Raw genomic sequence first — 55913 nt, 5'->3', positions numbered from 1 at the left:
AGCAGCGGCAGGTCGAGGAGGCCCGTGCGGCCGTCACGGCGAAGGGTTCCCAGGGTCGCGGTGGCCGCGACGCCGGGATCGAACGCGGTCTGCCAGGCCGAGCTCTCCCACGCCTCGACGTCGTCGTCGCCCTCGCGCGTGGCGGAGAGCTCGATCCGATCGTGCCGCATCGTCCAGACCAGGTGCAGGCGCTGACCGGCATCCGGAATCGCGATGTCGTAGGAGACGACGTTGCCCGACACCGCCACGGCGCCCTCGACGCGGCATCGCAGCGCCGGTGAGATGAGCGACGGTCCACCGACGGGGTGCAGCATCGGGCCCTGCAGATCGACGCCCGGCCGGTGCAGCAGCAGGTCGCGGTCGACCCGGCACGTGCCCTCGTCGTCGAGGGCGAGGAAGCTGAAGCCGGCCCGTCCCAGGGAGAAGCCCACCGCGTAGAAGGCTGTCGCGAACCGCACGGTGCCGCGGTCGGCGACGGCGCTCACCCCCTCCGGGATGCCGGAGAGGTCGATGGCGCCGACCCGCAACCGTGTCTCGCCCTGGAGGGGTGCGGGGGGCGGGTCGCCCCGCAGTTCGAAAGCGTCGTCGGCGAGGTTCCAGGGCGTCCACGGGCCGTCGAGGCCGCTGCGGCGGATCTCGATCACCGCCGAGGCCGTGACGATCCCGCCGAGGTCGTACTCGACGGGGGCGGCATCCGGACCCGACGGCAGGGGCAGGTCGGTGACGTCGAGCACCGTGTGCCACCCGGCGCCGTCGTGCACCCGCAGGCGGAACGCGGACACCCAGTCCCACTGATCTTCGCTTCCGCACTTGTGGTAGCCGCGACCGGGTCGCACGAGGAGTGTCCGCAGCGCCGTCGGTGCGCCGAGGCGCAGGGTCCGCGCGTGCACGATGCGGCGTCCGACGATGTCGTCACGCTCGTCGCCGTCTGCCCACGTCGCGACGGTGACCCCGGCCGCATTGCGAAAGCCCATGCCCCCGAGCGGCGGTGTGCGCTCGGTGATCGCCAGGAGATCGGTCGTGGTGTCTGTCATCAGCATCCCGGGTTACGTGCACGTCGTCGTGCGCTGCGCATCGCATGTGCGCAATCGATTTCCCAAAATGCTAGCGCATGTCGCCACGCGCGCAAGTCGCGACCGGCGACGTCCTCCGCGCCGCCGGTCGTCGGGTGCGGTCCTAGACCGCCGACCAGCCGCCGTCCGACGGGAGGATCACGCCGTTGACGTTGGTGCCGTCGTCGCTCAGCAGGAACGTGATCGACGCCGCGAGCTGTTCGGGCTCCGCGATCGGCGGGAGCATGGCCATCGCCGCGGCGATCCGCTGCTGGTACTCGCCCGACATGTCGGGGCCGGCGATGTTGGTCGCGACCGGCCCGGGAGCGACGGCGTTGATGCGGATGCCGCGGGGTGCGTACATGAACGCGGCACTGCGCGTGAGGCCGACGACGGCGTGCTTCGACGCGGTGTAGGCGGCACCGGCGGCCGAGCCGCGGAGCCCCGCCTCCGAGGCCACGTTGACGATCGCGCCCGTTCCCGCCGCGAGCATGACCGGCAGCACCGCGCGGCTGAGCCGGAACATGCCGTCGACGTTGACGGCGAACACGCGCTCCCAGATCGCGTCGCTCACCTCGTGCAGCGGGCTCATGTCGTCCATGATCCCGGCGATGTTCGCGAGCCCGTCGATGCGCGGGCCGGCGGCTGCCACGATGGCGGCGACGCCGTCGGCATCCGTGATGTCGGCCGTCACGGCGACGATCTGCTCGTCACCGTGCTCCGCGGCGAGCTCCTCGAGGCGGGATGCCGAGACGTCGACGGCGACGACGCGCCCGCCCTCGCGGACGATGCGCGTCGCGGTAGCACGGCCGATACCCGAGCCGGCGCCGGTGACGATGACGGTGCGACCGTCGAACCGGCCGGGGGTGATCTGCTCGCGCCAGACGGCGTCGTCGTCTTCGGTGTCGTCGCTCTCCACGGGCGCGGTGCCGCCGTTGGCGCGCCGCACCATGTCGTCGACGACCTCCTGGGGCAGCTGGCCCTTGCTCATGCTGACCAGGCGCTGCAGCGACAGCAGGCGGACGGGTGCGAGGGCCTTCTCGGTCTGACCGCCCTGGGCCAGCAGGTCTCGCAGCAGCGGGCCGCCGACGGGATGCTTCAGCCAGTCGCCGATCGAACTCTTCGCGGTCAGGGGCTTGTCGGCCATGGTCGTTCCTCTCGGGTGCCGGCACCGGTGCCGGGTGTCCTCGATTCTCGGCCGTGAAAAACGCAATGTCAACACTGTTGACTTGTGTGCGAGACGGGTCCCCCGAGTTGGCATACTCGGGGGAGGAGGTGGTCATGGGCGGTGCGAAGGGCAAGACCCGCGAAGCGATCGCGGATGCCGCGGCATCCCTCTTCGCGACGGACGGCTACGCTGCCACCTCCGTGCGGAGGATCGCTCGCGAAGCCGGCGCCGATCCCGCCATGGTCATCCGCCACTACGGCTCGAAGGAGCAGCTGTTCCTGCACACCATGCAGGTGCTGCCCGGCGACGCGCTGCGCTTCGACGAACCCTGGGACACCCTCGGCACCCGGATCGTCGAGTACGTGCTGGATGCCGACGACCGGCTGCGCTCGGTCTACCTCGAGCTCATCCGCGGCAGCGATGCCGGTCGCATCGGCTCGGCCCTGAGTGCTGCGCACGAGGAGAACTTCGTCGCGCCGCTGGTCGAGGTGCTCCGCGGTCCGCATGCGGAGCTGCGCGCTCGGCTCGTCGCCGCCATGGTGGGCGGACTCATGTACGCGCTGTGGATCGTCGAGGACGAGAACCTGTCGCGCACCGATCGCGCCGACGTCATCGCCCACTACGCGCCCGCACTCCAGCGCCTCATCACCCCCGACCCGGCGGCGTAGCGCAGGCTCAGCGCCCGATCCGCCGGTACTTCACGTGCGTGGCGAGCGGGGAGTGCAGCACCTCGACGGGCTCGAAATTGAAGGTCGGGTCGCCGTCGAAGATGCGCTCGCCCGACCCCAGCAGCACCGGCGCGATGTCGAGGGTGAGCTCGTCGACCACTCCGGCGGCGAGGGCCTGTCGCACGGTGGATGCGCCGCCGGCGATGGCGACGCCGCGGTCGTCCGCCGCCTCGACGGCGCGCGCGTATGCCGCGTCGAACCCCGCCGTCACGAAGTGGAAGGTCGTGCCGCCGGCCATCTCGATCGCCTCACGCGGATGGTGCGTGAGGACGAAGACGGGTGCGTGGTAGGGAGGCTCGTCGCCCCACCATCCCCGCCAGTCCTCACTCCACTCGCCGCGCACGGGTCCGAACATTTTCCGGCCCATGACGTACGCGCCGCGCGGTCGGCCCAGCCAGGCGGAAGCCTCGGCATCCGCCGCCGTCGCCCGCAGATCACCGAGGTGCCAGCGGTGCAACTCCATGCCCCGCGCGCCGAGCGGCTGCTCGAGCGACTGCTCCGGCCCGGCGATGAAGCCGTCGAGCGACATCGACACGTGACAGGTGGTATCCGGCATCCTCGCGCCTTTCGTCGGTTCGCTCGCACGGTACCGCACGGCACAGACACGGCTCGAGGGGTGACCGTCGCGCCTCAGCCGAGGGCGGCGACGGCGGCGTCGCGGTCGAAGTCGAGCATCGACGCGCGCAGCCGGCCGAGGGATGCCGTGAGGTCCGCCGCCGCGTCGGGGTCGAGCCCGATCGCGTCGGCGATGCACCGCTCCAGCCAGTCGTGGTGGCCCGCGATCTCCTGGGCCCGGTCGGTGGCGGTCACGACGATCCGCCGCCGATCGGCGGGGTCGATCTCGCGGGTCACGAGGCCCGCCGCCTCCAGCCGTCCCAACAGGCCGGCGACGCTGCTGGCATCCAGCATCAGCACCTCGGCGATGCGGCCCGGCGTCGTGCGCGGCTCTTCGGCGAGCACCGCGAGCACGAGCATCTGCGGGTAGCTGATCCCCCAGGGGGCGAGCAGGTCGCGGTACAGCTGCACGGTCGCGTTCGCGGCGGCGTACAGCGACAGGCACAGCGACCGCTCGATCGCGAGCGCCGGCGCGGCGTCGCCGGTCACGCGTCGCCGGCGTCGCCCGCCGAGGGCAGGGCCGCCTCGATCGCGGCGATCACGGCGGGGTCGTCGGGCAGCGTCCGCGGCGAGAAGCGCGCGACGTCGCCGGTGGGGCTGATGACGAACTTCTCGAAGTTCCAGCTGATGCCGCCGGCCTTGCCGTCGGCGCCGGGCACCGTGGTGAGCGCCTGGTAGAGCGGGTGGGCCTTCTTCCCGTTGAGCTTGACCTTCTCCGACATCGGGAACGTCACGCCCCAGGTGGCCGAGCAGTACTCGGCGATCTTCTCCTCGGAGCCGAGCTCCTGCAGGAACTGGTTGCTGGGGAAGCCGATCACCGTGAAGCCGCGGTCGGCGTACTTCTTGTGCAGCGCTTCGAGCGTCTCGTACTGGGGGGCGAGCCCGCAGCGGGAGGCGACGTTGACGACGAGGGCGGCGCGGCCGGCGGTGAGCTCGCCGAAGGTCGTGTGCTCGCCGCGGAGGGTGGTGACGGGGATGTCCTGGAGTTCCATACCAATAGTCTCGCTCGCAAATAGTGGGGATGCAAGATAAATCCTCGGATGCCGCGGGCCGGCATGTCGGTAGCCGCTCCTACCCTCGGGTCCATGGCGGAGCGGGTCGAGGCGTGGTGGGCGCGTCGACAGTGGTCGAAGGGGGTGGCCGAGCCCTACGCCGTCGGCACCTACCGCGAGGCGTGGGCGGCGTATCCCGCCCTCATCCGGCAGTACCACCCCGAACTCAACGCGGGGATCACCCTCTCGCAGATCCCCCCGGCGGCCGACGTGCTGCTGCTGTGGGAGTGCGACGCCGGTCACCGGTTCGCCGCCACCCCGGAGGAGCAGCGGGCCCGGCCGGGGCGGGAGCGCCGCCGCAGCGGGTGGTGCCCGGAGTGCGCCGAACGGGCGAATCCGCGTCGTGTCGTCGCCCTCCCGATGAGGGATGCCGTCCCCGTCCCGGAGGCTCCCCTCGTCACGGAGGCGAGTCTCCTGCGCGCCCGGCGGCCGAAGCGTGCCGTGAGCCTGTGCGACAAGACGCCCGCGCTCCCGGTTGGGGACCCGTTCGTCTCCGAGTGCGCGCCGGCACCGGCATCCGCTGTCGAAGACCGCCTGCGCGCCGATCTCTTCGGGCGGGTCGCCGTCACGCCGGGCCGCAACGCCGTCCGCGTCGCTCGTCCGTTCTTCACCCACCTGGAGGTGTGGCCGGATCTCCTGCTTCCCGAACTGCGGATCGCGATCGAGTACGACACGATCGGCAGGCACGGCCTCGAGCACGTCGGCCGCCGCGAAGACGCCGACCGGAGGAAGGACCGTGCACTCCGGGGTGCCGGATGGGAAGTGGTGCGGCTGCGCACCGGCCGTCTCGAACCGCTGGGCCCGCACGACCTGCAGCTCGCCGGCTGGAATGCGCGCGCTCTCGGGAGGCTCATCGATGTGCTGCGCGACATCCGCGGGCCACTGATGGTCGACGCCTACCTGGTGTGACGCGCGGCGCGTGCCGCCTCCCCGCGGGCAGAAACACGCGTGAAACGCCGACCGCCTACCGTCTAATCCCAGGGAACGGGTGAGACGGGGAGGGGGATGCCGCGATGCTGACGCCCGAACTGGTCCGAGCCGTCGAGGCGCTGCGCGGCATGGTCGATGTTGCCGTCACCCAGGGCCTCGAGAAGCTGCCCGCCGAACGCGGCCTCGCCGACCGGCTGGGTGTCTCCCGCAACATGGTGCGCCGGGCGCTGGAGATCCTCGAAAGCGAGGGAGCGGTCGTTCGGTCGCCGGGGCGCGGCGGCGGGGCGTTCATCACGGCGGTCACCGACGCCGCCCCCGTCTCGCCGACGCTGTTCGACGCGCACGAACGCAAGCTCGAACGCGATCTCAACGCCATCAAGGGCATCCCGCAGATGCTCGCCGAGCAGGGGTTCGAAGCCACCACGCGCGTGCTGTCGGAGTCGATCGAGCCGGCCTCGCCGGGCATCGCGGCGGCCCTGCGGCTGCGCGACGGCGCACCGGTCGTGTCGCTCCTGCGCCTGCGGCTCGCCGACGGGCAGCCGCTGTCGCTCGAGCGCATGTTCCTCGACGCGGAGCTGTTCCCCGACCTGCTCGACCACAGCCCGATCGGTTCGCTCTACGCACTCCTGGCCACGCAGTACGGGGTGACCGTCGCGACCGCCGAGGAGCAGGTGGAGGTGGTCGAGGCATCCCGTCAGGTCGCGACCCTTCTCGACCTGAAGCCCTGGGCACCGGTTCTGGCGCTGCGTCGGGTGAGTCGCCGCGACGACGGCACTCCCGTCGAGGCATCCATCGATCTGTTCCGCCCGGAGCTCACCCGCCTCATCGTGCGCACCGTCGTCGGCGAGCACTGAGATCGCGTGGCGCGCGTTTGCGCGGGTGCGCAAGCGGCAGCGTAGACCTGCAATACAACGCGAATGCTTCTTCGACTTACCTATGCAGGTAGGGACCCCCAGGCCACTGCTCTCCCGGGCACGAACGGCTCTGGTCGTCCCCGCTGGAGGAGCGAACAGGTACGACCCGAGACGAAGTTGAGCGTATCGACAGAGTCAGGAGACCGTGAACGGCAAGCTCAGTTGCATCACGAGGGCTCCGGACGTGCCGGCTTACTACCTAGGGCACGACTCGAGACGAAGTCGAGCGTTGCGACACTGGAAGCGCACCTAGTGTGTGATGCCCAGACCCATCGGGAGGCAGCAATGCGCAAAAGCCAGTACCTTGCCGTCGGGGGCGCGCTCGCACTCACGATCGTTCTGGGCGGGTGCGCCGCGCCCGAAGTAGTGAGTGACCCTGCCACCGCCGCGAGCGAAGTCGATGGGGAGACGTTGCGCGGCGACGTGGAGTACGACTACGACGTCCAGGGGTCGATGCTCGGAGTTGTGAAGGCTTCCGAGACGGCAGTCACGGGCCGCATCACCTCCTGGGCGGAGGGTCGCCAGATTCAATGTGGGGACATGCTCGAAAAGCGCGCAGTCGTGGAAGTCGCTACCGACACGATCCTCGCTGGGACCGGAAACCCTGTCTCCGTCTTCGTCGAGGTACGCCGAGGAGCGGTCGTCGTCGATGCCGACGGTGTGGAGGTGCCTCTCGAGAAGGGCACCTCCTATATCGACCCCTCCTTGCAGGAGATGGAGGCGGCTGCCCCCGTAGGGACTCGTGTCATCGTGGCGGCAGTGGCCGCTGCGTCCGCGAGCGAGTATGAGAAGTACAGCTGCAAGGTCGTCGACCAAGGTGCGACCAGTGCCGAACAGCTTCTCGCTCCGCTGCCTCAGGGCTTCATTCTCGAACGCGCGGACGGCAACCACGTGAGTGGTGTCGCCCACCAGTACGACGTCTTGTGGGGCGACTGGCCCCGAGGCGAGAACACCTTTCAGCAGATCCTCGATCAGCTCGCCGGTATCAACGGATAGCGCGCGCGGAGTGCAGAAGAAGCGCCGGTACCTCGCCGATAGGCCGGACAGGTCGCGACCGTTCGCACCGGCAGCGTCAACCTGCAATACGACCGGGGTGCTTCCCCGTCTTACCCGCCCGCGAATGGACCGCTGGGCCACAATGGCGGGTCCACCACCGGCCGTACCCCATCCAGTCGCGACCTGCGTGGAAAGAGGGGCGTCGGGGCCCTAGTAGCTTGTGCCGGTGGATGAACTCACCGTCACCATCGAGAACTATTCGCTGCGGCACGGTCGCCGGACGATCATCTCTGACCTGAACCTGACGCTCACGCGCGGGATCACTGCTCTCCTCGGTCCGAACGGCGCGGGAAAGAGCACACTCTTGAACGGCATGGCTCAGCCGCACCGCGTCAGGGACGGCTCCCTCGCCCTTTCGGGCAGGAGCGTCACCGCATCGCGCGTTGACCAGCGTTGGTTTCACTCCCGATTGGGGTTCATGCCGCAGCAGTGGCGACACTTTCCGTCTTTTACCGTGGAGGAGAGCGTCGCGTATGTGGGTTGGCTGAAACTCGTGCACCGAACCGCTCTGAGGGATCGTGTGACGCGGTCGCTCGCGCGAGTAGATCTTCTCGGCCAGAGAAGCGAGCTCGTCGCTCGGCTCTCGGGGGGAACGCGTCAACGCGTGGGGTTGGCCGAGGCTCTGGTCAACGACCCCGATCTCGTCCTCCTCGACGAACCGACTGTCGGTCTGGACCCAGCCCAACGTGCGGCTTTCCGGCGCGCGTTGGCATCGATGCGCCGGGACCGGGCCCTTCTCCTCAGCACCCATCTCACGGACGATGTCGCCGCGATCGCTGATCGCGTCCTCGTCCTCGCAGAGGGCGCCATCGTTTTCGACGGATCGCCCGCCTCGCTTGCCGATGCCTCCGGTAAGGAAGGCGACTTCCGCGCACGTTTGGAAGAGGGCTACCTGCGTGTGCTTGCCGCGCGGGCCGAGCGGCTTTCGTGAGCGTTGTTGGTAGCTGGGTGCGGCGGCACGCTGCGGCGCTCGTCGCCGGCGCGCTGCTATCCGCGTTGTTCGTCTTCTCCTCCTTCCTGCCGCGACGGGCCGACCTCAATCTGTGGCCGGATCTCGTCAGCGGGCTCTCTCAAGCCACCCTCCTCGTGGGCCCGCTCGCCGCGGGGGCTTGCGCCCTGATCGCGAGCCGATCCGTGACTCCTCTCCGAGAGCGACTGGCCGGTGCAGCGCGGCGAGTCGACGCCGTATTCGCTCGAAATGTGTGGGGAACCGTGCTACCTATCGCCGCTTCCCTTCCCGTCGCGCTATCGATCTTGAGCATCTACGGCACAGTGTCGGGAACCTATGGGATGCCGTCGCCGGCGTGGCTATCGGCTCTAGCCAGCGCGACGTTCGTGGCTTGCGCATTCGGCTACACGGTCGGGCACCTGGTGGGTTCGCGGTGGTTCACTGCTCCCGGTACGGCTCTGGCGTACTTCGGACTCTTCGTTCTCGTTCAGAGCGCACCGCTGCCTTACGGGTTCCGCAGTCTGTTCCCCGCGATCGCGAACCGCGACACCGAATTCGCGCGCTACATCACGGCGACGATGTGGGGGCAGTCAGCCTTCTTCCTCGCAGTCTCCGCGCTTCTGCTTCTCGCGGCGAGATGCACGCACTTTCCGCGGGAGAGGTGGCACGTCCTCGCTGCCACGGCTGCCGTCGTCACAGGATGCCTCGCCGGCAGTGTCGTCGTCGGCACCAACGGTCAGTACGTCGCGGGCTACAACCCTCGCGACTTCGTGTGCGCTGGCGAAGCTCCTGAGATCTGTGTGAATCGCGGCTACCAGGAGGGGTTGGAGGGGCTGCGCGGCAGATTCGACGCACTGTACGCGAAGGCCGCCGGCACGAGTCTGCTGGCCACACGAGTCGAACAGAACGTGGAGGGAGTGGGCGACCTCCCAGCCCCGGGGGCACGCAGCATCTACATCGAAGGGGTCGATGCTGAGGGCCTCGATCAGACCGTGGGCCGCTACGTCGAGAAGTACGGAGGCTTCGCCGCGTGCGACCTGGAGCATGTGCCGTACGACACGCTCATGGCCACCATCATCGTCGACACGTGGCTGTCGGGCTTCGACGACTACGACCCTGCAGAACTCGACCCCGCGACGCCCGCAGGGCGAGAGTGGAAGGCTCTCAGCGTCCTGAGCGCGGAGTCGGGTAACAGATGGCTGCGCGATCACGAGCGCGCCTACCTCACGTGCGCGCTCAGCCTGGACGACCTGCCGTGACCGGCGTGCGGTTGTTCGCAAGGACCCGACGCTGGGGGCTCAATCTGGGCGTCATGCTCGCCGCAGCCGTCCTCGTGGCGGCCTGCGCATCTACGGCCATCGGCATATCGGCAGACGGGGCCAAGATCCTCGTTGCCATGGCGATCCCGGTCGTTCCGGCGATATCCATCGCCGCGTCTCTCTCGTCCTCGCTCGCCGGTCAGGAACGGCTTGCCGCACGCAACATCGCTCGATGGGACGTCATCCACGCCGTTTCGCTCACCTGTGCACTTCTCGTCGTGCTCGGGCTCAGCGCGCTCAGCCTTCCCTCCGCGGATGACGTGGCACAGAATCAGGCCGGAATCTCACTGTGGCGAAACGCGATAGCGCTGACCGGCGCATCGCTGATCGGCTATCGCGCGCTGGGGCCACGCATGGGGTGGGCAGTGGCGGTTATCTGGGTCGTTCTGCCGCCGCAGATGGTGTCGCGCCCGTGGACGGATCCGGTGGGTCTCTTCACGCTCACCACGCAGCCGGACGCCTCCGCGAACGCGCTCGCCTGGGCGATCATGATCTGGGTCGCCGGTGTCGCCAGCCTCACCGTCCCGACCCGAGGATTGGCTGATGCCGTCCGCGTACCGTGACGGACGGCATCAGCAAGGTTCACTCAGCAGTGGCTGATGGTCTTCACCGCTGAGGCGTCAGCGCCAGGGCGACCGCAACTGCGCACCCCGTCCGTGTCTTAGTTGGACGTCGCGGGTTGTTCGTCACCGGTCCACGCCGCCGGCTGCTTGAAGTCGCCCTCGATCGTGTAGACGTTACGGCGACGGTTCTTCATCGTGGTGAAGTCGATGCTCTCGACGCTCTCAACGCTGAGCACGCCTTCTTCCTGGAGTTCTTTTAGCCCTCGCTTTCGGCTCGATCGCGAGATGCCGAAGTGGCTGTCGAAGAACTCGCCTGTTAAGTAGAAGCGAGGCTGATCGTGGCGTGTAAGTGCGAGAGCGACCAGATACATCGATACGCCGGCGCCCGTCAGTCTTCCTACAAGCCCAGTCGACCAGAACGATCGCGGCACCTGAATGTACGCCTCTCCCTTCTCGTAAGGGGGACGATAGAACTTGCGCTGGACACCGCTAGCCGTGGCGCCTTCTTCCAGGAGGACGATGGTCACTTTCGGCCCCTCGCGGAGCGTTCGGATGAAACCGCGTTCTTCGAGTTCTGCGAGGCAGTCTCGAATAGTTCGAGCGCCCTCGCCTCGCGGCTCCGGGTGGCCTAGCAGCTCTGCCCAAAACGGGGCCACCCGGCTCGTCGAGTAGGGAGGGCGAGCCGCGACCCAGATCAGACTCATCAAAAGGGTCAGCCGTAGCGCCCCGCCGCGCCCCCCAGTGTCTCCGGTCGTTCGGAGCAGGCTCGCCATTGGCGTGAGCTCGTCAACACCGTCTGTGCGCTGAACGAAGCTGCGTCGCAGGGGGAGTGCATCGCGTCGAACGCTCTCGACGGCAGTCCGAGGCTCCTCGATATCCATCGATGACTCCATTTCATTTGTCGAAATCGCCGAGCGTGGATAGACTGGCGTCTGTACTGAGCAGCGATGTGAAGAAGTACCTCTATAGGGGTCCAGTTAAGGCTAGTATACAGGGCCAGTAAACGGGTGGGTAGGGGCTCAGACTGTATCCTGTGATACAGTGTACCTGTAGGCGACCACCACGGTCGCGTGCGTGAGTCGGGAATCGATTCCTTGGGGCCGATGCTTCGGAAGAAGCTGGAGTCCACTCCCAGGGGGAGCCGCAGTTCAAGCCCAGGGGATGACAGTTCCAGATGGACCAAGCCCGTTTGCCCACTGAGTGCGATCAATCGGGTTCCGGAAAACGACAGACCGTACATGTCACCCCTTCGTCAAGGCTTCCAAAACCTGCCGGAGGGGTGCTTCTATTTTCGGGCCGCCGGCGCCGCCTTGGTCCTGCGACCCTTCAGCTGCTGGTGATCGCGTTGATGACGTCCGTTGAGGCCGACGCTATCGCGGCCACCGCAGCGAGGTCATAGACCACCGAACGGCTGGCGGTGTAGAACCTGCGGGCCAAGTCGCTGAACTTGGACGCCGTTTCTGGACTTTCCGCTTCCTGGAATGTCGCAGCGAGTCGAGTCAGGGTACCGAGCAACTGATCGATGTGCCGCTGCAGATCGACATGATCAACGAGGTCACGCTCCTCGAGAAGCCGGCGTGTGGCCGTCAGCATCTCGAACACGTAAAGACGTTCGGGCTCGCTAACGTCTTCGGTTTCGCGTAGGAGCTTGACGGCCTCGTCGATGACGTCGCTCATTTCGCGCGCCTGCGCCGGGAGGAGGGGAGGTCGAGTGCTGGAGGCCATCTCCAACGAAACCCCCAGACTGCGCAGCATCGCGGTCGCCTCGGGCGGGGGAGCCCCGACGTTGCCCTTGTTGTTCCACGGGTGCGCAAAGGAGAAGGCCGCTCGGTACCACTGTTCAGCTGCCGCCTTAAAGAAGTTGCCTCGTGTGCCGGCTAGCCGTTCAGCGGCCTCGTCGAGCGCCCTGATCTGCTCGACTGCCCGAGCCTGCTCTCGCCAGAACACGAGATTCCCGGACCCGGTGCCTCCGCGGGCCTGAATCGGGGTGCCGTCCTTGATGGTCCAAGACTCCAACAGGTCGGCCAGGTCGTGAGCTGTGTTGTCACCCATGCGAGGGCCATAGCAACCGAGCGCTCACTCAGATAAGGCGGATGGTGGGACTGCAGGTTCTCCTCTAGACAGCGGAGTCGCCGACGGCACGATCCGAAGAAAGGATCTCGTTCAACTCGTGGAGTCGCCCCGTCTGAAGGCAGCGAGAGCAAGTGCTGCGCGTTGCCCCGTTGGCGGCGACGGTTTCGATCGCCCTCTGCATCATGCAGGGCGCGCATGTCACGACCAGAAATGGTTGCCCCGCCTGACGGGCCCATCTTTTACACGGCGTTCACAGTCGTCCGCCGGACCAGAAATGGTCCACGACGAACCTTGACCTCGAAGAGTCGTCCCGAGCTGCCCCACCCGAGCAGCCATCACTTCCGAGGAGTTTCGCGTGAACAGCACTGTCACCAAGCGGATCCTGGCCGCCGGCGTCGCCATCGCCGCGCTGAGCCTGACCGCCTGCACCACCGCCGATGCCGGCACCGGCGAGGCCCCCGAGTCGAAGGGTGCCGTCGCGATGGGCTTCGCCGGCGCCGACATCACCATCTGGAACGACCAGCTGGAGATCATGCGTCCGATCGTGGAGGCGGCCGGCTACGAGTTCCTCACCGACGACCCGCAGTGGGACGTCAACCGCCAGGTCTCCAGCTGGCAGGCCTGGATCAACCGCGGCGACGTGAAGGCCATCGCCGGGTACCCCGTGACCCCGGATGCCATGGTGCCCGTCACCCAGCAGGCGGAGGCCGCCGGCATCCCCGTCTTCGGCTACCTCGTCGGCTGGGAAGGCACGTCGGGCACGACGGTCGTCGACTCCTACGACGGCGGCTTCGAACTGGCCGCCAACGCGGCCACCGAGCTGCAGGCCGCCGGTGCCGACGACGACCTCACCGTCGTGATCGTCGGGAGCCGCGACAGCGACTTCAGCGCCGACGCGATGGACGGCCTGACGGAGGGCTTCACGTCGGTGATGCCCGACGCGTCGATCGTCGAGCAGACCGCGATCACCCGGGAAGACGGCTACAACATCACGAAGGCACAGATGACGGCCGACCCCGAGAGCCACGTGTGGCTCGGCGCGTCGAACGACACGATCCTCGGCGTCTACCAGGCGCTCATCGAGGAGGGCGTGGCCGAGGACGACCCGAACTTCTACCTCGCCAGCCGCGACGCGACCAACGAGACGCTCGACCTCATCAAGATCGAGAACTCGATCTACCGCACCTCGCTCGTGGTGCCCGCCCAGGCGCTCGCCGAAGCCAACGCGAAGCTGCTCATCGACGGCGCCGAGGGCAAGGAGACGAGCGACATCGTCGTGCCGGGTGTGCTGGTGACCGCCGAGGATGCCGACGACTACTACGTCGGCTGACCCCTGGCACACACCTCCACCGCCGGGGGTGCCGCCCGCCGCGGCATCCCCGGCTCCCTCCCCGCACGATCCGCCCGTTTCACCCAGAGGAGCCGCGCATGACCACTCCCCGCCTCGCCTTCGACGACGTGACCGTCGACTTCGGCGTCACCCGCGCTCTCGACGGCGTCCACCTGGCGTTCGCCCCCGGTGAGATCGTCGGTCTCCTCGGCCACAACGGCGCGGGGAAGTCGACCCTCGTCAACGTCGCCACGGGCGCCGTGCGCGCGACGGGGGGCCGGATGCTGGTCGACGGCGAGCAGGTCTCCGCCGACACCCCGCGGCAGGCCGCCGAGCTCGGCATTACGGTGATCCACCAGACGCCCGCGCTCGTGGGCAACCTCACGGTGCTCGACAACCTCTACCTCGGCCGTGACCGCACGGGCCGCGCGAAGGCCGACCGGGATGCCGCGCGCGCTGCGCTGGTCGAGGTCGGCGGCGAGGATCTCACCCTCGACACGATGGTGTCGAGCCTCGAACTGGGGCAGCGTCAGGTGGTCGACCTCGCCCGCGGCCTGCTGCACGGCGCGATGAAGGTGCTCCTCCTCGACGAGCCGACGGCGGCGCTCGGCCAGGCCGAGACCGACGCGCTCCACGGCCTCATCCGCCGGCTGGCGGCATCGGGCACCACCGTGATCTACGTCTCCCACCGTCTCCCCGACATCATCGAGGTGTGCGACCGTGTCGCGATCCTCCGCGAAGGTCGCGTCGCGGGCGAACACGCCGTGACGGGCCTCACCGCCGGAGCCCTCGCCACCGCGCTCGTGCCCGACCTCGAGGAGGCCGAGCACGTCGCCGCCGTCGTCGGGTCGCCCGTGCTGGAGATCACCTCCCCGCATCCCATGACCTTCCGGGCCGGCGAGGTCGTCGGGCTCTTCGGCGTTGCGGCGGGGGAGCAGTTCGAACTGCTCAACGCCCTCCACGGCGCCGGCGGGGTGACGGCCATGCTCGACGGATCCCCCTACCGTGCCCGCACGCCTCTCGAAGCGATCCGCCAGGGCGTGCACCTCGTCGTCGCCGACCGCGACCGCGACGGCCTCATCGCGGGGCTGTCCGCGCGCGACAACGTCTACCTGCCGTGGCGCGGGCGTCGCGTGAACGGCGCGAAGGTCGCTCCCACGCAGCGCACCCGCCACGACGGCTACGCCGACGCGCGCCGACGCCTCGGCATCCTCGGTCCCGGCGCCGACTCGCCCATCTCCGCGTTCTCCGGCGGCAACCGGCAGAAGCACCTCCTCGCCGCGTGGCTGTACCCCGCGGCGCCGAAGGTGCTTCTGCTCGCGCAGCCCACCCAGGGCGTCGACGTCGGGGCGAAGGCCGACATCCGCCGCGCAGTGCGGCAGGCGGCGGCCGACGGGGCCACGGTGCTCGTCGCGAGCGCGGAGAGCGACGAGATCGCCGGCCTCTGCGACCGCAGCTACGTGCTCTCCGGCGGCGGCATCGCCGAACTGGACCGCACTCCCGACTTCGACGCGGCCCTGCTGCAGACCCTCCTCGACCTCATCCCCACGAAGGGCGTACTCGCATGAACGTCACCCAGTTGAAGATCCTGCTCGCCAAGAACGGCGCGATCGTCGCGCTGATCCTCCTCGTGATCGTCTTCACGATGCTGAACCCCCGCTTCGTCCAGCCCGGCAACCTCATCACCATCGTCCTGTCGATGGCGGAGGTCGGGATCATCGCCATCCCGCTCGCGTACCTCGTCATGAGCGGATCGATCGACCTGTCGGTCGGCTCGGTCGCGAGCCTCGGGTCGGTCGTGTGCGGCATGGTGGCGACCGGCAGCGGCAGCATCTGGCTCGGCATCCTCGCCGGGACCGCCGCCGGCGTCGTGACGGGGCTGGTCACCGGCATCCTGGTCGAACACCTGCGCCTGAACCCGCTCGTCGTCACCCTCGGTCTCCTGAACGTCTGGGCGGGGCTCGCGCTGTTCCTCACGAACGGCCGCACCATCACGGGCCTTCCCGCCGACTCCCGTGCCGTGGCCGGGTTCGCGCTCTTCGGCGTCGTCCCGCTCCCGATGCTGCTCCTGCTGATCGTCACGGTCGCCGCGTGGTGGGTGCTCAACTACCGTCCGTTCGGCCGCCAGCTGCTCGCCGCGGGCGGCAACCAGCGCGCCGCGTTCCTCATGGGCATCAACGTGCGCTCCGTGCGGCTGCGGCTGTTCGTGCTGACCGGGGTCGCCGCCGCCTTCGCCGGCGCGCTCATGACCCTCAAGCTGCAGGCCGGGTCGCCCACGACCGGTCAGGGGCTCGAGTTCAGCGCGCTGACGGTGGTGCTGCTGGGCGGCGTCGCCGTCGCGGGCGGCGCGGGACGCATCAGCGGCGTCATCGCCGGTCTGCTGTTCGTCGGTGTGCTGCGCAACGGCCTCGTGATCCTCGGCGTCAGCCAGTTCCTGCAGACGATGATCGTCGGCCTCACGCTGGTGGTCGCGATCTCGCTCGACGAGACCCTGCAGCGGGTGCTGAAGTCCGCCTGGAACAGCCTCGCGAAACAGCGCACGGCGCAGAAGACGCCCGAGCCCCAGGATGCCGACACCGACGCTTCCACTGACACAGACGCACCGGCCGACGCCGCGGCGCCGGCGCGCAGCTGATCCCGCGTCGCCTCCGTCGTCACCCGCCCCGAGAACCACAAGGACCCACCCCGATGACCACCGACGCGCCCGTCTCGCTCTCCTCGATCATGGACGGCAATAGCTTCCGCATCGCCGACCTCGACCGCCTCACCCCCACCGCCCAGCAGCTCGTGCTCCGCCGCCAGGCCAGCCTCGGCCCGAGCTACCGCCTCTTCTACCGCACGCCCGTCCACGCCGTGTCGGGGTCGGGCGCCTACCTCTACGACGCCGACGGCACCCGCATCCTCGACGCCTACAACAACGTGCCGAGCGTCGGCCACGCCCACCCCGCCGTCGCGGATGCCGTGTCGGCACAGATGCGGAAGCTCAACACCCACACCCGGTACCTGCAGGACGGGATCGTCTCCTACTCCGAGCAGCTGCTGGCGACCCTGCCCGACCACATCGGCTCGATCATGTTCACGAACTCCGGCTCGGAGTCCAACGACCTCGCGATCCGGATCGCGCGCTTGTGGACGGGCGGCCAGGGCATCGTCGTGACGGCGGAGGCGTATCACGGCACGACCGAGCTCCTGAGCCGGGTGTCGCCCGCCATCTCGGGGGGATTCCCCGACGACGACACGGTGCGCATCATCCCGGCCCCCGACGCCTACCGCGTCGACACCGACGACATCGGCGCCTGGTTCGCCGATCGGGTGCGAGAGGCGTTCGACGACCTGATCGCCCACGGCATCCGCCCGGCGGCGTTCCTCGCCGACTCGATCTTCTCCTCCGACGGGATCTACCCCGACCCACGCGGCTTCCTCGCCCCCGCGATCGACGTCGTCCACGCCTACGGCGCGCTGTTCATCGCCGACGAGGTGCAGCCGGGCTTCGTCCGCACCGGCTCGACGTTCTGGGGCTTCGAGCGCCACGGCGTCGAGGCCGACCTCGTGTCGATGGGAAAGCCGATGGGGAACGGCATCCCCGTCGCTGCGCTCGCCGGCCGGGGCGACATCCTCGCCCGCTTCGGCAAGGAAGTGCCCTACTTCAACACCTTCGGCGGCAACTCCGTGTCGATCGCCGCGGCGCAGGCCGTGCTCGACGTGATCCAGTCGACCGACCTCATCCGATCGGTCGACCGCACCGGCCGCCTCATCCGAGAGGGGATCGCGGCGCTCGCCGTCGGCCGTCCGCACATCGGCGACGTGCGCGGATCGGGGCTGTACATCGGCGTCGACATCGTCACCGACCCCGAGTCGAAGACGCCCGACTCCGCCGCCGCGCTCGCGATCGTCAACGCGCTGCGGGAGCGGAACGTGCTCATCAGTGTCGCGGGCCCCGGCAACAACGTCCTGAAGATCCGGCCGCCGCTCGTCTTCGGCGAGCCGGAGGCGGTGCTCCTCCTGGAGACCCTCGACACCGTGCTCGAGGAGGTCGCGCCCCGATGACCTGGCCGGATGCGGTGCTGTGGGACATGGACGGCACGCTCATCGATTCCGAGCGTGCCTGGCTCGACGCGGCCGGTGAGCTCGCCGCGCGTGCCGGTGTGACCCTGCACCGCGGCGACCTCGACCGCCTCGTCGGCGCCAGTATGGCCACGACGGCCCGCGTGCTGCAGGAGGCGGGGATCGCGGGCGACGCGTCGGCCATCGTCGACGACCTCACCGCACGCGTCCAGCGCGGTCTCGCCGAGCACCTCGTCTTCCGTCCGGGGGCGCTCGCGCTCGCCGCCGAGGTGGCGGCCGCCGGCATCCCCCAAGCGATCGTCAGCATGTCGAACCGCGTGATCGTCGACCACGTGGTCGACGCCGCACCGGTCGCCCTGGCATCCGTCGCCGGCGACGACGTCGCCCACGGCAAGCCGCATCCGGAGGCGTATCTCGCGGCCGCCGCACGGCTGGGCGTCGCGATCGAACGGTGCGTCGTGCTCGAAGACAGCGCCACGGGGCTCGCCGCCGGTGTCGCCAGCGGCGCGGTCGTGATCGCCGTGCCCCTCTACCTCCCGGTCGACGCGTCGGCCGCCGCCGCCGAGTGGGACGACCTCGTCGGCCGCACCCTCGCCGATCTGCAGCAGCTCGCGCCGCCCGCGGCAGTCCACACCCCCTGACTACCACCTGCTGACCCGTACCAACCCGCACCACCCGCCCGATCTTGGAGAAACGATGACCGCTCCCACCCCGACCGCCACGCTCGCCGCCGCCACCGCCGCCGACCTCGTCGCGGGGTACCGCGACGGCAGCATCTCGCCCGTCGACGCGACGCAGGCCGCCATCAACATCGCCGCCACCGCGGGGATCGACCTCAACGCGGTCGCCGTCATGAACGCCGAGCAGGCGCTGGAGGATGCCGCTCGGAGCGCCGCGCGCTGGGCCGCGGGCGCTCCGCTGAGCGAACTCGACGGCGTCCCCGTCTCCGTGAAGGACAGCTTCCCGATGGTGGGGCTCCCGCGCTGGCACGGCAGCAAGCTCAACGACGCCGCCCCGGCATCCGTTCACGACGGCGCTCCCGTCCGGCGACTGCGCGAAGCGGGGGCGACGCTGTTCGCGAAGACGTCGATGCCCGACTTCGGGCTCATCGGCGCGGGCGTCAGCTCGCAGTTCGGCATCATCCGCAACCCGTGGAACCCGGAGCTCAACCCCGGGGGTTCGTCGAGCGGGTCGGGTGCGCTCGTCGCGCTCGGCGCCGGGCCGCTGTCGATCGGTACCGACATGGGCGGCTCGGTGCGTCTGCCCGCCGCCCTGTGCGGACTCGCGGGCCTCAAGCCCACCCAGGGGCGCATCGCGTACGACCCGCCGAAGCTCATCGGCAGCGCCGGCCCGATGGCGCGGACCGTGGCGGATGCCGCGGCGCTCCTGCGCATCATCGGCAAGCCCGACGCGACCGACCACCTGAGCCTTCCGGGCGTGTTCGACGGCGACGGCCTCCCCGCCTCCTCCCTCGCCGGCGCGACCGTGGGACTCCTCCTCGCGACCGACGTGCCCGGCGGTGTCGACGAGGAGGTGGCCGACGCGGTGCGCGCGCAGGCCGCGGTGCTCGCGGCGCACGGCGCGACCGTCGTGCCGATCGATCAGCCGCTGACGACCGCCGCCGACCGCGAGAGCTTCATGACCGTGCTCTCCACCCGCGGGCTGCCGGAGCTTCTCGCGGTGCCGGAGGAGCTGTGGCCGCTGCTGCCCCCGCAGTTGCTCGAGCAGCTGCTGAGCCGCACCGAGATCACGGCCGTGCAGCACGTCATCAACGAGAAGAAGCTGGATGCCGTGCGAGCGAAGATCGCGGCCGTGCTCAATGCCTACGACTACGTGCTGTCGCCGGTCACCCCCGTCGTGTCTTTCCCCGCCGAGAACGTCACGCCCGTGCGCAACGACTACTCGCTCGACCACATGGTCTTCACCTCGCCGTACAACCTCACGAGCCTCCCCGCCGGGACGGTGCCCGTCGCGATGTCGGCCTCCGGCATGCCGATCGGGGTGCAGGTCGGCGGTCGCCGGTTCGACGATGCGGGCGTGCTCGGCATCCTGGCCCTCCTCGAGCGGGAGCGCGGCTTCGACCTCGCCTTCCCGATGCCCGCGTTCCCGACCGCCGGCGGCGCCGGAGCATGAGCGCGCGGCTGAGCGGACTCCCGGAGGAGTGGGCGGCGCTGGACTGGCAGCCCACCGGGATCGGTGCGGGCCTGCTCAGCTGGCAGGGCGCCTCGCACGAGAGCTGGCGGGCCACGACGGATGCCGGTGAGACCGTCATCGCGAAAGCACCGCGCGCACACGCGGCGGCCAGCGCGGCGGCGATCGCCCGCGAGGCCGCGTCACGCGCCGGTGTCGGGCCCGCCGTGCGGGCGATCGACGTGGCATCCGGGGTCACCGTGGAGGCGGCCCTCGATGAGCGGTGGCGCGTCGCGACCGGCCTCCGCGTGCAGCAGACGCCCGGCGCCGTCGCGGCGGTCGGTGCCGCAAGGCGGACGTTCCGCGAATCGGGGGCCGAGCTGCCGCCGCGCGATCTCGGGGCGGAGGCGCAGGCGATGCTCGACGCGTTCGCCGCCGTCGAGGCTCCGCTCCCGCTCGCGCTCCGGCCCGTGGCGGACGCGCTCCCGAGCGTGCGTCTCGCCGTCGCGGGCGGCCCGCCGGCCGCACCCGCGTGGCTGTCGTCCGAGCTCTCCGACCTCCAGCTCGGCCCCGACGGCGCGGTGCTCCTCACCGGGGGCACGACGGCGGGGCTCGCCGATCCGCTCGCCGACGTCGGCAGCATCCTCACCGAGCTGTCGCCCACCGTCCTGCCCGCCGACGAGGCGTTCGCCCTGCTCTGGGGCAGCGATCACCCCGGTGCCTACGCCCGCGCCCGCCTGTGGGGGATCGTCGTCGACCTGTGGGTGCTGCTGCGGGCGATGCAGGCCCACGCCCTCGAACCGGAGTCCGAGGTGGGGTACCTCGGGTACCTCATGTTCCGCACGTGGCACGCCGAGCATCCCGTCGCCACCGGCGAGATCGAGGCGCTCATCGCGCAGGCGGGGAAGGGATGGAGATGATGACCACCGAGACGGCGTGGCACGCGCTGAGGGCCGACGCGCTCGCCGCCGCACTGCCCGCGCTCCCGCACTGGACGTTCGGCTCCGACCTGCGCATGGAGCGCATCTCGTCGGGAACGACGAACGTGAACTGGCGGATGCTGTCGCCCGACGGCATCCGCTTCTTGAAGGTCCCCGGCCTCGGCGCCGACGCCTTCGTCGACCGGCAGGCGGCGCACGAAGCCGCCGTCGTCGCCGCCACGACGGGCGTCGGACCGGCCGTGCTCTACTTCGACGCGGCGACCGGGATCGAGGTCAGCGCGTTCCTCGACGGCTACCGGTCGTCGGGTGCGGGCGATCTGCTGTCCCCCGAGGGCATGTCCGAGGTGATGCGCCTCTACCGCCAACTGCACGGCGGGGAACTCCTGTCGGTCACCAAGACCCTGTTCGACATGATCGACGAGCACCGTGCCCAGATCGCCGCCACCGGCCGCACGCTCCAGCCGTATCAGCGAGAAGTGCAGGAGCGGTGGCAGCCGATCCAGGAGCGCTACGTCGCCGCGGGCCTCGAACTGGTCCCCGGGCACAACGATCCGAACCCGCCGAACTTCATGGTGAAGGCGGGCGCGCCGATGATGCTCATCGACTTCGACTACGCGGCCAACACCGACCGCTACTACGAGCTGGGCGCCTACCTCACGATCCTCGGCATCCCGGCCGACGTCAGGTCCGCGCTGTTCGCCCGCTACGCCGGCGCGGAACCGACCGAGGGTCAGCTCGCCCGCCTGTACCTCTCGGGCGTGGGCACGCTCGTGAAGTGGGGGCACTGGGCGCTGTACAACTCCGTCGTGCGCGACATCGACTTCGACTACGAGAAGTACGGTGCCGGGATGCTGCTCGGGGCGCTCACGATGCTCCGCAGCGACGAGTGCGCCCGCGCGGTGGCGGCGCTGTAGCGGCGCTGTGTCGGCGCCGTAGCGGGGATTAGGGGATCAGGAGGATGCGCGCGGCGTCCGGTTCTCCGCGCTCATCATCCACGCGAACTGCTCGAGCTTCTCGATGACCGCGTGAAGGATGTCGGCGCTCGTCGGGTCTTCCTCGTCGACCGCGTCGTGCACCTCGCGGCAGGTGCTCACGGCATCCTCCAGTCGCACCGTCACGAGGTCGATGACGTCGGTGGTCGAGATCTCACCCTGGGGGAACTCGGGCAGCGTCGTCGTCTCCGATACCGTGTCGCTGCGTCCGTCGGGGAGGGCGTGGAGCGCGCGCATGCGCTCGGCGATCGTGTCGCTGAACTCGCGTGCCGCGTCGATGATCTCGTCGAGCTGGAGGTGCGTGTCGCGGAAGTTCGTGCCGATTACGTTCCAGTGCGCCTGCTTGCCCTGCGACGCGAGCTCGATCAGGTCGACGAGCACGCGCTGGAGGTTGTCGCTCAGCGCCTTCGACGCGGAGAAGCCGCTCTCGGCGTTCTGCTCGTCGGTGAGGCGTGCTCCGCGGGCGGGCTTGCGCTTGTTCTTGGTCGTCGTGGTGGTGGCCATGACAGCGACGTTAGGAGCCGCATGTCACCGTCGCACGGGGATTGCCGGATGCCGTTCGCGGTGCTACCGCGGGTGCGTCGGATGCCGTCACGTCCGACCCGACGCCCGCGGGGGCGGCGTAGACTCGGCGAATGCTTTCCGTGTGGCGCACCTCGCAGGTGCAGGAGGAGGTCACCGGCGCTCACCGCGCCGGCGGCACAGACTGACGCCCCCGCCGACACCGATCCGGTCGTCGGCGCCTTCGTCATCCTCTTCCACGGCCCTCCCGTCGGCTCCTCGTTTCGACGCGGCCACACCTCCTCGCCTCCCCGTGAGGCAGAAAGCAGCCCTCATGCTCCCCGTAGACGAGCGCGCCATCCGCGCATCGTTCCTCAACGCCTCCCGCAAGGAAGCGGCATCCCTCACCCTCCCCGCCGGCTTCGACCTCGATGTCGACGACCTCGACTTCCTCGGCTGGGCCGACCCGAAGATGCCGCGCCGTGCTTATCTCGTCACCCAGGACGACGCGGGCGACACCGTCGCCGTGCTGCTCCAGCAAGCCGAGCAGCGTACGCTCGCCCGCGCGCAGTGCTCGTGGTGCGAGGACGTCACGCTCCGCAACGACGTCCAGTTCTTCGCCGCGCGCAGAGCCGGACCGGCCGGGCGGCGCGGCGACGTCATCGGCACGCTCATCTGCGCGAACTTCGCCTGCTCGGCCAACGTACGTCGGCTCCCGCCGCTCGCGTACGAGGGGTACGACCGGGAGGCCGCGCGCGATCTGCGCATCCTTCGTCTGCAGGAGCACGTGCAGGGGTTCCTCCGCGAACTGCGCGGGTGACGGTCGGCAGCGGCGGGAGGGTGGTGCGGGCGGGCGGGCGGGCGGCCGGGCGGCTGCGGATCAGCGCCCCACCATCCTCATTCCGGCCTCGTTGTAGCGGTCGCCGCTGACGGGCACGTGCTGGGTCAGCGCGTCGAGCGCCGACAGGTCGTCGGCCGACAGGGCGATGGTCGTGGCGCCGGCGTTCTCCTCGATTCGCTCGACGCGTCGCGTTCCCGGGATCGGGACGATCCACGGCTGCTGGGCGAGGAGCCAGGCGAGGGCCACCTGGCCCGGGGTCGCGCCGCGGCGGGCGGCGATGTCGCGCACGAGGTCGAGGAGTCGCTGGTTCGCCGCGAGGTTTTCGGGTTCGAACCGGGGCACGCGGGTGCGGATGTCGCCTTCCGTGAAGTTCGTCGTCGCGTCGACGGTGCCGGTGAGGAACCCCTTCCCCAGCGGGCTGAACGGGACGAACCCGATGCCGAGTTCGGCGAGCGTGGGCAGCACCTCGCGCTCGGGATCGCGCGTCCACAGGGAGTACTCGCTCTGGAGCGCCGTCACCGGCTGCGCGGCGTGAGCGCGTCGGATGGTGCCTGCGCCGGCCTCCGACAGTCCAAAGTGACGCACCTTTCCTTCGGCGATGAGCTCCCCGACCGTTCCGGCGACGTCTTCGATCGGCACGTCGGGGTCGACGCGATGCTGGTAGAAGAGGTCGATCACGTCGGTGCGCAGCCGGGCGAGGGAGGCGTGGGCGACCCGACGGATCTGCTCGGGTCGCGAGTCGAGGCCGACCATCGCCCCGCCCTCGATCCGCCACCCGAACTTCGTCGCGATGACCACCTCGGAGCGCACGGGCTCGAGCGCCTCGCCGACCAGTTCCTCGTTGACGTAGGGTCCGTACACTTCCGCGGTGTCGAAGAACGTGACGCCCCGGTCGACGGCGCCCCGCAAAACCCCGATCATCTCGTCGCGGGAGCCGGGGTTGGGGCCGTAGCTCATCGACATCCCCATGGCGCCGAGGCCGATCGCCGATACGGTGAGGTCTCGGCCGAGTGTTCGCGTGTGCATGTGGTGGTCCTTCTGATTCAGTGGCCGTCGCTCGCGGGTCGCGAGAGGATGCTCGAGTCGTGATCGCTGCGCGCGCTCGTCGCGGCCCAGCTCGCGAGCATCCGCAGGGCATCGGCGGAGGGCGAGCCGGGCTCTGCCGTGTACGTGGAGAGGGTCAGCCCCGGATCCGCCGGGAGGTCGAACGCCTCGTAGGTGAGTTCCAGATCTCCCACGACAGGATGCCGCAGCCGCTTCACGCCGGTGCGGTGATAGCGCACGTCGTGAGCCGCCCACAGCGTGCGGAAGTGCTCCGAGCGCGTGGACAGTTCCCCGACCAGGTCGGTGAGCCGTCTGTCGAACGGGTTGCGTCCGGCTTCGCCCCGCATCGTGGCCACGAGTTCCCGCGTGGTCTTGTCCCAGTCGACATAGAAGTCGGGAGCTGCGGCATTGAGGAAGCTGAACCGCGCGCTGTTGGGCGACGGCTCCGCGAATACGGGGGAGTAGAGAGCGCGCGCCAGGCTATTGGCGGCGACGTAGTCGAAGTAGTTGTTGCGGATGAGGGCGGGCGCGTCGGTGATCGCGTCGAGCAGACGCATGATGCTCGGGCGCAGTTCCGTCGAGCGGGCGCGAGCCTTCTTCGTCACCGGGGAGGCGTTGGCGATGCGGGCCAGGTCGAACAGATGCGCGGTCTCCGCGTCGTCGAGCTGGAGGGCGCGGGCGAGGGCCTGGAGCACCCCGTCGGACGCCCCCGACAGGTCGCCGCGCTCGAGCCGGGTGTAGTAGTCGACGCTGACCCCGGCCAGGAGCGCCACCTCCTCGCGGCGGAGCCCGGGAACGCGCCGCCTGCCCCCGACGGCGGGAAGGCCCGCGCGGTCGGGGGTGAGGCGATCCCTGCGTGTCGAGAGGAACTCGCGCACGTCGCTGCGGTGGTCCATGCCTCGACGGTACGCGCGCACCAGCCCGGGTGGGAGGGTCTGTCAGTACCCGGGAACTGGGGGTCCTCCGGGTGCCGCTCCGCCGACGGCTCGGGCCGAGATGACGCCAACCGTCAGAAGTGGTGGCGAACGCTCGCCTCACCTCGAACTAGCGTGGTCGATGCAAGGGGTAAGAAGGGGCGACGTGAGGCACAGGTCTGCGCGTGCGATTGCGATGACGGGCGCGGCTCTCCTCGCCTTGACCGGTTGCTCTGCCGAGCCTGTGCCCGCTAACCAACAGCAACCCTTGAAGCTCGGCACCTCCGCATCCGCTGACGTCGACACAGATAGGTGGACGACGAGTGTGTCGTGGTGGACCGCGGAGAAGCCAGTCACCAGCTTCGGGATCGATGTGTGCCTGAGCGGGGCGACAGCAGCGACGATCACGTCCGTCGATGCGCTGAAGGGCATCGGCAAGGTGGAGATCCTGGAGCCGTTGGTCATGACGAGCAGCGGTCTGGGCGACGCGATCATCTATACCGATTCCTATCCACCGCAGCTCGCCGAGGGCTCCACGGTCGCCCCGGCTGAGGGAGCGACCTTCACGTACCAGTGCGGAAGCACAGTGCCCTTCCAGCAGGTGCTCGTCGGCTTCCGCGCGACCAGCACCGACGGCGGCGGGTGGGACGGCGTCGTCATCAGCTACAACGTCGAGGGGCAGGAGTACGAGTTGGCCGTTCCGACACGAGTGTTCATGTGCGGTGATGAGACCGAAGCCTGCAGAGAACCGGACGCGTCGTCACCTTCAGCGCGCGGGTGAGTTCGCCAGGGGGAACACGAGGCACGTGCTGGATGCCGTGGCGAGAACGCGGCCGTCGCGATCGCGCAGGTCCGCTTCCGCGAACGCGGCGCTCCGGCCCCGCTTCGTGACCCAGCCGTGGGCGGTCACCGTGCCTGTCTCGGCCGTGATCGGGCGGAGGAAGGAGACCTTCAGCTCGAGGCTGGTGTAGCCCACCCCGGCGGGGAGCGTCGAATGCACCGCGCACCCACACGCGGAGTCCAGCACGGTCGCGAAGAAGCCCCCGTGCACCGCGCCGATCGGGTTGTAGTGCGACGCGTCCGGCTCTGCCGTCAGCACGACGTCGCCGTCATCGATCTGCGCGAACCGCAGCCCGACGTGGTGGCTGATGGGGGGATCGTCGAGGTCGCCGTTCTGGATCGCCTGCAGCACGTCCCGCCCCGACCTCTGCAGCGGCGCTGCCGCGGGTGCGGATGCCGAGTGCTCCGGTCGCTTCATCGTCTTGTCTCCCGTCTGGGTCGAGGTGTTCAGCCCGCGTGAGACTTGCTCACTTGGTTAAAGCAACTCAGCGGTACGATACGGGGATGCCGCGACGATCTCCAGCCCTCGTGACCGCCGCCCACGGACCCTGCGGACTCGCGCGGAGCGTGGGGGTGCTCTCTGACCCATGGAGCTTCCTCATCCTGCGCGAGGTGTTCCGGGGTCGGCGCACGTTCTCCGAGTTCCGAGAGGCGCTGGGCATCGCCACCGACGTACTCGCCGCCCGGCTGCAGGCGCTCGTCGATTCCGGCGTGCTGACCCGCGTGCCGTACCACCGGCCTGGCGACCGCGCGCGCGAGGCGTACGAGCCGACACCGGCCGGCGTCGATCTGAAGCTCCCTCTCGTCGCCCTGATGCAGTGGGGCGAGGCGCACACGCGCGGCGAGGGGAGTCCGGGGACGGTGATCACCGACGCCGCCGGAGTGTCCGTCCGGGCTGTGTTCACCGGCCCCGCCGGCGCGCACGTCCCCGTGACCGAGGTGGAGTTGCGCCCGGTCCGCGTGGCGAGCGCGGAGACAGCCGACGCACGGGCCGACGCACACGGAGGCGACGCACACGGGGGAGCGCTCGATGCTGACTGACACCGCGGAGCGCGTGCGCCACGCCGTCTACTCCGCCCTCGCCCGCACGGGTGCGCTTCCGGCGCACGAGGCGCTCGCCGACGGGCTCGGACTCTCGCTCCCGGACTTCGCCGACGCTCTCCGCGAGGTCGCCGAGGCGCGGCACATCGTGCTGCGTGACGGCGAGGTCGAGATGGCTCACCCGTTCGCGACGCGATCGTTCGGCTTCTCGGTGATGGGCCCGCACACCCTCTGGTGGGGCGGATGCGCGTGGGACGCGTTCGCCATCCCGCACCTCGTCCCCGGCGCGCCCGATGTGCTGGTGGCGACCCGGTGTCCGTCGTGCGGCACCGCGCACGCCTGGAACGTGACGAGGGATGCCGTGCCCGCCGGCGAGCAGGTGGCGCACTTCCTCACTCCCGTCGACCGCATCTGGCCCGACGCGGCGCACGCCTGCGAGAACCAGCTCCTCTTCTGCTCCGACGACTGCGTCGCCGCGTGGCTCGCCCGCACCGGCCGGCCGCGCGGGTCGGTCATGTCGTTGGAGACCCTGTGGCGGCTCGCAGCCCACTGGTACGACGGGCGTCTCGATTCGCCGTACGAGCGGCGCGAACCGGTTGCCGCGGCGGAGTACTTCCGCAGCGTCGGACTCCGCGGCGCCTTCTGGGGGCTTCCCGACGACGGCGAGGCGTGACGCGAGGTTGACAAGATAACTGACTAGGCTCATTATTGAGTCTAATCGTTACTTTCACCAACCCTCCCATAAGGAGCAGTCCATGCGCGCCTTCGCGTTCGATGCGTACACCCAGCCCGTCCGCGAGGTCGAGATCCCGGAGCCGAGCGTGGGGGCGGGCGACCTTCTCGTGAGAGTCGAGGCCGTCGGGCTGAACCTGCTCGACGAGATGATCCGCAAGGGCGAGTTCAAAGCCCTGCTGCGCTACAAGGCCCCGTTGACGCTCGGTCACGACGTCGCCGGCACGGTGATCCGCGTCGGAAGCGACGTCCGCTCGTTCTCTCCCGGCGACCGCGTGTATGCCCGGGTGCGCGACTACCGCATCGGCACGCTCACCGAGCGCGTCGCCGTCGATCAGGCAGACGTCGCGCGCGCGCCGGCATCCGTCGACATCGTCGAGGCCGGATCGCTCCCGCTGGTCAGCCTCACCGCGTGGCAGGCGCTCGTGGAGATCGGGAAGGTCGGCGCCGGGCAGAAGGTGCTCATCCACGCCGGCGCCGGAGGCGTGGGGACCATCGCGATCCAGCTCGCCAAGCACCTCGGCGCCCATGTGGCCACGACGGCATCCGCCAAGAACGCCGACTACCTGCGCGAACTCGGCGCCGACGTCGTCATCGACTACCGTTCGCAGGACTTCTCGGCCGAGCTCGAGGGCTACGACTTCGTGCTCGACAGTCTCGGCGGCGACAACCTGATGTCGTCGTTGAACGTGCTCCGCCCCGGCGGTGTCGCCGTGGGCATCTCGGGGCCTCCGACGCCCGCGTTCGCCGCACGCGCCGGCCTCAATCCGGTGCTCCGTCTCGTCATGGCCGGGCTCAGCCGCCGGGTGCGCAAGGCCGCGGCGAAGCGCGGGGTGCGGTACGAGTTCCTCTTCATGCGTGCCGACGGCGAACAGCTGCGCAGGATCGCCGAGCTCGTGGATGCCGGTGCGATCCGCCCCGTGGTGGGTGCCACGTACCCGTTCGATCAGACCCCGGCGGCGCTCGCGTCACTGCACGCCTCGGGCACCCGAGGCAAGACCGTCGTGCTCGGCGCGTGAGCCCGCGGCATCCGTCACCCTCATCCGAACCCTCACGAGACATCGAGAACACCATCATGAGCACTCCGCTGAGCCCCGTCACTTCCTACGCGCTCGCCCCCACCCGCACGGTGGCGGCGGGCGGCGTCACCTACGCCTATCGTGAGCTCGGTCCGAGGCAGGAGATCCCGGTGGTCTTCTTCGTGCACCTCGCCGGAACCCTCGACAACTGGGACCCGCGTCTCGTCGACGAGATCGCACGGCACCGGCACGTGATCACGTTCGACCAGCGCGGCGTCGGCGCGTCGACCGGCTCCTTCCCTGCCACGATCGAGGAGGCCGCCGACGATGCGTACGCGTTCATCTCCGCGCTCGGTTACGAGCGGATCGACGTGTTCTCGTTCTCGCTCGGCGGGATGATCGCGCAAGACCTCGCCGTGAAGCACCCGACGCTGGTCCGCAGGCTCGTCCTCACCGGAACCGGGCCGCGCGGCGGCAAGGACATCGACAAGGTCGCCGGCGTGACGTACGGCGACATGGCGCGTGCGATCCTCTCCGGCTCCGATCCGAAGGAGTTCCTCTTCTTCCCTCGTGACGCTGCGGGCAAGAAGGCGGCGAAGGAGTTCATCGGCCGTCTCAAGGAGCGCACCGTCGATCGCGATGCTCCCGCGAAGATCTCGGCCTTCCGCACGCAGCTGAAGGCGATCGCGCGCTATGGCCGGTCGGCGCCGTCCGACCTGTCGGTCATCACCGGCCCGACCCTCATCGCCAACGGCGACAACGATCGGATGGTGCCCAGCATCCTCTCCGAAGACCTGCATCGGCGCATTCCCGACTCCGAGCTGATCATCTACCCCGACTCCGGGCACGGCGGCATCTTCCAGCATGGGGAGCAGTTCGCCCCCGTCGCCGCGGCCTTCCTGCGCGACGAGAGCCGCGCCTGAGCCGCCCAGGTCACCGGTCGGCGCCGAGCACCGTCGCGATCTGCGTGCGCAGCCCCGCCAGGATCTCCTCCACTGCGGCCTCTGCGGGCGCGGCCGCCATCGAGACGAACATCGCCGAAGAGATGACCCCTGCCAGAACGGCCGCTTCTTCGGCGGAGCGACCGGCGAGGTCGGTCAGGAGTTGGCGGAGCGTCGTGTCGGTGTCGGTGACGATCCGGCGGGCCTCCGCGTGGTGCGGTTCCGTGGCGTCGCCGAAGAGCATCTCGCGCAGGTACGTGCGTCCGTTCTCGATCTGCACGCGGTTGCAGGCCACGATGGGTGCCGTGAGCGCGAGGATCGCGTCGACGGGTGAGGATGCCGTCTCGGCGGCTGCCCTGCCGTCGGCCAGTGCCCGCTCATAGTGCGTGTTCTGCACCAGGAGCAGGAGCTCGCCCTTGGTCCGCGCATAGAGGAAGAGGGTGCCGGTGCCGATGTCGGCGGCGTCGGCGATCTGCTGGGTGGTCACGTCGTCGACGCCGTGCTCGGCGAACAGGGTGCTCGCGGCGGCGATGATCCGCTCTCGCTTGGCCTGCTTGTTGCGTTCGCGGCGGCCCACGGCCGGCGGTGACACCGTCATGCGCCCCTCCGGAAGTTAAGTGACTGTGCTCGGTTATGAGTCTACTCTCCCTGGGATGCCGAGCCCAGCGCCGGTAGGGTGCGAGTGTGCAGTGGAGCCTCGAGGTCGTACCTGTGTGCGTCGACGACATCGACGACGCCAAACGCTTCTATGAGGAGCAGGTCGGCTTCCAACTCGACCTTGATATCGAGACAGGCGTGACGGGCCGCGTTGTCCAGCTGACGCCGCGCGGCTCCGCGAGCAGCATCCACCTTCGGAACGGCGCCACGCGCGTGGACGGTCTGCAGCTCGTCGTGGACGACGTGGACGCTGCCCGTGCGGAGCTGATCGCACGTGGAGTCGATGTGAGCGCCGTCCAGCATGTCGAGGGCGGCGAGTTCCGGGAGGGTCGCGGCGGCGACTGGAACTCGTTCGTCTTCTTCGCCGACCCCGCCGGCAACGCGTGGGTGATCCAGGAGCGCCCATCCGTTCGCTGACTCGTCACCAGGCGCACCCCGACCTTGAGCGCCCTGGTCGGGGCGTCGCTACGTGGCTCCTGCTCGCGGTGCACGTCGTCCTCACCGGGATCGCGGTGTGGCTGATTCCCCTGCTCTCGATGCGATCCGCGGCGTGTGATCAGCAATGCGACTTCGCGACCGCTGACGCTGCGATCCTCGCGGCACGAGTTGCCCTACTGGCCATTCTGGTTGTGACGATCGCGACTCTCGGCCCGAGGTGGAAGAAGTGGGCGAGCAGCTGGCCCATCGTACTCATCGGCCTGGTGGTGACGATCGTGGCGGTGATCGCGGCACACCAGGTGCTGGTCGCCGCGCTTCCGGCTCCGTGAAGGCCTCGCCCCCAGAAGTGCGCTGAGGCTCTCATGGTTGTCTGATTCGGCGTTCCCACTACATCGTGTCCGCGCGCGGTCCCCGGAGCCTTTAGGGGCCGTGCGCCAGCCATGGACCTATCCCAAGACCTGGCAGGGCATGATCATGTTCCTGCAGCACCGAGCATGATGGCGGAATGAGAAAGCGTGCGAGAACCCGCGCCGCTACGGGTAGCAAGTACGAGCGCCAGAACGCGCTGAGCGCCCGCGGCGTACTCAGTCGCCAAGTGTCTGCGCAGCGCATACCGTCCGGCTTTCCCCCCGAAGTGGCCGTCGCCGGGAAGACAGGAACGCTCGAGGGCATTCGCAACGAAGCCTCCGTCGTCACGTATCCGGACGGGCGCTCGATTGCGATCGCCGTGTTCACCCGGTCACTAGACATCCGCGCACGCAACCCCGAGGCTGACCGGGCGCTCGGGGAAGTTGCGCGCTTGGCAGCCGAGGCCATTCGCCTGTCCTGACGGCGTGCCCGGTGCCCGCATTCCCTCGCCCAGTCAAGGGTGCGACGCGGGACACTCACAACGAGGCACTTCCGCCCGCTACCACTTCCTCCTATATTGAGCGCCGGGGTCGACGGCGCCCCCAGGAATGAGGATGTCCATGTACTTCAAGGTCGAAGCGAACCAGGGGACCGCGGCTGGCTACACCTGGCGCCTGTTCGGGGGCAACCACGAGCTGGTTGCTTGGGCAGGCGAGAGTTTTCCGAGTGAGTCCAACGCGCGACGTGCTGCTGAGTCCTTCAAAGCCGGCGCAGCATCAGCGCGGTTCGAGGTGTATCCGGACGCTGGCGCACATTGGCGGTGGCGGGCGTGGCGGTCGAGCGACAAAGTTGCGTCCTCGGGCGAACCCTTTGCGAGCAAGGGCAACGCCGAACGCGCCGCTGAAAATGTCAAGAGCAATGCGGGATCTGCCACGGGACCCTGAGCCGCGTGACGGAGAAAAAGGCCCGACTTTCGTTCGGCGAAAACCTTCCTCCGGTTAGCGTGCGCTCGATGCAGTCGCTCGCCCACCGCGAGTTTTAGCACCGACGGTAAGGAGCACTCCGAAGCCAACCAGGGCAAATCCCAGCATGACCAGTCCGGTGGGATTGTTACCACCCGTGCTGGGAAGCCCCGCAGCCGGGCCCATGCCGCCCGGCGTGGGTGTCGGAGTGGGCGTGGGTGTCGGAGTGGGCGTGGGTGTCGGAGTGGCTGTTGGGCTTGGGCTGATGGAGATGTTGAGCACGAACGACGCGTCAACTGTTTCGCCCGCGTCCGTGATCGTGACAGTGCGCGATCCGACATCGCCGGCGTCGTAGCCGTCCGGTGGCGTCACCGTGACTGTGTAGGTGCCGGCGGGGAGACCGTCGAGAGAGTAGCTCCCGTCGTCGCCGGTGATGATCGTCTCCGGCGCTCCAGGTCCGCTGATTGTGATGGTGGCTCCAGGTACGGGTGCACCATCGGTGTCTGTGACGGCCCCCGCGACGACACCGGTACGGGGCGCCGCTTCGAGTACGAAGTCTGCAACTTCGTCGTCAGAGGAGAGCGTGACCGATCGAGAAGGGTTCGACGAGGTATACCCGGCGGGTACAGTGATCGTCACCTCATATGCGCCAGACGGAATGCGCGGGAATGCGTAGCTACCGTCGCTGCCGGTGACGGTCGTGTACGTGTCGCTATCGCTGACGGCACCAACGGTGACACCTGCGACACCATCTGCTCCGTCCGTGACCTGACCAGAAAGCGTGGAGTTAGGTGCGAATGTGAAGTCTTGACCAGTGATCGGTGTCTCGTCGCCAACGGGAACGGTGATGTCCGGAAGGCTCGTCAAGCCGCTGTAACCGGACGGTGCCACAGCGGTGGGTGTGTATGTGCCGGGCGGAACCGTGTCGAAGAGATAGCTGCCGTCGCTTCCGGTCGTTGTGGCGAAGTTAGTGGTTCCGTCGCTGAGCGTGACTTCGACACCGGCCAGTGGGCTGCCGGCGTCGTCGCGGACCGCTCCTGACACCGGCACGGGGATGATGTCCCGGATCGTGAACGCCGCGGTGTCGTCCGAGTCTGCGAGGTCCACGGGCACACGGCCCGGGCCGTCGCTGATCTGCCCACTCGGCGGCACGACTTCCACGACATATCCGCTCGTGGCCGTCACTCCGACGAAACTGTACGAACCGGCGGCGTCCGTCGTCGTCGTCGCGAGCACGACGCCGGACGGGTCTACGAGCCGGAGCACAACACCCTCGGCCGGAACGGGTGCGCCGGGGTCGGAGACGTCGGACACGTCGCCGGTGATGTCTCTGGAGAGGGAAGCGAACCAGGTCTGGTATACGGGGAGTCCCGCTCGCCGCTGAAAGGTGAAGGTGAGCGAGGAGATGGAGGTGCTGGGCTCGAACCATGCCGAGGCGCCCGACGTATCGGCCGCTGCCGCATTCCCTGTGAGGGTGAATGTCGCTGGGTCCCAGGTGGGGACGTCCGTTGCCGACCCCGAGCACGATGGTTTCCCGGCGAGCCCGGGAGCGCAGTAGTTGAAGCCGCCCCGGAAGCCGAGATCGGCGGCCGTGAGCTCCGAGCCATCCGGGCCCGTCGCGCGGATGGTGACGGCGTCGGCGTCGATGTCGCCGAGCACGAACGTCCAGTTCTCAACGGGGGTCGGCCGGGAGAACGTGTAGGTGGTGACGGAAGCGCCGCTCGCGGTATCCGCGCGCGGGCGAAGATTGACGTACGGTCTGCCCTGGCTGGAACCGTACTTCGCTCCCACCGCTGTACCCTCCGGAAGCCACACCGAATCGCCCGAGACCACCCCCACCTGACCACCGCGGGACGTCGACGTGAACGTCGCCGTCAACGCCGGAACATCGGCCAACGCCACCGTGCCCGTGAATGCCCCAGCGACCCCCGTGAACGACCAGTCAGCCCACCGGCCGACCGTGACCGCCAGCGCAGGTGCAGCAGTCAGCAGGAGCACTGTGGCGAGACCCAACGCCAGGGCGCCTCGTACGCGGCCACGCATGCGCGACCCGCGAGAGGTCCGAGGGGGAGGGATCATATAACCTCTTCTTCGCAGAAATCGGAATCGTCGATTCGTCCTGGAAGTTCTACACGGGTAGTCGCTGGGACGCAACAGTTGGAATCGCACACCTGCCGTCGATAGCGTGCACTTCATGCACCCACGAGCATTCATGACGACGTGGTCCATAGTGCGCCTTTCCATGGCGCTAGCGATCACTGCCGCGATCCTCACACAGCTCACCGCATCGGTGACCACGACCATCGAGCTCGGTCGTGACATGGCGACGGTTGTAGCGAACTTCTTCAGCTTCTTCACGATTTTGTCCAATGTCATCGCGGCGGTTGCATTGGGGTGGGCGGCGGCGGCCCAGCTGAGAAGGCCCGGTCCCAGCGAGTCGGCACTGGGGGCGATGTCATTGGCACTGGCGTGTGCCACGACCTACATGCTGATCACCGGAATCGTCTACAACGTGCTGCTTCGCGGGATCAGCCTGGATCAAGGCAGCCGCCCCGTGCCCTGGTCCAACGAAGTGCTGCACTTGATCGGACCGCTGTTCATGCTCGTCGACCTGCTTCTGGGGATCTCCCGGCGACATCTCCCACGGCGTTCGATCTGGCTGATCATCGCCTTCCCAATCGTGTGGACGATTTACACCCTCATCCGGGGCCCGCTGGTCACCAACCCCGCGAGCGGAGATACGTGGTGGTACCCCTACCCGTTCCTCAATCCGCACGCGCCGGGCGGGTGGCCCTCGGTCATGGCCTACGTTGCAGCGATCTCTGTTGCCTTCCTCGCGGTCGGCGCGTTCGTCGTCTGGGTGGGGAACCGACGCGTCAGGGAGAAGGACCGCGTTGACGCTACGGCTGAGGTGACAAGTCATCCAGACCGATGACGCGGAGGTTCCGGGACCCGAGCCCGTGCTGTTCGCGCACTGCGCGCTCCGCCCCGTCCCGATCACGAGCGACGACCGCCGCGCGCAACTCTCGGTAGAGCGCGCCACGTTCGGCGACATCGCCGAGCACCGGGCGCAGGCCGCGGAGGTTCCTCTCCATCGCGAGTCCGGCCTCCCGCATCATCACGGCGAACACGGTGTTCCCTGTACGCGCCGAAACGAACGCATAAAGCGACCTCGCAGCCGCGTACAGCGTCGGGATGTCGTCGGCATCCGATGCTGTGATTTTCGCGTCGATGAGCGCGACTGTCTGTGCGAGGTCGTCGTCGGTCATCCTGGGTATCGCCATTCGCATCGCGAGCCCCGCCTGGTAACCGGTGTACTCCAGGGTCTGCTGCGCCAACTCCGGCGTGGGGGTAGTGACCCGCGTGTAGCGGCTCGCCGACATCTCCACGAGGCCGATCCGCGCGAGACGCTGCAGCGCCTCGCGGACGGGCATGCGGGACACCCCGAGCTGCTCGGCGAGCTCCGCATCGCGAAGCCGTTCTCCCGGAGCCAAGGAACCGTCGATGATCGCCGCGCCGATGCGCTCGTAGACGACGTCGCTGAGAACCTCTCCGCGAGATGAGATGCCATCGAAGTGCGCCATCACCGTCGCTTTCCCCTCGCCCACGACATCAACAGATTCTACTCCCGCCCATAAACCGATATACCGATATGCTGACGCTCACATCCCCTGACGATGGAGAAGCGATGGCCCCCACCCCGCCGAATCCGCCCGCCACTCGCCGGCTGCGCGGCGGTTTGGGTATCCAGTCGAAGCTCCTGGTGATGCTGCTGCTCGTCGCGGTGGTCTCTATCTCCGTAACCGGCGTGATCGGCTTCCTTAACGGCCGGGATTCTCTTCGGGACGCGGCCTTCGAGCAGATGACAACCATCCGCGAGCTCCGCGCGAACGAACTCGAATCCGCTCTGAGGACGCTGCAGAACGGCGTGAAACTCGATTCCCGGACACTCGACACGGTGGAGGCGTCACAGGCATTCAACGCAGGGTTTGATGAGTTGCAGGACGAGCCGGTTACCGCTGAGGAACGTTCTGCCGTCCTCGATTACTACTCGGACTACTACATCCCCGAACTCGAAGCCCGAAGTGGGCAGCAGTTCGATCCGGAGGCGCTCCTGCCGGCGACACCCGCTGGGCAGCACCTCCAGGCGGCGTACACCGCCAAACACACCGACTACGACGAGTCGCTTGCGGTTGTCGACGCCGGTGACGGAAGCGCGTGGTCTGCCGCGCACGCCAAGTACCACCCTTATTTCAAAGGCCTCGTCGATGACCTCGGTTATGAGGATGTGCTCCTGATCAACGATGAGGGCCGCATCGTTTACACCGCGTACAAGGGCATCGATCTGGGTCTGAGTTTGACCGAACAGCCGATGACCGACACGGTGCTTACCGCCGCGTACACGGAAGTCATGCGTTCCAATACTCTCGACGCGGTCGTGATGACCGACTTCGAGCGATACTTGCCGTCGCTGAACGTGCCGAACGCGTGGGTGGTGTCCCCCGTGGGGCGCACCGGAGCCATCACGGGCGCCCTCGCAGTGCAGGTCCCCATCGACACAATCAACAGCGTGCTCACGGGGAATGAGGGCTGGACGAGCCAGGGTTTCGGCGCCACCGGTGAGGCATACATCGTCGGCGCGGATAACCTCATGCGATCTGTGTCCCGCGAGTTGGTGGAGCATCCAGACACCTACGCCGAACGAGCAATCGCGAATGGCACTCCGCCCGAGATCGCCGAACGGATCGTTGCCGTAAACGGCACAGTCCTGCTTCAGCCCGTAGACACGCCCGCCGCGAACCGAGCGCTGCGCGGCGAGTCCGGAACCATCGTCTCTTCGGGCTACCTCGGCAGCACGCGTCTGGCCTCGTTCGCCCCCCTGGACGCTGGTGGCCCGCGATGGGTGATCATCGCAAGCATCGAGGAGACCGAGGCCTTTGCCCCGGTCGTCGAGTTCACCAGAGTCGTACTCCTGTCGGCCGGGGCTCTCATCCTGCTCATCGCGGTGCTGTCGCTCCTTCTCGCACGCGTGTTCACTGCGCCCCTGAACCGCCTGATGTCTGGGGTCCGGCGCGTCGCCGCAGGCGACCGAGACGTCGAGGTCGACACCAGAACCAGGGACGAGTTCGCCGAGCTCGGTAGAGCGTTCAACGACCTCTCGCGGAACCTGCAGACGAAGGCAGACCTGCTGGACGCAGAACGCGCGGAGAGTGAGCGGATGTTGCTATCTCTCATGCCGCCTGCGGTGGCCGACCGCTACCGGCAGGGCGACGAGACCATCGTCGAGGACCATACCGACGTCACCGTCATCTACGCCGACATCGTCGGCTTTGATGACTACACCGCCGAGCTGGACTCCTCCCGGTCGCTTGCCGCCCTCAACGAAATCTTCACGGGCCTTGACGAGATTGCCTCCCGGCTCGGCGTCGAACGGGTTCGCACGAGTAAACAGGGCTACCTCGCAAGCTGTGGTCTGTCGGTGCCACGTGTCGATAGCGCTCGCAGGGTCGTCGAGTTCGCCGCCGCCGCGCAAGCGTTCGTTGAGCGTCTGTCCGCGCAGTGGAATGCGAAGCTCTCGCTGCGTGCTGGTATCGACAGTGGCAGTGTGACGACCGGTCTGGTCGGCCGCAACTCCGTCATATACGACATGTGGGGAGACGCGGTCAACCTGGCCCACCGGTTGCAGGGCGCCGCCATAGAACCTGGCGTCACTCTCTCGCAGCGGGTGGTTGACCGCCTCGGCGACATGTTCGCCGTGACGGACATGGGCATGACGGACGGCAAGACCGGTCCACAGCGGGCATGGCGGTTGTCGGCGGAGGATTCCCGTGTCTGACGTTTGGAACCAGTCATGGTTCTGGCCCGTCGTCGTCGTAGCGGTAGGCCTGCCCGTCACGCTAGTGGTCGCGACGGAAGTGACGCGCGCGCTCGAAAGACGCGGCAATCGGGCAGCGTCGATCGTCAAGCTCATACGAAACTTCGCCCTGCCCCTGGGTGCTCTTCTCCTACTTCTGACCCAAGTCGACAACCTCGCCCTCGAAGTAAACTGGTCGAGAATCGTGGCGACGGTCTTTGGATTCGTGCTGATCCTTGTCGTCATCAATCTGCTCAACTTCGCTCTGTTCGCCACCGCGGAGCGTGGGTCGTGGCGCCAGCGCATCCCGTCGATCTTCATCGACATCGTCAAGCTCGTCGTCATCGTCGTCTGCTTCGCACTGCTGTTCCAATGGGTATGGAACGCAGACGTCGGAGGGCTCTTCACGGCTCTCGGCGTCACGTCGATCGTCATCGGCCTCGCTCTGCAGAACGCCGCAGGCTCGGTCGTGTCAGGGCTGCTCCTGCTCTTCGAACAGCCGTTCCGACTGGGCGACTGGCTCGATACGGGATCGGTCCGAGGGCGCGTCGTCGAAGTCAACTGGCGGGCGGTCCATATCGACACCGGAAACGGCACCCACATCGTCCCGACGGCATCCCTCGCCGGATCCAGTTTCACCAACCTGTCGCGGGTGACGGACTTCTATGAAGCTCAGACCACACTGACGTTCGCGAAAACGGACGCGCCGAGCGACGTGGAGGCACTCATCCGTTCGACCGCGGCCGACCTGCCATTGCGACTGCCGGAAAGCCTTATCGATGTCACACCGGCAGGTGCGGGCTCATATCGTGTGTCGATCGCGGTGGCCAGGCCGGCAGACGAAGGGCCGACGATCGCCCTCCTCGTGGGGTGGCTATGGTTCGCCGCCCGCCGTGCCGGCTTGCACCTGGACGGTGAAGCGACCGACGGTGCGGTCACCGCGGAACGCAGCGAGAGTGCGGTGCGCCGGGTGGAACAGCGGCTCGGCCTGTCCGAGGATGACGCCGCAAGCCTCCGGGCCAGCGGTCGGCTCGAGAGGTTCGGGGCCGGCGAAGCGCTAACGCACGCCGGCGAGATCGCCTCAGGCCTACGGTTCATCATCGACGGCAACGTGGCTCTGACGGCCCATGTAGAGGGACGACGAATCGACTACCACTCTCTCAGTGCACCGGAAGCCGTCGGGCTCGGCGTCTACACGCAGCTTCCTGAGGCCGACACCGCTCGTGCCACAACATCGGTGACGACCCTCACGATCCCGCGTGATGTGGTCAGGGACCTCATTGGCCGATACGCCCGTCTTGCCGTCGAGCTCGGCCAGGTGACGGATCATCGTCGTCAACTCCTGAGTGTCGCGCGCGATCGTGCGGCAACGGCGGTTGGCGTCACCAGTTGACCGCGGGGGCCGTCCCCGACTCCACTCGAAAGGAACCTCATGACCGACGACCCTCGTCCGGAAACGCCCGTCGAACCGGCTGAACTAGACCACACCCCTCCGCCGGCTCCCACCGGTCCTTCGACCCTGCAAACGCTGCTTGCCGAGTTTGCGGGCACCTTCCTCCTCGTCCTGGGCGGAGTCGGATCCGCGCTGTTCGCCGCGAACTTCGGGGCGAGCAGCAACGGAACCTCGCTGGGCATCGGCTTCGTCGGGGTCTCCCTCGCATTTGGTTTGACCGTCGTCGCGGGCGCCTACGCCTTCGGCCCGATCTCCGGCGGACACTTCAACCCGGCCGTGACACTGGGCCTCGCAGCAGCGGGGCGGTTCCCATGGGCGAAGTCCGGCGCATACATCGCCGCGCAGGTCGTGGGCGGTGTCGTAGCTACTTCCGTGCTCGCGCTCATCGGGTCCTCCGCCGACGGATGGTTCGCTGCGGCGACCGATGGAGGATTCGCCAGCAACGGCTACGGCGAACTGTCACCCGGCGGGTACGGAATCGGCGGAGCCATCGGCGTCGAGATTCTCTTCACCGCGATCTTCCTGTTCGTCATCCTCGGTGTCACCCACCCCACCCGAGGTAACCCCGCGTTTGCCGGACTCGTCATCGGGCTGACGCTGACGCTCATTCATCTCGTCACCATCCCGGTCGACAACACCTCGGTGAATCCCGCCCGTTCGATCGCAGCCGCCGTCTTCGGTGGGGGTGACCCGCTGGCCCAGTTGTGGGTGTTCATCGTGTTCCCCATCGTCGGAGGGGTGCTGGCCGGTCTCGCACACAGACTCGTCTTCGACTCGCCCAAGAAGCTCTAGACGTTAGAAGTTGCGAGGCCGCCATGACGAGCACACTGACGCCATCGACGACAGGCGACGGCTCCAACGGAGACAAGCGTGCGCCTAGTTCCGACGACCCCGTTCAAGATGCTGCCTCGGACCGGGTGAGTGCGTGGTGGCTCGTGGGTGCGTTCGTCGGCGTGAGTGTCGCGGTCCTTGCGGCATGCAGCGGGATCCCGAACTAGCCAAAGACCTCTCCGCACTCGCGGAGGGAACCATAAGCCCTGGGGCGGAAGGAGACCATGATGGGAATCGATGACCTGGTAAACAAGGGCAAAGAGTTCCTCGAGCAGAACAAGGACAAGATCGAGGAGGTCCTCCACAGCGATAAGGCCGAAGAGGTCAGCGATTCGGTGCTGGACGCAGGAGCTGAGTTCGTCAAGAAGGTCGCTCCGGAGTCCGTCCACGACAAGGTCGAGGGCGTGCGCGACAACCTCGACAAGTCAATCGGCAACGACCGATGGCTCGCTGGTGCCGGGCGCTCAAGCGCCCGGCACCAACCCCCCTTCAACGCGCAACCCGCCCCGTATGTCCAATCACTACGACACCATCTCTCGGGCGTTGGCCCAATACACCCTCGCAGAGATCCGCTACATCGACGCCATTGCACCCGACAGCTTCCATGTGCGCGAGAGCAAGACAGGGGCGGTGGTGTTTCTTCACCCATCGCACCGGCCGCTGGTGGATTCCATCCTTGCTGGGCGCCGAGGTAACGAGGAGTAGGCGCGTCTGTCTTTGGCCCAATCATAAGCAGTGTGCGCCACCACTGCTCCGGGCGCTGGCGTCATTGAGCCGGTTAGGGTGAAGTCTCAGCGCCTACCGCTATAGAGCGCAGTGCCGCGGTGGCGTTCGGCGCCATAGAGACGGACGAGCACGTGCTCGCTCGTGAGAGTCGTACTGCTATCACTTCCGGAACTTTACTCACCGATCCACTTGTGAACCGGGCGACTGTCGGTGCTGGGGCGCACCCCGAACCCTCCAAAGTCTGGACAGGCCGTCGCTATCCGATAAACCGCGCCGGTGTGCGTCGTGCGGCGAGGACAGGAGACGGAAGCGGCGGGAGCCCCTCCATCAACTAGAGGATTGGATCTACGCAAACTCCTCCGCGGTAGGGACCGATGCCTCCGCATCGGTGACGACCTAGGGAGAAACATCAGTCCGGACTACCTCTGGAATGTCCGAACTACCTTTGGAAGTGACAAGTGGTGTCACGTCCAGAGGTAGTCCGGACAGCCTTCTCAGGAATGCCGCTAGTCCGGACTGATGGTTTGGGGGGTCGCCGAGCGATCACGAGGGTTAGTCGTCCAAACCTACTTCAGACTTTCTGGCGGCGAAACGCCCGATGGGAGGCGGGAAACAATCGGTGGTAGCAGTGTTGGTCATCGGAATGCATCTCGTTCGCCGCAATCGCCGCGGCATGCGCACGTATGCGAGACACCGGTGGGCCAACGGCGTAGTCGATGCCATCGCCATATGCTGCCGACTAAAGCGACGGCCCATTGGTGAAGAGATCGCCCGCGCGCCGCTTCGCCAATGGGAGTCGCTCCCAGACCGACTCAAGGATGCTGTTGTGCGTCGTTGAGTTCGGAGGGACATCAAGCGCATTCCCCAACGGCCAGGTGCGCCGTTCCGGATCCGTCGCAATCGAAGTCAGCTGACGTACCGCTTCTCCGGCGGGCAGCGTCGTCCAGTGTTCGAGGTCGCGTAGTGAGCCCAACAGCGTGGGTATGCCCGCGATCAACTCCGATGAATGTGCTTGAGCTAGCAAGTAGAACGGCTCCGCCGTGACGATCAGGCCGATCACTTGGCGTCGGCCAAGCATCTGCGAGAGAGCGGAATCGCCCGCCGCAACGAGGCTCGCGGTCCGCTCAATCTGCCCCTTTGCCTTCGAAATGTCGCGCTTGAACTGATCGTCCAGGGCCTGACTTCCCAGCCGCGCTTCAAGCGACGCGCGCGAAGCTTTGCACTCGACTACTAAGAGAAGATCGTCATTCACGGCGAACCAGTCGGCGCTTAGCTGACCCTTCCGGTACTCGATCTCAGGCAGGATCGTGAGATCCGGCGACAGAAGCTGGAGTTGGCGGCCAACGTACTGTTGGACTCGCTGACCCAAGTCGCGCGAAAAGGCGTCACCCCATGCGTCGCGAGCGCGGTGGTACAGGACGCTGGGTGAAACTGAGCTGTAGATGAGCTCTGGTACGGGTGCGAAGAGGCCGTCTGCGGTTTCGACCAGCGGGGTCCGCACCAGCGGGTTGTAGGAGAACCTGCGATTGGCTGGGTCTCCCGAGGAGACCTCCTTCGAGGCCGTCTTCAACTGCGGGACCGTGCGTGTGAGGCCATCCACCATCTTTGGTAGTTGGTCGGTGTACTCCAACATGTCCACAACTTGCTGGAAGGCGGGCGTGACCTTGTACTCACCGCGCTTGTTCATGACAACTGTGTGAACCAGGAAAGCAAGCGATATGAGGTCTGTGACCGACGAACCGAGGAGTTCGTCCCACGGCCAGTTCCGGCACCCCGGGTAGGGATCTTCGAACAGCGCGATCGACCGAAGGAGCTCTTCGTAGTCAGACTGCTGATACGGGAATTGTTCGTAGATGATCGGTGTGAGAATCGCTTGGGCGGTGTCGCCTCTCTCGTCATGTGCCTCACCGAAGATGTTGAACAGACGCCTCAGTCTCGCTTCGCTAAGCTGACCGCTCCGACTCTCATTCCCGGAGACAATGCAGTCGCGAACCATCGCGGCCACTGCCCACGGGGGGCGCATGCCCGGACGAAGTTCAACATCCCACCCTCCGCGGTCGGCGGCGTACCTCGCTAAGAACTGGATGAGATGACTGGGGGCGTACGCGCGCACTGCCTGAACAAAGTCCGCATACGTCGGCACTCGCCCCCCGAAGGTCCCCACGACGAGAGAGTACGCGATGACGTGAGCGGGGGGTTGCATTAGGACAGATCAGAGCCTTGGCCTCCCGAGCAACTTGGTGTGCCCGCCAAGGCTCCGCCGAGTGCGTCAACTGGAGTGTGGTGTTGCCGTGCCTGCGGAGATCTGCGTCAAGCTCCCCGACGGTGTCTCTCTCGAGACCGGCGCACTGCTCGAGGGCGCCGGGGTCGCCATGCACGCGGTGCAGCGGGCGGGTTACGCGGTTGCCGGTCAGAACGTCCTCATCAACGGATGCGGGCCCGTCGGTCTCGTCATCGCGAAGCTCGCCCTCACACTCGGGGCAGCGCATGTCGTCGCGGTCGAACCCAATCCGTTCCGCCAGGGGCAGGCCCGCTCGCTGGGCGCCCATGTGCTGCACCCGAAGGAGGACATCGCCACGATCTGTCAGGAGATCTCCGGGTCGCGCGGCGGGTTCGACGTCGCCTACGAGGTGTCTGGTGTGCGCGGGGTCCTGCCGCCACTGTTCGACGCGCTCCGCCGCGAGGGGACGCTCGTGACGATCGGACATCCGAGTGAGCCCGCGCCCATCGATATCGCGAAGTACATCAACAAGAAGGGCATCACGCTTCGTGGCATCTACGGCCGGAAGCTCTGGGACAGCTGGGACGCGCTGATGCTGCTGATCGAGTCCGGCCGGGTCGATCTGGACTGGCTCGTGACGCACCGTCTGCCTCATGCGCTCCGCCGACGAAGCTGTACATCTGCTCACCGGCGACGCAGGCAAGGTGCTGCTCATCCCCGACCTCGACTGACCCGGTCGACGTCGCGAGCCGCCTGCCCGGCTACGCGCCGGCGGGAGTCACGTCGTCGATGAAGGCCAGCTCCTCCGGCGTGAGATGCACCCCCGTCGCACCGAGGTTCTGAGACACCCGATCCGCGTCGGACGATCCGGGGATGGGGACGATGTAGGGGCGCCGCGCAAGCAACCACGCGAGGGCGATCTGCGACAGGCTGGCGTCGTGTCGCTTGCCCATCTCAGTGAGGCGTCCCACGATCTCGACGTTCTTCTCGTAGTTGCCCGGCGCCCATAGCGGTGACCGCCGGCGGAAGTCGTCGGGCGGGAACTGGTCGACGGGAGTCACTCCACCGGTCAGGAACCCTCGCGCCAGAGGTGCATAGGCGACGAGCCCGATGCCGAGCTCTTCCAGGACGGGGAAGAACTCTTCCGACTTCCGGGCGAACACGGAGTACTCGGTCTGGAGAGCCGTGATGGGGTGTACCGCGTGTGCGCGGCGCACCAGGTCGGGACGGGTGTTCGAAAGCCCCAGGTAGCTCACCTTCCCGGCATCCACGAACTCCTTCATGACTCCGACGACGTCTTCGACCGGCACCTTCGGGTCGTGTCGGTGCTGGTAGAGGAGGTCGATGTGGTCCAGCCCGAGGAATCGAAGGCTCTCGTCCACTACCTTGCGAATGAGTTCGGGAGACGAGTCCGGAACGAATCCGGGCTCGTACCCGAACTTGGTCGCTATCGTCACCTCGTCACGGAACGGGGCGATGGCGGCGCCGAGTAGCTGCTCTCCTCTGCCCCACCCATAGAGCCGCGCGGTGTCGAAGTGCGTGACTCCGTCATCGTGGGCGCGACGGATCGCCGCGATCGAGCGCGCATCGCTCTCGACGGATTCGAAGGCGATGCGCATCGCACCGTACCCGAGCGCTGATGTCTGCAAGCCCTGACGGCCGAGTGTGCGGTTCTCCATGACGTGTTCCCTTTCGGAGAGGAGGGGTGGGGCGAGGGTGCGGCTCGCAGCCGCGGAGTGCTACTGGGCCGGACCGTTCGCCATGATCTCGGCGATCAGTGCTCGCTCGTCAGCCGACAGCTCGACCGCCGCCGCCGCGTTGTTCTCCGAGACCCGCTCCGGGCTCCGCGACCCCGGGATCGGGACGATGTAGGGCTTCTGGGCCAGCAACCAGGCGAGTGCGAGCTGGGACAGGCTGATTCCCTTTGCCGCCGCTACCTCGCCGAGGCGCTCGGAGAGCTCGAGGTTGACGGGATAGTTGCGCGGGTCCCACCACGCGTTCATCTGCCGCCAGTCGTCGGCTGCGTATCCCTCACGCGGCTTGACTGCGCCGCTCAGGAATCCACGCGCGATGGGCGAATACGCAACGAGGCCCACCCCCAGCTCTTCGAGCACGGGGAAGTAGTCCTCGACACCTCGAGCGAACAGCGAGTACTCCATCTGCAGGGCGCTGATCGGATGAACGGCGTTGGCGCGCCGCACGTTCTCCGGGGATGTGTTCGACAGGCCGAGATAGCTGACTTTGCCCGCGTCGACGAACTCCTTCATGACGCCGACGACATCCTCGACGGGAACGTCGGGATCGTGGCCGTGCTGGTAGAGCAGATCGATCGAGTCGACACCGAGGCGGCGGAGGCTGGCGTTCACCACTTCGCGCACGTGCTCAGGTCGCGAGTTCGGCTGGAACGTCCGCTCGAAGCCGAACTTCGTCGCAATCGTCACCTCGTCGCGGATCGGGCGCAGAGCGTTACCGAGGAGCTCTTCACCCTCACCCCAGCCGTACATCTCGGCTGTGTCGAAGTGGGTGACTCCGTCATCGTGTGCTCGCCGGATGGCCGCGATCGACTCGGTGTCGTTGCTGGGGCCGTAGCCGAAGACCGTGCCCATCGCGCCGTATCCGAGGGGAGATGATTCGAGCCCCTGCGTGCCGAGTTTCCGAGTGGTGGCCATTGATGTGATCGTCATGACTTCAGCATAAGACATAAATGTCAGGGACTGACAATTACGTCGGGGTATGCTTTCGCTGTGGGAGAACTGGCGAAGGACGGCGGAGGCCTGCGCGCCGCAACGCGCGATGCAGTTCGACGTCAGTTGTCCGACGTCGCGCTCGACCTCTTCCTCGAGCATGGATACGACGCAATAACGATCGAGCAGATCGCCGACGAGGCGGGGATCTCGGCGCGGAGCGTCCATCGCTATTTCCCCGCGAAGGAAGACTTGGTCATCGACTCACCCGAGGCGTATGGACGCATCGTCGCGAGTGCTCTCTCAGTGCGCCCCCGCGACGAAGGAGTCATGACCTCGCTGTACTCCGCATACGCCGCGCTCATGGGCACGCGCGCTCAGGATCGCCGCGACAAGGTCGGAATGTATCTCCTCTCCCGCTCTGCATCGTTGCGCGCCCGCAATATAGAGAAGCACGAGCGTTGGGCCGAGCTGCTGACACCGATCGTGTCCTCGCGACTGAACGGCAAGGATGCGGATGTGCGCGCCCGCGCCCTCGTTCAGAGCAGCCTTTCGGCCTTCACCCTGGCCCTCACTACCTGGGGGAACCCGGAGGAGGAGCGTTCGGTGCAAGACCTGCTCAAAGTGACCTTCAGCGACCTGCTGCTGATCGATCGATCGCGGTGATCCGCCGCCCGGGGCGATTCAGCGGTTCGATCGAGATCCGTGCCACGATGTCGGCCGTCTGCTTCGCGCCTACCCCCTTTAGCTCGAGCTACGCACGTTGCCGGTAGACCTGTTGATCGCGGCGAAGTCGAGTGTCTGCTCGACGGGTGAGGCCACCGCGGCGCCCTGAGCTGTCGAAACATCAGTCCGAACTGCCTCTGGAAAGTCCGGACTACCTCTGGAAGTGACAAGTGGAGGGGCCGACGGGAATCGAACCCGCGCTGTCTGCTTGGGAAGCAGAAGTTCTGCCATTGAACTACAGCCCCATGCGCCGAGGCGCCGTCCCATCATAACCATCGTTGATGGTGCGACCCCGCCTCGTCGTCCCCTCAGAACCCATGCTTCTCAGGATGGTCTGGCGCTCCGGGCGGAGCCACAATGGTCGCATTCCCCCCGGAAGCAACTCCAGACAGCGACCTGCCCGCCCCCTGCCCCCACGCTTCGGCGTTGCGACGGCGGGCAGGTCGTGGGGGCGGCGGCCTCAGTCGCCGCGCACCAGCCCGTCTTCCAGCGCCCTCCGGTACAGCGCGGTCTTGCTCGCGACGTCGCGTCCGAGCAGCGTGTACTTCGCTCGGATGTTGCGGATGTGATCGACCACCGTGTTGCGCGAGATGAAGAGAGCGGATGCCACGGCATCCGCTGTCGCCCCTGCCGCGTAGAGCGCGAGCACCTCTTCTTCGCGCGGCGTGAGGTCGGGACGCAGGGGGCGACGGGTGGGGGCGATGCCTTCGCCGCGGGCGGCGCGGCGGGTGAGCGAGGCGCGCGCGCCGGCGCGGATCGCCGCGACCAGGGCGTCGGGACCGTCGGACGTGCGGACGGCACCCACGATGCCCGGGGGCATGTGCACGCGGTGCGGAGCCCCCTCGTCGTCGCCGCTCACGTACGCGACGATGGCGATGCCCTGCGCGACCAGGGTGCGGATGTCGTCGACGGGGGTACGGGGAGTGGATGCCGGGTCGAGCAGCACGACATCGAGATCGAGGGTCTGTGCGAGCAGGCTCGTCACCGTGGGTGCCGCGGCGGTGAGATGCATGTCGGGTCGGATGTTGATGATGGCGGAGGCTCCCACGACCATCGCCGGCTGATCTTCCACCAGGCCGACACGTGTGATCGGGCCCGCCCACCCCGATTGCGTGGCCTCCGCCGCACTCGACCGATCCATGACACTCCTCGGCTTCACGCCTGCTCGTCGGTGGGCGCCGGCCCCCCAGCCGACGCCCACCGAGGTTGAGAATAGGCATCACGCGTGCGTGCGCAGCGGTCTATGCACAGCCGCACCCCCAACACTGAGGGTGCATCCGGTGACAACCCCTACTTATAGGGGCCGTACGGCGGATGCCACCCTCATCGGAGACTGGTCCGTCACGGCCCGAGCGGAGGTGCGGCCGCCCGCTACGCTGGTGCCGTGCTGCTCAGTGATCGCGACATCCGCCAGGAGATCGACAACGGCCGCGTCGGCCTCGACCCGTGGGATCCCGCGATGGTCCAGCCGTCGAGCGTCGACGTGCGCCTCGACCGCTACTTCCGGCTCTTCGACAATCACAAATACCCGTTCATCGACCCGGCCGAAGACCAGCCCGACCTCACGCACCTCATCGAGGTGGCACCCGACGAGCCGTTCATCCTCCACCCGGGGGAGTTCGTGCTGGGATCGACCTTCGAGCTCATCACCCTCCCCGACGACGTTGCCGCCCGCCTCGAAGGCAAGTCCTCCCTCGGCCGACTCGGACTGCTCACTCACTCCACCGCGGGCTTCATCGACCCCGGCTTCTCGGGGCACGTCACGCTCGAGCTGTCCAACGTGGCCACGCTTCCCATCAAGCTGTGGCCGGGCATGAAGATCGGGCAGCTCTGCTTCTTCCGCCTCTCCTCGGCCACCGAGACCCCCTACGGCTCCGGCCCGTATGGCAACCGGTATCAGGGCCAGCGCGGGCCGACGGCATCCCGCTCGTTCCAGAACTTCCATCGCACCGACGTCGGAACCACCGACGCCGGCGCTCCGGGGCACTGACCCGCGCCGCGATCCGGACAGACGAAACGGCCGCTCCCCGAGAGGGAAGCGGCCGTCGTCGTGTGCGCGATCAGGCGCTCTGGGCCTCGCGACCGCGCTGGAACCCGGCGTCGAAGCCGCGCTCGTAAGCACGCTCGCCGTGACCGTGACCGTGACCGTGACCGTGACCGTGACCGCCGTGACCGCGACCGCCGTGGCCGCCCTCGCGGTGGTCGTGACCGCGACGACGGTCGTCGCATCCGCCGGCGTGCGGACCCGGCTCGCCGAACCGCGGACCGAAGCCGCGCTCGCCGAACCGCGGGCCGAAGCCGCGACCGGGGCCGAAGCCGCGACCACCGAAGCCGGGACCGAAGCCGCGACCGCCGAAGCCGTGGCCGTGGCCGCGGTGCGGGTGCGACGCGTGCTCGTCCCAGCCGAGCGCGCGGGCCATCGCCTCGAGCGACGCGACGGTCGTGGCGTAGTCCTCGTCGGACACGGCGCCGGCGACCTTCGCGCGGATGCCGTCCACCGTCTCCGCCAGACGGGCTTTCGCCGCCATGCCGTCGTCGGTGAGGGTCCAGACGCCGTCGTCTTCGGCGACCCAGCCGCGCTCGCTCAGCGAGCGGAGCTTCTTTCCGCCGCGCTGGATGCGATCGGCGAGGTGGGGAGCGTCGACGGTGCCATCGAGGACGTTGAGGATCATCCACTCGCGGCGCGTGACGCCTTCGGTCTCGAAGGCCGTCGCGAACTCGCGGGAGATGAGGCGATCGGCGGCGCGCAGCCAGTAGCCGATCGGGCGGGGTTCGTGATGTGCAGTGTTCTCCATGAGAAGTCCTTTCGTGGGGCCGCGGGTCAGATCCGCCGGCCGAGATACATGTCAGATGGCATGTGCATGTAGCATGACATGAACTGACAAAGCATGTCAAGTCGCATGTAAGTTGGAGGCATGACGGATGCCGAAGACCTCGACGCGATCGCCGCCGCCCTCGCGCAGCTGCGGGGTCGTCCCCGCGCCCCCTTCGGCTCCGGCGAGCGCGGCGGCGAGGGCCGCGACGGGCACCCGCGCCACGCCGGCCGCGGCGGTCACGACGGCCGCGACAGCCACGGCGACCACGGGGGCCACGGTGCGCCGCCATGGGCGCGTGGTCATGCCCAGGGCCCGTTCGGTCCGGGTACGTTCGGCGCAGGCCCGTTCGGCGCAGGACCGTTCGGACCGCACGCGCGGTTCGGCGGCGGCCCCGCACGGATGCGGCTGCTCGACGCGCTCGCGACGGCATCCCATCCGCTGTCGGTCAGCGAGGTCGGTGAGGCGATCGGCGTCGATCAGCCACGCGCGTCACGACTCATCCAGCAGGCCGTCGATCTCGGCCTCGTGCAGCGCGAAGCCGATCCGGCCGACGCGAGGCGCACGCGGGTCGCCCTCACCGATCAGGGCTCGCGCATCGTCCGCGGGTTCCGCGGGGAGCGCCGCGAACGGCTGCAGGCGGCGCTCGCCTCGTTCAGTCCCGAGGAGCGCGCAGAGCTCGCCCGGCTCCTCACGAAGCTGGCCGGTGCCTGGCCGGCATCCTGAATCGCTGCGCGAACCTCAGCTGTCTACGCGGTGCGCCGGCAGGCGGACGAACAGCAGCATGACGAGCCCGATGAGCAGCACGAGCCCGATGCCCAGCACGCCGTAGACGATCCCGCCGAACCACGCCAGGAACAGCGACCACGCCAGCGGCGAGAGGAACGACGCCACCCGTCCGGTCGTCGCGTAGAGACCGAAGATCTCGCCCTGCATGCTGGGCGGGGTCAGACGGGTGAGCATGCTCCGGCTCGCCGCCTGGGCGGGGCCGACGAACGCGCACAGCAGGAGGCCGCAGATCCAGAACACGATCGTGCCGAACTCCTTCAGCGCGAAGACGACGAACGCCATCGCCACGAGGCCCGTCAGCGCGATGATGATGAGCTTGCGCGCGCCGATGGCATCGTCGATGCGGCCGGCGAGGATCGTCGAGATGCCCGCGACGAGGTTGGCGGCCAGCCCGAAGACGATCACCTCGAGGAACGAGAATCCGAACCCCTGCGCCGCGAGCACCGCGCCGAATGCGAACACGCCCGCGAGGCCGTCGCGGTAGACGGCCGCCGCGACGAGGAACCAGAACGTCGGACGGTTCGTCGTGAACAGCCGCTTGAGGTTCTTGCCGAGCACGACGTAGGAGCGGAAGAAGCCGACCTTCTCCGACCCGCCGTACGCGGGCGACTCGGGTACGTTGCGGAAGAAGGGGATGGCGAACACGACGGTCCACACGGCGCACACCACGGCGACGAGCTTGTAGGCGAGCGGGTTGTCCTGCCCCAGGCCGAACAGCACCGGGATGCAGACGATGAGCGCGACGACGCCGCCGATGTAGCCGAGGCCCCACCCGAGGCCCGAGATGCGCCCGACGGTCTTCGGCGTCGACACCTCGGAGAGCATCGCGTAGTAGCTGACGTTGCCGATCTCGGCCACGACCGCGCCGAGGGCGACCGCGAAGGCGCCGAACCAGAAGTAGCGCGGGTCGGCCTCGACGAAGAACAGCGAGAACTGCACGAGGGCGATCGCGAGCGTCGCGCCGATGATCCACTTCTTCTTGCTTCCGCGGGCATCGGCCTGCTGGCCGAGCACCGGCGCGAGGAGCAGGATCAGGATGCCGGCGGCGAAGTTCGCCCAGCCCCACCACTCCGCGAGATCGGTGAGGCCCTGGCAGTAGGCGCTGCCCATGCTGGCTGTCTCGTTGCAGTTGAGGTAGCTGCCGTCGGCCAGCATCCCCGACTCCCGCACGGCCGGGTCGAGGAATTGGCGGGACGTCAGGTACAGCGCGACCCAGACGAAGGTGAGGATGACGGTGTTGAACGGCTGCATCGCCCAGTCCCACATCGCCCACGAGATCACCTGCTTGCGCGGGATCTCGCGGTCGACCGCCGTGTTCTGGAACGAGGCGCCGATGGCGCCGAGCGCGCGGGCGTTGGCGGCGGTCGGCGGTGTCGCGGCGTTCGCCCCGCCGGCATCGGTGTGCGCGGCGTCGGGGGAGGGCTGGTCGGGAGGCGACATGTGGGTCACGCTAGGACTCTTCCGTGAACGGACGGTGCCGCACCCGCCGAGCGGATGCCGCGCCCCCGCGCCGGTGCGGGGGTGTGCTCAGGCTACCGGCGACGCGCTCCGCCGCTGCGACCATTCGCGATCGAGGATCGCGTAGCGGCCCGTGTCGGTCCATTCGCCCTTCAGGAACATGTCCTCCACGAAGTGCCCCTCGTGCCGCATGCCGAGTCGGAGGCACAGCGCGACGGATGCCGTGTTGCGCGGATCGAGCTCGGCGTACACGCGGTGCAACTCCAGCTGATCGAAGCAGAAGTCGAGCAGGAGGCTCGCGGCCTCGGCGGCGTAGCCGTGGCCCTGCGCGGACGGCAGCAGGATCCAGCCGATCTCGGCGGCGCGGTCGTCGACGCTCTTGAGCTCGAGGTACAGAGTGCCGGCGAAAGCACCGTGCTCGTCGCGGATCACGGGCTGCAGGTAGTCGCCCGGCTTCTCCAGCAGGATCGCGCCCGCGTCGCGGGCGAGGACCTCCTCGACCTTCTCTCTCGACCGCGGTTCGTAGAGCAGGTACCGGCAGACTTCCGGATCGGACTGCATCGCGAAGAGCGGCTCGAGGTCGTCGGGGCGCAGCGGGTCGAGAGTGACCCGGCGCCCGACGAGACGGGAGAAGGTCCAGGGCAGCGGCATGAGGTCCATCCTGCCCGCGAGGTCGCTCCCTGAAAACTTGATATGAGTCGTGTCAAGTTGGTTTGACAGTGGCGGAGGGCGGGACTATCGTGGACGCCAGAACGAAGTTGAGCCCGCAGCGCTCAATGTTTGCAGACTTACCCAGATCCATTCCGCGAAGGAGAAACACACATGGCACGTGCAGTGGGAATCGACCTCGGAACGACGAACTCCGTCGTCGCCGTCCTCGAAGGCGGCGAGCCGAAGGTCATCGCCAACGCCGAAGGCTTCCGCACGACCCCCTCGGTCGTCGCGTTCACGAAGGACGGCGAGGTGCTCGTCGGCGAGACCGCCAAGCGCCAGGCCGTCACCAACGTCGACCGCACCCTCACCTCCGTCAAGCGCCACATGGGCACCGACTGGAAGACCCAGGCGATCGACGGCAAGAACTACACGCCGCAGGAGATCTCGGCCCGCATCCTGCAGAAGCTCAAGCGCGACGCCGAGCAGTACCTCGGCGACACGGTGACCGACGCGGTCATCACGGTCCCCGCGTACTTCAACGACGCCGAGCGTCAGGCCACGAAGGATGCCGGTGAGATCGCGGGCCTCAACGTGCTGCGCATCATCAACGAGCCGACCGCTGCGGCCCTCGCCTACGGCCTCGACAAGGGCAAGGAAGACGAGCTCATCCTCGTCTTCGATCTCGGTGGCGGCACGTTCGACGTGTCCCTGCTCGAGGTGGGCAAGGACGACGACTTCTCGACGATCCAGGTGCGCTCCACCGCCGGTGACAACCGCCTCGGTGGCGACGACTGGGACCAGCGCGTCGTCGACTACCTGATCAAGCAGTTCAAGGACACGACCGGCGTCGACGTCTCGGGTGACAAGATCGCCCTCCAGCGCCTCAAGGAGGCCGCGGAGCAGGCGAAGAAGGAACTGTCCTCGTCGAGCTCGACGAGCATCAACCTGCCCTACCTGTCGCTGACCGACTCGGGCCCCGTGTCGCTGTCGGAGACGCTCACCCGTGCAAAGTTCGAGGACCTCACCAAGGACCTCCTCGACCGCACCAAGAAGCCGTTCGAAGACGTCATCCGCGAGGCCGGCATCAAGGTGTCCGACATCGACCACGTCGTGCTCGTGGGTGGCTCCACCCGCATGCCCGCCGTGAGCGAGCTCGTGAAGAAGGAGACCGGCAAGGAGCCCAACAAGGGTGTCAACCCGGACGAGGTCGTCGCCGTCGGCGCGGCCCTCCAGGCCGGCGTCCTCAAGGGCGAGCGCAAGGACGTCCTTCTCATCGACGTCACCCCCCTGAGCCTCGGTATCGAGACCAAGGGCGGCATCATGACGAAGCTCATCGAGCGCAACACCGCGATCCCCACCAAGCGCAGCGAGACCTTCACGACTGCCGACGACAACCAGCCGTCGGTCGCGATCCAGGTCTTCCAGGGCGAGCGCGACTTCACCCGCGACAATAAGCCGCTGGGCACGTTCGAGCTCACCGGCATCGCGCCGGCGCCCCGCGGCATCCCGCAGATCGAGGTCACCTTCGACATCGACGCCAACGGCATCGTGCACGTGTCCGCGAAGGACAAGGGCACGGGCAAGGAGCAGTCGATGACGATCACCGGCGGCTCGTCGCTGCCGAAGGACGACATCGAGCGCATGGTGCGCGAGGCAGAGGAGCACGCCGCCGAGGACAAGAAGCGTCGCGAGGCCGCGGAGATCCGCAACCAGGCCGAGACGCTCTCGTACTCGATCGAGAAGCTCATCGCCGACAACGCCGACAAGCTGCCCGACGACGTGAAGACCGAGGTTCAGGCCGACGTCGACGCGCTCAAGACGGCGCTCGCCGGAGACAACGACGACGCCGTGAAGGATGCCTTCGACAAGCTCAACGCGTCGCAGGGCAAGCTCGGCGAGGCGATCTACGCGTCGTCGCAGGCCGAGCAGTCCGCCGACGCCGGAGCGCAGGGCGCGCCGGAGGGCGAGGGTGCGGCATCCTCTGAGGAGGACGTCGTCGACGCCGAGGTCGTGGACGAGGAAGACGAGAAGAAGTAAGCATGGCGAACAAGGACTTCGAAGAGCCGGACAACGGCGACGAGGTCCTCGGCGATGAGGGGTCGGAGGCCTCGGCTGCACAGCAGTCCGAGGCGGCCGGCCCCCACTCGCAGGGGACAGGGTCGCAGGAGACGAGCTCGCAGGACGACACGGATGCCGACGAGCTGACGATCGAAGACATCCTCGGCGCCGCCCAGAGCGACGAGGCGGCGGTGGCCGACGCCCCCGCCGAGGAGCACGACCTGCTCCTCGACCTCAAGCGCCTGCAGGCGGAGTATGCCAACTACCGCCGCCGCACCGAGGAGCAGCGAGAGGTCGAGATAGCGCGGGCCAAGGGCGCCGTCGCGAAGGGCCTGCTGCCCGTGCTCGACGACCTCGACCGCGCCGAGAAGCACGGCGATCTGACCGAGGGCTCCGCGCTCACGGCGATCGCCGAGAAGCTCCGCGGTGTCGTGGCGCGTCTGGGTGTGGAGACCTACGGCGCGGCGGGCGATGCTTTCGACCCGCAGCAGCACGAGGCGATCTTCCAGGCGCCGACGCCGGGCACCGAGTCGCCGGTCATCCTCGAGGTCGTCGAGGTGGGCTACCGCCTGGGCGCCATCGAGCTGCGGCCGGCCAAGGTCGTCGTCGCGGTTCCGGCCGAGTAAGTCGAGGGGAGGGACATGGCCAGTCAGGACTGGTTCGACCGGGACTTCTACAAGGTCCTCGGTGTCGCCAAAGACGTATCGGATGCCGATCTGAAGAAGACGTACCGGAAGCTGGCGCGCCAGTACCACCCCGACTCCACGCAGGGAGATGCGGCCGCCGAGGCGAAGTTCAAGGAGATCAGCGAGGCCTACGCCGTGCTGAGCGACAAGGACCAGCGTCAGGAGTACGACCAGATCCGCGCGATGGGATCGGGCAGTGCCCGCTTCCAGGCGCCGGGTTCGGCCGGCGGCGGGTTCGAAGACGTCTTCAGCCGCTTCGGCGGCGGCGGCGCCACGCGCGGGCAGCAGGCCGACTTCGACGACCTGTTCGCGATGTTCGGCGAGCAGGCGGGCGGTCGGTTCGGCAGTGGGCGCTTCGGGCAGCCCACCGGCGGATTCCGCGGTTTCGGCGGTCCGCAGCGCGGAGCCGACGTGACCGCACGCACGACCCTCGACTTCCAGACCGCCGTCCGCGGCGAGACGATCACGCTGCAGGGCGAAGACGGCAAGCCGTTCAAGGTGAAGATCCCCGCCGGCGTGTCCGACGGCCAGAAGGTGCGCCTGCGCGGCCGGGGACGTCCGTCGCCCGACGGCGGAGAGCCCGGCGACATCGTCGTGGCGGTCACCGTCCGGCCCCACCCGGTCTTCACCCGCGATGGCCTCAACCTGCGCGTCACGGTTCCCGTCACGTTCACGGAGGCGGCCCTCGGTGCGACGATCGAGGTGCCGACGCTGGGGTCCGACCCCGTGAAGCTGCGGGTCGCCCCCGGGACGCCGTCGGGGCGCGTGCTGCGCGTCAAGGGACGCGGCGTGGCATCCGCCAAGG

57 protein-coding genes, 1 tRNA gene and 1 pseudogene (2 of these 59 cut by a window edge) are annotated in these 55913 nt (G+C 68.0%); 37 read left to right on the top strand and 22 right to left on the bottom strand.

Annotated elements, in window-relative coordinates; genetic code table 11:
* Positions 1–1034: the 5' portion of a hypothetical protein gene (locus P0Y48_11115; protein ID WEK13008.1), read on the bottom strand. The gene continues 1459 nt to the left of window position 1, outside the view; only the first 1034 of its 2493 coding nucleotides appear in the window; the start codon lies at positions 1032–1034; the stop codon falls past the left edge of the window.
* Between the two features lie 142 nt (positions 1035–1176).
* Positions 1177–2199: an SDR family oxidoreductase gene (locus tag P0Y48_11110; GenBank protein WEK13007.1), complete on the bottom strand. Its 1023-nt coding sequence runs from the start codon at positions 2197–2199 to the stop codon at positions 1177–1179.
* Positions 2200–2333: 134 nt separating this feature from the next.
* Between P0Y48_11110 and P0Y48_11105 the strand changes: the two genes are divergently transcribed.
* Positions 2334–2888 (top strand): TetR family transcriptional regulator, encoded by a 555-nt coding sequence (locus P0Y48_11105; protein ID WEK13006.1) that lies wholly within the window; start codon positions 2334–2336, stop codon positions 2886–2888.
* A 7-nt stretch (positions 2889–2895) separates the two neighbouring features.
* Here the strand turns inward: P0Y48_11105 and P0Y48_11100 are convergent, their stop codons facing one another.
* From P0Y48_11100 to P0Y48_11090, 3 genes are all read right to left on the bottom strand, one after another.
* Positions 2896–3504, bottom strand: a complete 609-nt coding sequence (locus P0Y48_11100; GenBank protein WEK13005.1) for a dihydrofolate reductase family protein — start codon at positions 3502–3504, stop codon at positions 2896–2898.
* 74 nt (positions 3505–3578) lie between these two features.
* Positions 3579–4052, bottom strand: coding sequence for a MarR family transcriptional regulator (locus P0Y48_11095; GenBank protein WEK13004.1), 474 nt, complete (start codon positions 4050–4052; stop codon positions 3579–3581).
* Positions 4049–4555 carry a glutathione peroxidase gene (locus P0Y48_11090; GenBank protein WEK13003.1) on the bottom strand — a complete coding sequence of 169 codons (507 nt, stop codon included), beginning with the start codon at positions 4553–4555 and terminating at the stop codon, positions 4049–4051. Before P0Y48_11090 ends, P0Y48_11095 begins: the two co-directional genes overlap by 4 nt.
* 93 nt (positions 4556–4648) lie before the next feature.
* Between P0Y48_11090 and P0Y48_11085 the strand changes: the two genes are divergently transcribed.
* The 6 genes from P0Y48_11085 (at position 4649) to P0Y48_11060 (ending at position 10346) form a co-directional block, all read left to right on the top strand.
* Complete coding sequence (locus P0Y48_11085; protein WEK13002.1) at positions 4649–5524, top strand: zinc-ribbon domain-containing protein; 876 nt, start codon at positions 4649–4651, stop codon at positions 5522–5524.
* Between the two features lie 104 nt (positions 5525–5628).
* The gene (locus tag P0Y48_11080; protein ID WEK13001.1) at positions 5629–6399 is read left to right on the top strand and encodes a GntR family transcriptional regulator; all 771 of its coding nucleotides are present in this window, start codon (positions 5629–5631) and stop codon (positions 6397–6399) included.
* 345 nt (positions 6400–6744) lie between these two features.
* Positions 6745–7455 (top strand): hypothetical protein, encoded by a 711-nt coding sequence (locus P0Y48_11075; GenBank protein ID WEK13000.1) that lies wholly within the window; start codon positions 6745–6747, stop codon positions 7453–7455.
* Between the two features lie 226 nt (positions 7456–7681).
* Positions 7682–8446, top strand: a complete 765-nt coding sequence (locus P0Y48_11070) for an ATP-binding cassette domain-containing protein (GenBank protein WEK12999.1) — start codon at positions 7682–7684, stop codon at positions 8444–8446.
* A 404-nt stretch (positions 8447–8850) separates the two neighbouring features.
* Positions 8851–9723, top strand: coding sequence for a hypothetical protein (locus tag P0Y48_11065; GenBank protein WEK12998.1), 873 nt, complete (start codon positions 8851–8853; stop codon positions 9721–9723).
* Complete coding sequence (locus P0Y48_11060) at positions 9720–10346, top strand: hypothetical protein (GenBank protein ID WEK12997.1); 627 nt, start codon at positions 9720–9722, stop codon at positions 10344–10346. Before P0Y48_11065 ends, P0Y48_11060 begins: the two co-directional genes overlap by 4 nt.
* Before the next feature lie 98 nt (positions 10347–10444).
* Here the strand turns inward: P0Y48_11060 and P0Y48_11055 are convergent, their stop codons facing one another.
* A complete protein-coding gene (locus P0Y48_11055; protein ID WEK12996.1) occupies positions 10445–10873 on the bottom strand; it encodes a hypothetical protein in 429 nt (142 codons plus the stop codon).
* 799 nt (positions 10874–11672) lie between these two features.
* The gene (locus tag P0Y48_11050) at positions 11673–12398 is read right to left on the bottom strand and encodes a hypothetical protein (GenBank protein WEK12995.1); all 726 of its coding nucleotides are present in this window, start codon (positions 12396–12398) and stop codon (positions 11673–11675) included.
* A gap of 376 nt (positions 12399–12774) precedes the next feature.
* On the opposite strand from P0Y48_11050, the gene P0Y48_11045 reads away from it, so the two are divergent.
* The 8 genes from P0Y48_11045 (at position 12775) to P0Y48_11010 (ending at position 21799) form a co-directional block, all read left to right on the top strand.
* Complete coding sequence (locus P0Y48_11045; GenBank protein ID WEK12994.1) at positions 12775–13749, top strand: sugar ABC transporter substrate-binding protein; 975 nt, start codon at positions 12775–12777, stop codon at positions 13747–13749.
* Between the two features lie 98 nt (positions 13750–13847).
* The gene (locus P0Y48_11040) at positions 13848–15317 is read left to right on the top strand and encodes a sugar ABC transporter ATP-binding protein (GenBank protein ID WEK12993.1); all 1470 of its coding nucleotides are present in this window, start codon (positions 13848–13850) and stop codon (positions 15315–15317) included.
* Positions 15314–16384 carry an ABC transporter permease gene (locus P0Y48_11035; protein ID WEK12992.1) on the top strand — a complete coding sequence of 357 codons (1071 nt, stop codon included), beginning with the start codon at positions 15314–15316 and terminating at the stop codon, positions 16382–16384. The genes P0Y48_11040 and P0Y48_11035 overlap by 4 nt, the downstream gene beginning before the upstream one ends.
* Positions 16385–16437: 53 nt before the next feature.
* Positions 16438–17796, top strand: coding sequence for an aspartate aminotransferase family protein (locus P0Y48_11030; GenBank protein ID WEK12991.1), 1359 nt, complete (start codon positions 16438–16440; stop codon positions 17794–17796).
* Positions 17793–18455, top strand: coding sequence for an HAD family phosphatase (locus tag P0Y48_11025; GenBank protein WEK12990.1), 663 nt, complete (start codon positions 17793–17795; stop codon positions 18453–18455). The genes P0Y48_11030 and P0Y48_11025 overlap by 4 nt, the downstream gene beginning before the upstream one ends.
* A 55-nt stretch (positions 18456–18510) precedes the next feature.
* The gene (locus P0Y48_11020; protein WEK12989.1) at positions 18511–19947 is read left to right on the top strand and encodes an amidase family protein; all 1437 of its coding nucleotides are present in this window, start codon (positions 18511–18513) and stop codon (positions 19945–19947) included.
* Complete coding sequence (locus tag P0Y48_11015; protein ID WEK12988.1) at positions 19944–20864, top strand: hypothetical protein; 921 nt, start codon at positions 19944–19946, stop codon at positions 20862–20864. The genes P0Y48_11020 and P0Y48_11015 overlap by 4 nt, the downstream gene beginning before the upstream one ends.
* Complete coding sequence (locus P0Y48_11010) at positions 20864–21799, top strand: phosphotransferase (protein ID WEK12987.1); 936 nt, start codon at positions 20864–20866, stop codon at positions 21797–21799. The genes P0Y48_11015 and P0Y48_11010 overlap by 1 nt, the downstream gene beginning before the upstream one ends.
* A 36-nt stretch (positions 21800–21835) precedes the next feature.
* Here the strand turns inward: P0Y48_11010 and P0Y48_11005 are convergent, their stop codons facing one another.
* Positions 21836–22381 (bottom strand): DNA starvation/stationary phase protection protein, encoded by a 546-nt coding sequence (locus P0Y48_11005; protein WEK12986.1) that lies wholly within the window; start codon positions 22379–22381, stop codon positions 21836–21838.
* Between the two features lie 331 nt (positions 22382–22712).
* Between P0Y48_11005 and P0Y48_11000 the strand changes: the two genes are divergently transcribed.
* The gene (locus tag P0Y48_11000; protein WEK12985.1) at positions 22713–23198 is read left to right on the top strand and encodes an FBP domain-containing protein; all 486 of its coding nucleotides are present in this window, start codon (positions 22713–22715) and stop codon (positions 23196–23198) included.
* Positions 23199–23258: 60 nt separating this feature from the next.
* Here P0Y48_11000 and P0Y48_10995 read toward each other — a convergent pair whose 3' ends face one another.
* A complete protein-coding gene (locus tag P0Y48_10995) occupies positions 23259–24245 on the bottom strand; it encodes an aldo/keto reductase (GenBank protein ID WEK12984.1) in 987 nt (328 codons plus the stop codon).
* 17 nt (positions 24246–24262) lie between these two features.
* Positions 24263–25159: a helix-turn-helix transcriptional regulator gene (locus tag P0Y48_10990; protein WEK12983.1), complete on the bottom strand. Its 897-nt coding sequence runs from the start codon at positions 25157–25159 to the stop codon at positions 24263–24265.
* A gap of 286 nt (positions 25160–25445) precedes the next feature.
* Here P0Y48_10990 and P0Y48_10985 point away from each other — a divergent pair, with 286 nt between their 5' ends.
* Positions 25446–25958 (top strand): hypothetical protein, encoded by a 513-nt coding sequence (locus tag P0Y48_10985; GenBank protein ID WEK12982.1) that lies wholly within the window; start codon positions 25446–25448, stop codon positions 25956–25958.
* Here P0Y48_10985 and P0Y48_10980 read toward each other — a convergent pair.
* Positions 25944–26435, bottom strand: a complete 492-nt coding sequence (locus tag P0Y48_10980; GenBank protein ID WEK12981.1) for a PaaI family thioesterase — start codon at positions 26433–26435, stop codon at positions 25944–25946. The two genes, P0Y48_10985 and P0Y48_10980, sit on opposite strands and share 15 nt — an antisense overlap.
* 86 nt (positions 26436–26521) lie before the next feature.
* Between P0Y48_10980 and P0Y48_10975 the strand changes: the two genes are divergently transcribed.
* The 4 genes from P0Y48_10975 (at position 26522) to P0Y48_10960 (ending at position 29732) form a co-directional block, all read left to right on the top strand.
* A complete protein-coding gene (locus tag P0Y48_10975) occupies positions 26522–27058 on the top strand; it encodes a helix-turn-helix domain-containing protein (GenBank protein WEK12980.1) in 537 nt (178 codons plus the stop codon).
* Positions 27048–27731, top strand: coding sequence for an organomercurial lyase (gene merB / locus P0Y48_10970; GenBank protein ID WEK12979.1), 684 nt, complete (start codon positions 27048–27050; stop codon positions 27729–27731). The genes P0Y48_10975 and merB overlap by 11 nt, the downstream gene beginning before the upstream one ends.
* A gap of 82 nt (positions 27732–27813) precedes the next feature.
* Positions 27814–28809, top strand: coding sequence for an NADP-dependent oxidoreductase (locus P0Y48_10965; protein WEK12978.1), 996 nt, complete (start codon positions 27814–27816; stop codon positions 28807–28809).
* 56 nt (positions 28810–28865) lie between these two features.
* Positions 28866–29732 carry an alpha/beta hydrolase gene (locus P0Y48_10960; protein WEK12977.1) on the top strand — a complete coding sequence of 289 codons (867 nt, stop codon included), beginning with the start codon at positions 28866–28868 and terminating at the stop codon, positions 29730–29732.
* A 10-nt stretch (positions 29733–29742) separates the two neighbouring features.
* On the opposite strand, the gene P0Y48_10955 is transcribed toward P0Y48_10960, so the two are convergent.
* The gene (locus P0Y48_10955; protein WEK12976.1) at positions 29743–30348 is read right to left on the bottom strand and encodes a TetR/AcrR family transcriptional regulator; all 606 of its coding nucleotides are present in this window, start codon (positions 30346–30348) and stop codon (positions 29743–29745) included.
* An 86-nt stretch (positions 30349–30434) separates the two neighbouring features.
* On the opposite strand from P0Y48_10955, the gene P0Y48_10950 reads away from it, so the two are divergent.
* The 4 genes from P0Y48_10950 (at position 30435) to P0Y48_10935 (ending at position 32137) form a co-directional block, all read left to right on the top strand.
* Positions 30435–30824 (top strand): VOC family protein, encoded by a 390-nt coding sequence (locus P0Y48_10950; protein ID WEK12975.1) that lies wholly within the window; start codon positions 30435–30437, stop codon positions 30822–30824.
* A 68-nt stretch (positions 30825–30892) separates the two neighbouring features.
* A complete protein-coding gene (locus P0Y48_10945; protein ID WEK12974.1) occupies positions 30893–31174 on the top strand; it encodes a hypothetical protein in 282 nt (93 codons plus the stop codon).
* A 176-nt stretch (positions 31175–31350) separates the two neighbouring features.
* Entirely contained in the window at positions 31351–31674 is a 324-nt protein-coding gene (locus tag P0Y48_10940) for a serine hydrolase (protein WEK12973.1), read from the top strand.
* A 139-nt stretch (positions 31675–31813) separates the two neighbouring features.
* Complete coding sequence (locus tag P0Y48_10935; GenBank protein WEK12972.1) at positions 31814–32137, top strand: DUF1508 domain-containing protein; 324 nt, start codon at positions 31814–31816, stop codon at positions 32135–32137.
* Positions 32138–32191: 54 nt separating this feature from the next.
* Here P0Y48_10935 and P0Y48_10930 read toward each other — a convergent pair whose 3' ends face one another.
* Entirely contained in the window at positions 32192–34153 is a 1962-nt protein-coding gene (locus tag P0Y48_10930; GenBank protein ID WEK12971.1) for a carboxypeptidase regulatory-like domain-containing protein, read from the bottom strand.
* A gap of 214 nt (positions 34154–34367) precedes the next feature.
* Between P0Y48_10930 and P0Y48_10925 the strand changes: the two genes are divergently transcribed.
* Positions 34368–35090: a Pr6Pr family membrane protein gene (locus P0Y48_10925; protein ID WEK12970.1), complete on the top strand. Its 723-nt coding sequence runs from the start codon at positions 34368–34370 to the stop codon at positions 35088–35090.
* Here P0Y48_10925 and P0Y48_10920 read toward each other — a convergent pair.
* Entirely contained in the window at positions 35056–35589 is a 534-nt protein-coding gene (locus P0Y48_10920; GenBank protein WEK12969.1) for an FCD domain-containing protein, read from the bottom strand. The genes P0Y48_10925 and P0Y48_10920 overlap by 35 nt on opposite strands.
* Before the next feature lie 254 nt (positions 35590–35843).
* On the opposite strand from P0Y48_10920, the gene P0Y48_10915 reads away from it, so the two are divergent.
* The 4 genes and pseudogenes from P0Y48_10915 (at position 35844) to P0Y48_10900 (ending at position 40733) form a co-directional block, all read left to right on the top strand.
* Complete coding sequence (locus tag P0Y48_10915; GenBank protein ID WEK12968.1) at positions 35844–37991, top strand: adenylate/guanylate cyclase domain-containing protein; 2148 nt, start codon at positions 35844–35846, stop codon at positions 37989–37991.
* Positions 37984–39402 carry a mechanosensitive ion channel gene (locus P0Y48_10910; GenBank protein ID WEK12967.1) on the top strand — a complete coding sequence of 473 codons (1419 nt, stop codon included), beginning with the start codon at positions 37984–37986 and terminating at the stop codon, positions 39400–39402. The genes P0Y48_10915 and P0Y48_10910 overlap by 8 nt, the downstream gene beginning before the upstream one ends.
* Before the next feature lie 39 nt (positions 39403–39441).
* Positions 39442–40254 carry an aquaporin Z gene (gene aqpZ / locus P0Y48_10905; protein ID WEK12966.1) on the top strand — a complete coding sequence of 271 codons (813 nt, stop codon included), beginning with the start codon at positions 39442–39444 and terminating at the stop codon, positions 40252–40254.
* A 266-nt stretch (positions 40255–40520) separates the two neighbouring features.
* A pseudogene (locus P0Y48_10900) lies at positions 40521–40733 on the top strand (Rv0909 family putative TA system antitoxin).
* Between the two features lie 1025 nt (positions 40734–41758).
* On the opposite strand, the gene P0Y48_10895 reads toward P0Y48_10900, so the two are convergent.
* On the bottom strand, positions 41759–43183 hold the full coding sequence (locus P0Y48_10895) for a hypothetical protein (GenBank protein ID WEK12965.1): 1425 nt from the start codon (positions 43181–43183) through the stop codon (positions 41759–41761).
* A gap of 127 nt (positions 43184–43310) precedes the next feature.
* Between P0Y48_10895 and P0Y48_10890 the strand changes: the two genes are divergently transcribed.
* Complete coding sequence (locus P0Y48_10890; protein WEK12964.1) at positions 43311–44033, top strand: zinc-binding dehydrogenase; 723 nt, start codon at positions 43311–43313, stop codon at positions 44031–44033.
* Here the strand turns inward: P0Y48_10890 and P0Y48_10885 are convergent.
* Positions 44002–44919, bottom strand: coding sequence for an aldo/keto reductase (locus P0Y48_10885; protein ID WEK12963.1), 918 nt, complete (start codon positions 44917–44919; stop codon positions 44002–44004). The two genes, P0Y48_10890 and P0Y48_10885, sit on opposite strands and share 32 nt — an antisense overlap.
* Positions 44920–44979: 60 nt before the next feature.
* A complete protein-coding gene (locus P0Y48_10880) occupies positions 44980–45924 on the bottom strand; it encodes an aldo/keto reductase (GenBank protein ID WEK12962.1) in 945 nt (314 codons plus the stop codon).
* Positions 45925–45984: 60 nt separating this feature from the next.
* On the opposite strand from P0Y48_10880, the gene P0Y48_10875 reads away from it, so the two are divergent.
* Positions 45985–46590 (top strand): helix-turn-helix domain containing protein, encoded by a 606-nt coding sequence (locus P0Y48_10875; GenBank protein WEK12961.1) that lies wholly within the window; start codon positions 45985–45987, stop codon positions 46588–46590.
* A 231-nt stretch (positions 46591–46821) separates the two neighbouring features.
* Here P0Y48_10875 and P0Y48_10870 read toward each other — a convergent pair.
* Together P0Y48_10870 and P0Y48_10865 are read right to left on the bottom strand one after the other, a co-directional pair.
* Positions 46822–46895: transfer RNA gene (locus P0Y48_10870), tRNA-Gly, on the bottom strand.
* A gap of 215 nt (positions 46896–47110) precedes the next feature.
* Entirely contained in the window at positions 47111–47791 is a 681-nt protein-coding gene (locus P0Y48_10865) for a LuxR C-terminal-related transcriptional regulator (protein WEK12960.1), read from the bottom strand.
* Positions 47792–48034: 243 nt separating this feature from the next.
* Between P0Y48_10865 and dcd the strand changes: the two genes are divergently transcribed.
* Positions 48035–48640, top strand: a complete 606-nt coding sequence (dcd, locus tag P0Y48_10860; protein ID WEK12959.1) for a dCTP deaminase — start codon at positions 48035–48037, stop codon at positions 48638–48640.
* A gap of 70 nt (positions 48641–48710) precedes the next feature.
* Here the strand turns inward: dcd and P0Y48_10855 are convergent, their stop codons facing one another.
* On the bottom strand, positions 48711–49445 hold the full coding sequence (locus P0Y48_10855; protein ID WEK12958.1) for a hypothetical protein: 735 nt from the start codon (positions 49443–49445) through the stop codon (positions 48711–48713).
* A gap of 120 nt (positions 49446–49565) precedes the next feature.
* Between P0Y48_10855 and P0Y48_10850 the strand changes: the two genes are divergently transcribed.
* A complete protein-coding gene (locus P0Y48_10850) occupies positions 49566–50189 on the top strand; it encodes a MarR family winged helix-turn-helix transcriptional regulator (GenBank protein WEK12957.1) in 624 nt (207 codons plus the stop codon).
* A gap of 15 nt (positions 50190–50204) precedes the next feature.
* On the opposite strand, the gene P0Y48_10845 is transcribed toward P0Y48_10850, so the two are convergent.
* Positions 50205–51692 (bottom strand): MFS transporter, encoded by a 1488-nt coding sequence (locus P0Y48_10845; protein ID WEK12956.1) that lies wholly within the window; start codon positions 51690–51692, stop codon positions 50205–50207.
* A gap of 87 nt (positions 51693–51779) precedes the next feature.
* The gene (locus P0Y48_10840) at positions 51780–52361 is read right to left on the bottom strand and encodes a GNAT family protein (protein WEK12955.1); all 582 of its coding nucleotides are present in this window, start codon (positions 52359–52361) and stop codon (positions 51780–51782) included.
* Between the two features lie 171 nt (positions 52362–52532).
* Here P0Y48_10840 and dnaK point away from each other — a divergent pair, with 171 nt between their 5' ends.
* The 3 genes in view from dnaK to P0Y48_10825 are tightly spaced (at most 15 nt apart) and all read left to right on the top strand, a layout consistent with a single transcriptional unit that may run on beyond the window.
* On the top strand, positions 52533–54401 hold the full coding sequence (gene dnaK / locus P0Y48_10835) for a molecular chaperone DnaK (protein ID WEK12954.1): 1869 nt from the start codon (positions 52533–52535) through the stop codon (positions 54399–54401).
* A 2-nt stretch (positions 54402–54403) separates the two neighbouring features.
* Positions 54404–55048 (top strand): nucleotide exchange factor GrpE, encoded by a 645-nt coding sequence (locus tag P0Y48_10830; GenBank protein ID WEK12953.1) that lies wholly within the window; start codon positions 54404–54406, stop codon positions 55046–55048.
* 15 nt (positions 55049–55063) lie between these two features.
* Positions 55064–55913 carry the 5' portion of a DnaJ C-terminal domain-containing protein gene (locus P0Y48_10825; GenBank protein ID WEK12952.1) on the top strand. The gene runs 143 nt beyond the window's last position, so only the first 850 of its 993 coding nucleotides appear in the window; the start codon lies at positions 55064–55066; its stop codon lies beyond the right edge, outside the window.

This window comes from Candidatus Microbacterium phytovorans (genome assembly GCA_029202445.1).
In the GTDB taxonomy this organism is placed as follows: domain Bacteria; phylum Actinomycetota; class Actinomycetes; order Actinomycetales; family Microbacteriaceae; genus Microbacterium; species Microbacterium phytovorans.
Note: the sequence above shows the minus strand (reverse complement) of the source record. Positions and strands in the feature narration are given on the sequence as shown.

What these genes read in the sequence shown, in the direction of transcription:
- P0Y48_11110 (WEK13007.1), bottom strand. Translation starts at nt 2,199, where the DNA reads ATGGCCGACAAGCCCCTGACCGCGAAGAGTTCGATCGGCGACTGGCTG.
- P0Y48_11105 (WEK13006.1), top strand. Translation starts at nt 2,334, where the DNA reads ATGGGCGGTGCGAAGGGCAAGACCCGCGAAGCGATCGCGGATGCCGCG.
- P0Y48_11100 (WEK13005.1), bottom strand. Translation starts at nt 3,504, where the DNA reads ATGCCGGATACCACCTGTCACGTGTCGATGTCGCTCGACGGCTTCATC.
- P0Y48_11090 (WEK13003.1), bottom strand. Translation starts at nt 4,555, where the DNA reads ATGGAACTCCAGGACATCCCCGTCACCACCCTCCGCGGCGAGCACACG.
- P0Y48_11085 (WEK13002.1), top strand. Translation starts at nt 4,649, where the DNA reads ATGGCGGAGCGGGTCGAGGCGTGGTGGGCGCGTCGACAGTGGTCGAAG.
- P0Y48_11080 (WEK13001.1), top strand. Translation starts at nt 5,629, where the DNA reads ATGCTGACGCCCGAACTGGTCCGAGCCGTCGAGGCGCTGCGCGGCATG.
- P0Y48_11075 (WEK13000.1), top strand. Translation starts at nt 6,745, where the DNA reads ATGCGCAAAAGCCAGTACCTTGCCGTCGGGGGCGCGCTCGCACTCACG.
- P0Y48_11050 (WEK12995.1), bottom strand. Translation starts at nt 12,398, where the DNA reads ATGGGTGACAACACAGCTCACGACCTGGCCGACCTGTTGGAGTCTTGG.
- P0Y48_11040 (WEK12993.1), top strand. Translation starts at nt 13,848, where the DNA reads ATGACCACTCCCCGCCTCGCCTTCGACGACGTGACCGTCGACTTCGGC.
- P0Y48_11035 (WEK12992.1), top strand. Translation starts at nt 15,314, where the DNA reads ATGAACGTCACCCAGTTGAAGATCCTGCTCGCCAAGAACGGCGCGATC.
- P0Y48_11030 (WEK12991.1), top strand. Translation starts at nt 16,438, where the DNA reads ATGACCACCGACGCGCCCGTCTCGCTCTCCTCGATCATGGACGGCAAT.
- P0Y48_11025 (WEK12990.1), top strand. Translation starts at nt 17,793, where the DNA reads ATGACCTGGCCGGATGCGGTGCTGTGGGACATGGACGGCACGCTCATC.
- P0Y48_11020 (WEK12989.1), top strand. Translation starts at nt 18,511, where the DNA reads ATGACCGCTCCCACCCCGACCGCCACGCTCGCCGCCGCCACCGCCGCC.
- P0Y48_11015 (WEK12988.1), top strand. Translation starts at nt 19,944, where the DNA reads ATGAGCGCGCGGCTGAGCGGACTCCCGGAGGAGTGGGCGGCGCTGGAC.
- P0Y48_11010 (WEK12987.1), top strand. Translation starts at nt 20,864, where the DNA reads ATGACCACCGAGACGGCGTGGCACGCGCTGAGGGCCGACGCGCTCGCC.
- P0Y48_11005 (WEK12986.1), bottom strand. Translation starts at nt 22,381, where the DNA reads ATGGCCACCACCACGACGACCAAGAACAAGCGCAAGCCCGCCCGCGGA.
- P0Y48_11000 (WEK12985.1), top strand. Translation starts at nt 22,713, where the DNA reads ATGCTCCCCGTAGACGAGCGCGCCATCCGCGCATCGTTCCTCAACGCC.
- P0Y48_10995 (WEK12984.1), bottom strand. Translation starts at nt 24,245, where the DNA reads ATGCACACGCGAACACTCGGCCGAGACCTCACCGTATCGGCGATCGGC.
- P0Y48_10990 (WEK12983.1), bottom strand. Translation starts at nt 25,159, where the DNA reads ATGGACCACCGCAGCGACGTGCGCGAGTTCCTCTCGACACGCAGGGAT.
- P0Y48_10980 (WEK12981.1), bottom strand. Translation starts at nt 26,435, where the DNA reads ATGAAGCGACCGGAGCACTCGGCATCCGCACCCGCGGCAGCGCCGCTG.
- P0Y48_10975 (WEK12980.1), top strand. Translation starts at nt 26,522, where the DNA reads ATGCCGCGACGATCTCCAGCCCTCGTGACCGCCGCCCACGGACCCTGC.
- merB (WEK12979.1), top strand. Translation starts at nt 27,048, where the DNA reads ATGCTGACTGACACCGCGGAGCGCGTGCGCCACGCCGTCTACTCCGCC.
- P0Y48_10965 (WEK12978.1), top strand. Translation starts at nt 27,814, where the DNA reads ATGCGCGCCTTCGCGTTCGATGCGTACACCCAGCCCGTCCGCGAGGTC.
- P0Y48_10960 (WEK12977.1), top strand. Translation starts at nt 28,866, where the DNA reads ATGAGCACTCCGCTGAGCCCCGTCACTTCCTACGCGCTCGCCCCCACC.
- P0Y48_10955 (WEK12976.1), bottom strand. Translation starts at nt 30,348, where the DNA reads ATGACGGTGTCACCGCCGGCCGTGGGCCGCCGCGAACGCAACAAGCAG.
- P0Y48_10940 (WEK12973.1), top strand. Translation starts at nt 31,351, where the DNA reads ATGAGAAAGCGTGCGAGAACCCGCGCCGCTACGGGTAGCAAGTACGAG.
- P0Y48_10935 (WEK12972.1), top strand. Translation starts at nt 31,814, where the DNA reads ATGTACTTCAAGGTCGAAGCGAACCAGGGGACCGCGGCTGGCTACACC.
- P0Y48_10925 (WEK12970.1), top strand. Translation starts at nt 34,368, where the DNA reads ATGACGACGTGGTCCATAGTGCGCCTTTCCATGGCGCTAGCGATCACT.
- P0Y48_10920 (WEK12969.1), bottom strand. Translation starts at nt 35,589, where the DNA reads ATGCCCGTCCGCGAGGCGCTGCAGCGTCTCGCGCGGATCGGCCTCGTG.
- P0Y48_10915 (WEK12968.1), top strand. Translation starts at nt 35,844, where the DNA reads ATGGCCCCCACCCCGCCGAATCCGCCCGCCACTCGCCGGCTGCGCGGC.
- aqpZ (WEK12966.1), top strand. Translation starts at nt 39,442, where the DNA reads ATGACCGACGACCCTCGTCCGGAAACGCCCGTCGAACCGGCTGAACTA.
- P0Y48_10885 (WEK12963.1), bottom strand. Translation starts at nt 44,919, where the DNA reads ATGGAGAACCGCACACTCGGCCGTCAGGGCTTGCAGACATCAGCGCTC.
- P0Y48_10880 (WEK12962.1), bottom strand. Translation starts at nt 45,924, where the DNA reads ATGACGATCACATCAATGGCCACCACTCGGAAACTCGGCACGCAGGGG.
- P0Y48_10865 (WEK12960.1), bottom strand. Translation starts at nt 47,791, where the DNA reads ATGGATCGGTCGAGTGCGGCGGAGGCCACGCAATCGGGGTGGGCGGGC.
- P0Y48_10855 (WEK12958.1), bottom strand. Translation starts at nt 49,445, where the DNA reads ATGGAGAACACTGCACATCACGAACCCCGCCCGATCGGCTACTGGCTG.
- P0Y48_10850 (WEK12957.1), top strand. Translation starts at nt 49,566, where the DNA reads ATGACGGATGCCGAAGACCTCGACGCGATCGCCGCCGCCCTCGCGCAG.
- P0Y48_10845 (WEK12956.1), bottom strand. Translation starts at nt 51,692, where the DNA reads ATGTCGCCTCCCGACCAGCCCTCCCCCGACGCCGCGCACACCGATGCC.
- P0Y48_10840 (WEK12955.1), bottom strand. Translation starts at nt 52,361, where the DNA reads ATGCCGCTGCCCTGGACCTTCTCCCGTCTCGTCGGGCGCCGGGTCACT.
- dnaK (WEK12954.1), top strand. Translation starts at nt 52,533, where the DNA reads ATGGCACGTGCAGTGGGAATCGACCTCGGAACGACGAACTCCGTCGTC.
- P0Y48_10830 (WEK12953.1), top strand. Translation starts at nt 54,404, where the DNA reads ATGGCGAACAAGGACTTCGAAGAGCCGGACAACGGCGACGAGGTCCTC.